This window comes from Streptomyces flaveus (assembly GCF_014647675.1).
GTDB lineage: Bacteria > Actinomycetota > Actinomycetes > Streptomycetales > Streptomycetaceae > Streptomyces > Streptomyces flaveus.
In genome coordinates this window covers 57,672-114,458 of the sequence record NZ_BMPQ01000011.1, presented here as the reverse complement: position 1 = coordinate 114,458, position 56,787 = coordinate 57,672, and the positions used below count along the sequence as shown (strand labels likewise).

General features: G+C 68.5%; 51 protein-coding genes and 3 pseudogenes. 33 read left to right on the top strand and 21 right to left on the bottom strand.

The window, feature by feature from the left end; translation table 11 throughout:
* Window positions 1–82 precede the first annotated feature (82 nt).
* A complete protein-coding gene (locus tag IEZ21_RS22755) occupies window positions 83–1,999 on the bottom strand; it encodes a fibronectin type III domain-containing protein (protein WP_189323761.1) in 1,917 nt (638 codons plus the stop codon).
* Between the two features lie 87 nt (window positions 2,000–2,086).
* Window positions 2,087–3,310: an RNA-guided endonuclease InsQ/TnpB family protein gene (locus tag IEZ21_RS22750; RefSeq protein ID WP_189323760.1), complete on the bottom strand. Its 1,224-nt coding sequence runs from the start codon at window positions 3,308–3,310 to the stop codon at window positions 2,087–2,089.
* 72 nt (window positions 3,311–3,382) lie between these two features.
* Between IEZ21_RS22750 and tnpA the strand changes: the two genes are divergently transcribed.
* Window positions 3,383–3,778, top strand: coding sequence for an IS200/IS605 family transposase (gene tnpA, locus IEZ21_RS22745; RefSeq protein WP_246568036.1), 396 nt, complete (start codon window positions 3,383–3,385; stop codon window positions 3,776–3,778).
* Window positions 3,779–3,953: 175 nt separating this feature from the next.
* Here tnpA and IEZ21_RS22740 read toward each other — a convergent pair whose 3' ends face one another.
* The 4 genes from IEZ21_RS22740 to IEZ21_RS22725 all read right to left on the bottom strand — a co-directional run bounded on the left by IEZ21_RS22740 (window position 3,954) and on the right by IEZ21_RS22725 (window position 8,816).
* Window positions 3,954–5,018, bottom strand: a complete 1,065-nt coding sequence (locus IEZ21_RS22740; RefSeq protein WP_246568034.1) for a LacI family DNA-binding transcriptional regulator — start codon at window positions 5,016–5,018, stop codon at window positions 3,954–3,956.
* An 82-nt stretch (window positions 5,019–5,100) separates the two neighbouring features.
* A complete protein-coding gene (locus tag IEZ21_RS22735) occupies window positions 5,101–6,081 on the bottom strand; it encodes a hydroxyacid dehydrogenase (RefSeq protein WP_189323758.1) in 981 nt (326 codons plus the stop codon).
* 350 nt (window positions 6,082–6,431) lie between these two features.
* A complete protein-coding gene (locus tag IEZ21_RS22730) occupies window positions 6,432–8,201 on the bottom strand; it encodes a GMC oxidoreductase (protein ID WP_189323757.1) in 1,770 nt (589 codons plus the stop codon).
* Window positions 8,202–8,360: 159 nt separating this feature from the next.
* Entirely contained in the window at window positions 8,361–8,816 is a 456-nt protein-coding gene (locus IEZ21_RS22725) for a M10 family metallopeptidase domain-containing protein (RefSeq protein WP_189323756.1), read from the bottom strand.
* Between the two features lie 40 nt (window positions 8,817–8,856).
* Between IEZ21_RS22725 and IEZ21_RS22720 the strand changes: the two genes are divergently transcribed.
* From IEZ21_RS22720 to IEZ21_RS22650, 15 genes are all read left to right on the top strand, one after another.
* A complete protein-coding gene (locus tag IEZ21_RS22720) occupies window positions 8,857–9,180 on the top strand; it encodes a hypothetical protein (protein ID WP_189323896.1) in 324 nt (107 codons plus the stop codon).
* A 240-nt stretch (window positions 9,181–9,420) separates the two neighbouring features.
* Window positions 9,421–10,329, top strand: a complete 909-nt coding sequence (locus IEZ21_RS22715; protein ID WP_189323755.1) for a hypothetical protein — start codon at window positions 9,421–9,423, stop codon at window positions 10,327–10,329.
* Window positions 10,330–10,690: 361 nt separating this feature from the next.
* A complete protein-coding gene (locus IEZ21_RS22710; protein WP_281399475.1) occupies window positions 10,691–11,935 on the top strand; it encodes an FAD-binding protein in 1,245 nt (414 codons plus the stop codon).
* Window positions 11,936–12,081: 146 nt separating this feature from the next.
* Window positions 12,082–13,317 carry an ROK family transcriptional regulator gene (locus tag IEZ21_RS22705; protein ID WP_189323753.1) on the top strand — a complete coding sequence of 412 codons (1,236 nt, stop codon included), beginning with the start codon at window positions 12,082–12,084 and terminating at the stop codon, window positions 13,315–13,317.
* Between the two features lie 188 nt (window positions 13,318–13,505).
* On the top strand, window positions 13,506–14,768 hold the full coding sequence (locus IEZ21_RS22700) for an ABC transporter substrate-binding protein (RefSeq protein WP_189323752.1): 1,263 nt from the start codon (window positions 13,506–13,508) through the stop codon (window positions 14,766–14,768).
* Window positions 14,769–14,788: 20 nt separating this feature from the next.
* Entirely contained in the window at window positions 14,789–15,751 is a 963-nt protein-coding gene (locus IEZ21_RS22695) for a carbohydrate ABC transporter permease (protein ID WP_189323751.1), read from the top strand.
* Complete coding sequence (locus tag IEZ21_RS22690) at window positions 15,748–16,647, top strand: carbohydrate ABC transporter permease (RefSeq protein ID WP_033326321.1); 900 nt, start codon at window positions 15,748–15,750, stop codon at window positions 16,645–16,647. The genes IEZ21_RS22695 and IEZ21_RS22690 overlap by 4 nt, the downstream gene beginning before the upstream one ends.
* Before the next feature lie 28 nt (window positions 16,648–16,675).
* The gene (locus IEZ21_RS22685; protein ID WP_189323750.1) at window positions 16,676–19,543 is read left to right on the top strand and encodes a glycoside hydrolase family 2 TIM barrel-domain containing protein; all 2,868 of its coding nucleotides are present in this window, start codon (window positions 16,676–16,678) and stop codon (window positions 19,541–19,543) included.
* On the top strand, window positions 19,536–20,702 hold the full coding sequence (locus IEZ21_RS22680; RefSeq protein ID WP_189323749.1) for an MFS transporter: 1,167 nt from the start codon (window positions 19,536–19,538) through the stop codon (window positions 20,700–20,702). Before IEZ21_RS22685 ends, IEZ21_RS22680 begins: the two co-directional genes overlap by 8 nt.
* On the top strand, window positions 20,699–21,763 hold the full coding sequence (locus tag IEZ21_RS22675) for an ABC transporter ATP-binding protein (protein ID WP_189323748.1): 1,065 nt from the start codon (window positions 20,699–20,701) through the stop codon (window positions 21,761–21,763). The genes IEZ21_RS22680 and IEZ21_RS22675 overlap by 4 nt, the downstream gene beginning before the upstream one ends.
* Before the next feature lie 9 nt (window positions 21,764–21,772).
* On the top strand, window positions 21,773–22,579 hold the full coding sequence (locus tag IEZ21_RS22670) for an ABC transporter permease (RefSeq protein ID WP_189323883.1): 807 nt from the start codon (window positions 21,773–21,775) through the stop codon (window positions 22,577–22,579).
* 2 nt (window positions 22,580–22,581) lie between these two features.
* Complete coding sequence (locus tag IEZ21_RS22665; RefSeq protein WP_246568030.1) at window positions 22,582–23,421, top strand: ABC transporter permease; 840 nt, start codon at window positions 22,582–22,584, stop codon at window positions 23,419–23,421.
* A complete protein-coding gene (locus tag IEZ21_RS22660; RefSeq protein ID WP_213089339.1) occupies window positions 23,418–24,584 on the top strand; it encodes an MFS transporter in 1,167 nt (388 codons plus the stop codon). The genes IEZ21_RS22665 and IEZ21_RS22660 overlap by 4 nt, the downstream gene beginning before the upstream one ends.
* A gap of 149 nt (window positions 24,585–24,733) precedes the next feature.
* Window positions 24,734–25,813, top strand: a complete 1,080-nt coding sequence (locus tag IEZ21_RS22655; protein WP_189323747.1) for a glycoside hydrolase family 10 protein — start codon at window positions 24,734–24,736, stop codon at window positions 25,811–25,813.
* 306 nt (window positions 25,814–26,119) lie between these two features.
* On the top strand, window positions 26,120–27,340 hold the full coding sequence (locus IEZ21_RS22650; RefSeq protein WP_246568028.1) for a PP2C family protein-serine/threonine phosphatase: 1,221 nt from the start codon (window positions 26,120–26,122) through the stop codon (window positions 27,338–27,340).
* 17 nt (window positions 27,341–27,357) lie between these two features.
* Here the strand turns inward: IEZ21_RS22650 and IEZ21_RS22645 are convergent, their stop codons facing one another.
* Both IEZ21_RS22645 and IEZ21_RS22640 read right to left on the bottom strand, forming a co-directional pair.
* Window positions 27,358–28,509, bottom strand: coding sequence for a DUF4037 domain-containing protein (locus IEZ21_RS22645; RefSeq protein ID WP_189323746.1), 1,152 nt, complete (start codon window positions 28,507–28,509; stop codon window positions 27,358–27,360).
* A gap of 187 nt (window positions 28,510–28,696) precedes the next feature.
* Entirely contained in the window at window positions 28,697–29,137 is a 441-nt protein-coding gene (locus tag IEZ21_RS22640; RefSeq protein ID WP_189323745.1) for an ATP-binding protein, read from the bottom strand.
* A gap of 160 nt (window positions 29,138–29,297) precedes the next feature.
* On the opposite strand from IEZ21_RS22640, the gene IEZ21_RS22635 reads away from it, so the two are divergent.
* Window positions 29,298–30,128, top strand: a complete 831-nt coding sequence (locus tag IEZ21_RS22635; RefSeq protein ID WP_189323744.1) for a helix-turn-helix domain-containing protein — start codon at window positions 29,298–29,300, stop codon at window positions 30,126–30,128.
* The gene (locus IEZ21_RS22630) at window positions 30,125–30,430 is read left to right on the top strand and encodes a DUF397 domain-containing protein (RefSeq protein ID WP_189323743.1); all 306 of its coding nucleotides are present in this window, start codon (window positions 30,125–30,127) and stop codon (window positions 30,428–30,430) included. The genes IEZ21_RS22635 and IEZ21_RS22630 overlap by 4 nt, the downstream gene beginning before the upstream one ends.
* 187 nt (window positions 30,431–30,617) lie before the next feature.
* Here the strand turns inward: IEZ21_RS22630 and IEZ21_RS47195 are convergent, their stop codons facing one another.
* Genes IEZ21_RS47195 through IEZ21_RS22620 form a run of 3 tightly spaced genes read right to left on the bottom strand, consistent with a single transcriptional unit; the run spans window position 30,618 to window position 32,686 of the window.
* On the bottom strand, window positions 30,618–30,728 hold the full coding sequence (locus IEZ21_RS47195) for an AbgT family transporter (RefSeq protein WP_220450454.1): 111 nt from the start codon (window positions 30,726–30,728) through the stop codon (window positions 30,618–30,620).
* A 45-nt stretch (window positions 30,729–30,773) separates the two neighbouring features.
* A complete protein-coding gene (locus tag IEZ21_RS22625) occupies window positions 30,774–31,940 on the bottom strand; it encodes an NAD(P)/FAD-dependent oxidoreductase (protein WP_189323742.1) in 1,167 nt (388 codons plus the stop codon).
* A gap of 32 nt (window positions 31,941–31,972) precedes the next feature.
* Window positions 31,973–32,686 (bottom strand): GntR family transcriptional regulator, encoded by a 714-nt coding sequence (locus IEZ21_RS22620; RefSeq protein ID WP_189323741.1) that lies wholly within the window; start codon window positions 32,684–32,686, stop codon window positions 31,973–31,975.
* A gap of 512 nt (window positions 32,687–33,198) precedes the next feature.
* On the opposite strand from IEZ21_RS22620, the pseudogene IEZ21_RS22615 reads away from it, so the two are divergent.
* Window positions 33,199–33,303: pseudogene (locus IEZ21_RS22615) on the top strand (IS5/IS1182 family transposase); the annotation flags it as partial.
* Between the two features lie 76 nt (window positions 33,304–33,379).
* Here IEZ21_RS22615 and IEZ21_RS22610 read toward each other — a convergent pair.
* The 4 genes from IEZ21_RS22610 to IEZ21_RS22595 all read right to left on the bottom strand — a co-directional run bounded on the left by IEZ21_RS22610 (window position 33,380) and on the right by IEZ21_RS22595 (window position 38,689).
* Window positions 33,380–35,446 carry a tetratricopeptide repeat protein gene (locus IEZ21_RS22610; protein WP_189323740.1) on the bottom strand — a complete coding sequence of 689 codons (2,067 nt, stop codon included), beginning with the start codon at window positions 35,444–35,446 and terminating at the stop codon, window positions 33,380–33,382.
* A gap of 471 nt (window positions 35,447–35,917) precedes the next feature.
* Window positions 35,918–36,118 (bottom strand): type II toxin-antitoxin system VapB family antitoxin, encoded by a 201-nt coding sequence (locus IEZ21_RS22605; RefSeq protein WP_086800714.1) that lies wholly within the window; start codon window positions 36,116–36,118, stop codon window positions 35,918–35,920.
* A 337-nt stretch (window positions 36,119–36,455) separates the two neighbouring features.
* Entirely contained in the window at window positions 36,456–36,968 is a 513-nt protein-coding gene (locus tag IEZ21_RS22600) for a hypothetical protein (RefSeq protein WP_189323739.1), read from the bottom strand.
* Window positions 36,965–38,689 (bottom strand): PHP domain-containing protein, encoded by a 1,725-nt coding sequence (locus IEZ21_RS22595; RefSeq protein ID WP_189323738.1) that lies wholly within the window; start codon window positions 38,687–38,689, stop codon window positions 36,965–36,967. Before IEZ21_RS22595 ends, IEZ21_RS22600 begins: the two co-directional genes overlap by 4 nt.
* 253 nt (window positions 38,690–38,942) lie before the next feature.
* Here IEZ21_RS22595 and IEZ21_RS22590 point away from each other — a divergent pair, with 253 nt between their 5' ends.
* The gene (locus IEZ21_RS22590; protein WP_189323737.1) at window positions 38,943–40,298 is read left to right on the top strand and encodes a jacalin-like lectin; all 1,356 of its coding nucleotides are present in this window, start codon (window positions 38,943–38,945) and stop codon (window positions 40,296–40,298) included.
* Between the two features lie 85 nt (window positions 40,299–40,383).
* Window positions 40,384–41,925 carry a hypothetical protein gene (locus IEZ21_RS22585; RefSeq protein WP_189323736.1) on the top strand — a complete coding sequence of 514 codons (1,542 nt, stop codon included), beginning with the start codon at window positions 40,384–40,386 and terminating at the stop codon, window positions 41,923–41,925.
* A 70-nt stretch (window positions 41,926–41,995) separates the two neighbouring features.
* On the opposite strand, the gene IEZ21_RS22580 is transcribed toward IEZ21_RS22585, so the two are convergent.
* Complete coding sequence (locus IEZ21_RS22580) at window positions 41,996–42,769, bottom strand: SDR family NAD(P)-dependent oxidoreductase (RefSeq protein WP_246568026.1); 774 nt, start codon at window positions 42,767–42,769, stop codon at window positions 41,996–41,998.
* A gap of 183 nt (window positions 42,770–42,952) precedes the next feature.
* Between IEZ21_RS22580 and IEZ21_RS22575 the strand changes: the two genes are divergently transcribed.
* From IEZ21_RS22575 to IEZ21_RS22550, 5 genes are all read left to right on the top strand, one after another.
* The gene (locus IEZ21_RS22575; RefSeq protein ID WP_189323735.1) at window positions 42,953–43,792 is read left to right on the top strand and encodes an NmrA family NAD(P)-binding protein; all 840 of its coding nucleotides are present in this window, start codon (window positions 42,953–42,955) and stop codon (window positions 43,790–43,792) included.
* Between the two features lie 277 nt (window positions 43,793–44,069).
* Entirely contained in the window at window positions 44,070–44,654 is a 585-nt protein-coding gene (locus tag IEZ21_RS22570; protein ID WP_189323734.1) for a TetR/AcrR family transcriptional regulator, read from the top strand.
* Entirely contained in the window at window positions 44,647–45,987 is a 1,341-nt protein-coding gene (locus IEZ21_RS48630) for a GNAT family N-acetyltransferase (RefSeq protein WP_308429645.1), read from the top strand. The genes IEZ21_RS22570 and IEZ21_RS48630 overlap by 8 nt, the downstream gene beginning before the upstream one ends.
* A 114-nt stretch (window positions 45,988–46,101) precedes the next feature.
* Entirely contained in the window at window positions 46,102–46,260 is a 159-nt protein-coding gene (locus tag IEZ21_RS22555) for a hypothetical protein (protein WP_189323733.1), read from the top strand.
* Window positions 46,257–47,111 (top strand): alpha/beta fold hydrolase, encoded by an 855-nt coding sequence (locus tag IEZ21_RS22550; RefSeq protein ID WP_189323732.1) that lies wholly within the window; start codon window positions 46,257–46,259, stop codon window positions 47,109–47,111. The genes IEZ21_RS22555 and IEZ21_RS22550 overlap by 4 nt, the downstream gene beginning before the upstream one ends.
* A 61-nt stretch (window positions 47,112–47,172) precedes the next feature.
* Here the strand turns inward: IEZ21_RS22550 and IEZ21_RS22545 are convergent, their stop codons facing one another.
* Together IEZ21_RS22545 and IEZ21_RS22540 are read right to left on the bottom strand one after the other, a co-directional pair.
* The gene (locus IEZ21_RS22545) at window positions 47,173–47,646 is read right to left on the bottom strand and encodes an NUDIX hydrolase (protein WP_189323731.1); all 474 of its coding nucleotides are present in this window, start codon (window positions 47,644–47,646) and stop codon (window positions 47,173–47,175) included.
* A 33-nt stretch (window positions 47,647–47,679) separates the two neighbouring features.
* A pseudogene (locus IEZ21_RS22540) lies at window positions 47,680–48,683 on the bottom strand (IS5 family transposase).
* Between the two features lie 197 nt (window positions 48,684–48,880).
* Between IEZ21_RS22540 and IEZ21_RS22535 the strand changes: the two are divergent.
* Window positions 48,881–49,165, top strand: a complete 285-nt coding sequence (locus IEZ21_RS22535) for a putative quinol monooxygenase (protein WP_189323730.1) — start codon at window positions 48,881–48,883, stop codon at window positions 49,163–49,165.
* Window positions 49,166–49,169: 4 nt separating this feature from the next.
* On the opposite strand, the gene IEZ21_RS22530 is transcribed toward IEZ21_RS22535, so the two are convergent.
* Together IEZ21_RS22530 and IEZ21_RS22525 are read right to left on the bottom strand one after the other, a co-directional pair.
* Entirely contained in the window at window positions 49,170–49,466 is a 297-nt protein-coding gene (locus IEZ21_RS22530) for a DUF397 domain-containing protein (protein ID WP_189323729.1), read from the bottom strand.
* Window positions 49,447–50,301, bottom strand: a complete 855-nt coding sequence (locus IEZ21_RS22525) for a helix-turn-helix domain-containing protein (protein WP_189323728.1) — start codon at window positions 50,299–50,301, stop codon at window positions 49,447–49,449. The genes IEZ21_RS22530 and IEZ21_RS22525 overlap by 20 nt, the downstream gene beginning before the upstream one ends.
* A gap of 228 nt (window positions 50,302–50,529) precedes the next feature.
* On the opposite strand from IEZ21_RS22525, the gene IEZ21_RS22520 reads away from it, so the two are divergent.
* The 3 genes from IEZ21_RS22520 to IEZ21_RS22510 all read left to right on the top strand — a co-directional run bounded on the left by IEZ21_RS22520 (window position 50,530) and on the right by IEZ21_RS22510 (window position 53,087).
* Window positions 50,530–50,895 carry an ATP-binding protein gene (locus IEZ21_RS22520; RefSeq protein ID WP_189323727.1) on the top strand — a complete coding sequence of 122 codons (366 nt, stop codon included), beginning with the start codon at window positions 50,530–50,532 and terminating at the stop codon, window positions 50,893–50,895.
* A 64-nt stretch (window positions 50,896–50,959) separates the two neighbouring features.
* Window positions 50,960–52,345, top strand: a complete 1,386-nt coding sequence (locus IEZ21_RS22515) for a hypothetical protein (protein WP_189323726.1) — start codon at window positions 50,960–50,962, stop codon at window positions 52,343–52,345.
* Window positions 52,346–52,361: 16 nt separating this feature from the next.
* The gene (locus tag IEZ21_RS22510) at window positions 52,362–53,087 is read left to right on the top strand and encodes a hypothetical protein (RefSeq protein WP_189323725.1); all 726 of its coding nucleotides are present in this window, start codon (window positions 52,362–52,364) and stop codon (window positions 53,085–53,087) included.
* Window positions 53,088–53,186: 99 nt separating this feature from the next.
* Here the strand turns inward: IEZ21_RS22510 and IEZ21_RS22505 are convergent, their stop codons facing one another.
* Complete coding sequence (locus IEZ21_RS22505) at window positions 53,187–53,933, bottom strand: class I SAM-dependent methyltransferase (protein ID WP_189323724.1); 747 nt, start codon at window positions 53,931–53,933, stop codon at window positions 53,187–53,189.
* Between the two features lie 288 nt (window positions 53,934–54,221).
* On the opposite strand from IEZ21_RS22505, the gene IEZ21_RS22500 reads away from it, so the two are divergent.
* The 3 genes and pseudogenes from IEZ21_RS22500 to IEZ21_RS48625 form a co-directional block, all read left to right on the top strand.
* Entirely contained in the window at window positions 54,222–54,785 is a 564-nt protein-coding gene (locus IEZ21_RS22500; protein WP_189323723.1) for a cysteine hydrolase family protein, read from the top strand.
* Between the two features lie 132 nt (window positions 54,786–54,917).
* Window positions 54,918–56,072: a serine hydrolase domain-containing protein gene (locus IEZ21_RS22495; RefSeq protein ID WP_189323722.1), complete on the top strand. Its 1,155-nt coding sequence runs from the start codon at window positions 54,918–54,920 to the stop codon at window positions 56,070–56,072.
* Window positions 56,073–56,162: 90 nt separating this feature from the next.
* Window positions 56,163–56,312, top strand: a pseudogene (locus IEZ21_RS48625) (NF041680 family putative transposase); the annotation flags it as partial.
* Window positions 56,313–56,787 lie beyond the last annotated feature (475 nt).

The following is a 56,787-nucleotide window of genomic DNA, read 5'->3' as shown; positions in this document are numbered from 1 at the left end:
TCTGGCTCCCGTGCTCGACTCTCACGGTATGCCTCTGCCTGCGGAGCTGCGGTGCCGGGGCCCCTCGCGGGACCCGCGGCCCTCACTCCTCATCCGGCAGCTGGTACCAGAACTCCACCTCCGCGATGTTGCAGCGGCCATTGTGGCCGTCGTACACGCGAATCCGCTGGTACGAGGCACGCTCAGGCAGCTTGAACTCGTACCACTCGGCAGCGTTGACCCCGCTGACCGTGTGGAAGTCCGTCCACGTGGCCCCGCCATCATTCGAGCCCCGAAACACGGTCCCATTGGCGCGGCTCAGCTGCCCGACCCGCGGATACAGCCGGACACGGTCCACGGTGATCGGCCCGGAGGCCCCCGCATCGATGTCGATCCAGCTCTCCGCGGCGAGCGTGTCGGTGTACGTGGCCGTGTCACCGTCGAAGGCCCGCCATCCGTTCGACGCCGTCGTCCCCGTGCCCGGCCACGCGACGGTCGACGCCTGCACCATCGACGGCGTGACCTCGAACTTCCGCAGCAGCGTCTCGATGGAGACGAGGAGCTGGTAAGCCGCGTACACCTGGTCGATACGGGTGTCCTCGTCCTCCCCCACCCCCTTCTCGATGCGATCGAGTTCGGCGACAAAGGCCGCGTACGACTTCTTCGTCCACTCGGAGACGTCCGCCTTCCGGGCGCGGGCGATGACCTGGGCCAAGGTCTCGGCGGAGACGACCACGGGATCGGTCGTCTCACGCGTGCCACCACCGACGAGTTGGGCGGCAACCTTGTAGTAGCGCCTTCCGTGGCGCAGCCCCTCGTCCTTGTACGTGTACGAGCGGGTGCCCCTCTCCAGCACCTCCCACTGCGTACCGTCCGTCGAGCGGGACAACGTGAACGCCACCGCATCCTCCGGCTTGTTCCAGCGAACAACCGCGGTATCGGCATCCCGCTCGACCGAGACAACAACCGCACCGGCCGCAAGCACATCGACCGCGACCTTCGCGAACGTGGCATCCCCGGTGGCCGCCACGCCCGCATGGACGGCGTACGGGAACGGCGTGAACAGCGAGCCGACCGTCAGCCACACCGAACCGTCGGCCGACACCTGGGCGAGCACGCGGTGCGTCGCGAAGTCCCGGACCAGCCGGAGCCAGGGGGTGGCGGCGAGGGTCTGGCCCTCGGGCTTGCGGGTGATGGGCGAGCGCAGATCGTCCTGCCAGTCGTGGCGGCTGTCGCGGGTGCGGTTGTGGAATACGAGATTGCCGTCCGCGTCGGCGCCGAAGTAGACGTGGCGGATGTCGGGGTCCAACTTGTCGCGGAGCATCAGCCCGGTCAGCGGACCTCGGGCGGTGTCGAGGCGAGCGGTCAGCGTGAAGCTGCCGGGCAACGGGCGGCTGACGAAGTGGAGTTCGTCCTCGATGGTGCGCTTCAGGAGCTGGTAGTCGTCGCCCTCGCCGAGCCCGTCGCCCTTGGCGCCCAGCACGCGCACGGTCGATCCGCGTACGGCCGCGCTGCCCGAGCGGGCGGTGCCCAGGGCGTCGTCGCGCCAGCCGGACCTCGCGAGACCCGGCGAGACGGAGGCGGGGAGCTTGGTGCGGATCGTATGTGAACTCGCCCCGGAACCAACCTCGTTGACGGCCGTGACCGTGTAGTAGTACGTCTCGCCGGTACGAACCTCCGGGTCCGTGAAGTGCCTGCCCGTCACCTTCTCGGCGATCAGGGCGTACGGTCCGGGTCGGCGCGTGGCCCGCCTGACCTCGTAATGAGTGGCACCGGCCGTGGTCTGCCAGGTGACGGTGACCGCGCCGTCGCCCGGCAGGGCGTGCACGAAGTCGACGTGAGCGGGCGGCAGTTGGGGAACGTCGGCCGACGACAGCTTCAGCACCACACCGGTCTTCGCCGGTACGGTCACCCTGCCGCCCCGTATCGCCAGCTCCTTGCCGCTGACCAGGTCGAGGACGGTGGAGCCCGAGTGGCCCGCCGGGATCTTCACGTCGTACGTGCGCTCGTTGCCGTACACCTTGCGCGTCGTGTTGAAGACGAAGAATTGACTTGCTCTTCCTCCTGAGGGAGGGAGATTCTGGCCTGCTCGCTCGGTGCTGTGCCGCTACGCGGCACGGGCGTTGGGCGGGCTTCCGTGGCTTCCTGCTTCGTCGCGCTGTGCCAGAACGGGTTCTGGTCTTACCGGCGCTCCACAGGCTGAATCCGCCAGTCCGGCGGCCTGTTTCACGTTCTTTGCGGCGTTGTGGTCGCGGTCGTGGACGATGCCGCAGGCCGGGCAGGTCCATTCCCGCACGTTCAGGGGTTTGGGTCCGTCCTTGGCACCGCAGGTGGAGCAGACCTGGCTGGTGGGCTCGAACCGGCCGACCTTGACGAAGGTGCGCCCGTACCGCTGCGCCTTGTACTCCAGCATGTGCACGAACTGGGACCAGCCGGCATCATGCACGCTCTTGGCCAGCCGGGTGCGCGCGAGTCCGTTCACCGCCAGGTCCTCCACGGCGACCGCTTGGTTCTCGCGGATCAGCTGCGTGGAGAGCTGGTGGTGGAACTCGCGGCGCGCGTCAGTCACCTGCGCATGCGCGCGGGCGAGCTTCCGGCGGGCCTTCTCCCGGTTCTTGGATCCCTTCTGTCTACGGGACAGCTCCCGCTGGGCCTTCTTGAGTTTCTTCTCCGCCCGGCGCAGGAACCGCGGGGAGTCGATCTTCGTGCCGTCGGACAGCACCGCGAAGTGGGTCAGCCCGAGATCGATGCCGATGCCCGCCTCGGCGTCGGGCATCCGCTGGAGGTCCACGGCCGGGTCGGTGTCGATGACGAAGCTGGCGAAGTACCGGCCCGCCGCATCCTTGATCACGGTGACCGAGGACGGGACCACCGGCAGAGTCCGTGACCAGGTGACGCGCACCTCGCCGATCTTCGGGAGGTTGAGCCGACCCGTCGGGGTGATGGACCAGCGGGCGTTCGCGGTGAACCGGATCGACTGCCGGGCATCCTTGCGCGACTTGAACTTCGGTGCGCCCAGTCTCGGACCCTTGCGCTGCCCTTTGAGTGAGGCGAAGAAGTTGCGGTAGGCGGCCTCGGCATCGCGCAGGGACTGCTGCAGCACCACCGCGGAGACCTCGCCCAGCCAGGCACGCTCGGCGGTCTGCCTGGCCTGGGTGATCAATGTGCGGGACAGCTCGGCCGCGCTCGGGAACGGCCTGCCCGCCGCGCGGGCGTCCTCACGAGCACGCACCGCGTCGTTGAACACCACGCGGGCGCACCCGAACGCCCTTGCCAGCGCGACGCGTTGGCCCGGTGTCGGGTACAGGCGGAAGCCGTACCGAAGCCGCATGATCCTCACCCTACGCACTTGAATGATGACGGAGAGGCAGAACATCCGAACTGGTCGGCACTGTGTTTCGTAATGCACGTTCATTTGGTCTTTGTGACCAAGTTCCGGCACAAGGTGCTCGCGGATGCTCATCTGCGGCGCATGGAGGAGATCATGGGGGTGGTCTGCGCGGACTTCGAGTGCGAGCTGGTGGAGTTCCACGGCGAGGACAATCACGTGCATCTGCTGGTGAACTTTCCGCCCAAGGCCGCCGGACCAAGCTCGTCAACTCCCTCAAGGGCGTGCCCTCCCGCCGCCTGCGCCAGGGGGTACCTCCCGGCCGAAGGCTGGGGAGAATTCCCCGATCTCGTGCGGTACTACTGGCGGGCCAGCAAATTCTGGTCCGGGTCCTACTTCGCCGGCACCGTCGACGGTGCACCCCTCACCGTCGTCCGGCAGTACATCGAGCAGCAGAACCGGCCCGCGTGAAGCCTTGCCCGGCTCCCCCAGAACGCCATCGCGACGCCATCGCGAGATCCACTTCACCACCGGCCTGAAGGCCGGTGCACCGCGGATGAATCCCGGTAGTGGCCGGAACGGCAACCCTGATCTTAGAAACCGGTTGTCCGAGAAAGTCGAACTCGGGGGCTTGGCTGAGCCGAACTCAGCGGTTGAGCCGACGGGTCGAGTCACGCAGCACCACATGCGTACCAAGCACCAGGTGCTGACTGTCAGGGAGTTCATCCCGGTGCAGCGCCAGCCGGACCGCAGCACGTCCCAGTTCCTCCTGCGGAACGTTGACGGTAGTGAGCGCCGGATAGACATCCCGAGCCACGGGAATGTCGTCGTACCCCGCGACGGCAACGTCATCCGGGATACGCCGCCCACCCTCCCGCAAGGCCTGGATCACCCCGGCCGCAACCATGTCCGTGGCCGCAAAGACCGCCGTGAACTCCCTTCCATCCGCGAGGAGTTGACGCGCCAGCTGATAGCCGACCGACCGCGAGAAGGCACCGTCCACGATCAGCTCAGGATCAGGCGTGAGACCGAGCAGTTCATGGGCCCGGGTGAAGCCGCTGAGCCGCTGGCCGCTGGTGGACAGGCCGGGCATCCGGCCCACGTATGCGATGCGCCGGTGCCCCGACGACAGCAGGTGGGTGGTCATGGCGAAGGCGCCGCCCTCGTTGTCGTACTCGACGACCGTGGCCGGTATGCCAGGCCCGAGCGGCGGCCTGCCGACCAGCACGAGCCGCGAACCCACCCGGTCCAGGGCGTGCGCGAAGTGCGTCATCCGGTCCTGGTACGCCTTGTCCTCCCAGGCGCCGCCGACCACGATCACGGCGTCGGCCCGCTGCTCACGCATGGTCTCGACGACGGCGAGCACCCGCTTCGGGTCGCCGTGCGTGGTGCACAGCATGCACAGCCGGCCCTCCTCGGAGGCCTGTTCCTCCACCCCGCGCGCGATATGGGCGTAGAAGGGCCCGGTCACATCGTCGACCACGAACGCGACCGTCTTGTTCGTCGAGCCGCCGAGCGCGCGGGCGTGCGCGTTGACCACGTAGTCCAGCTCGCGCATGGCCTTGAGCACCCGCGCGCGCGTGGCCGCGGCGACGGGGTAGGTGCCGCCGAGGACACGCGAGACCGTCGATGCGGAGACCCCCGCCCTCGCGGCGACGTCCCGGACCGTGGACGCGTCCCTGTTTGCCTCGGGCTCCGTCTTCTTGGCCACCGCTCGGCCCCCTCCCCGCATTGGTGCGCGTCACCCTACGAGACGCGGCACGGGCGCCGACGACCACTCCTTGCGGCGATGATCATGCGACGCGTCCCAGCTCCGAGTGGTCGACACGGTGCGCGAGTTCGCGACCGGCAAGCAGCCGCTCCACCTCTTCGACGACGGTGAGCCCGAGACGCGCCACCTCGTTGCCCTGCGAGCCGGCGAGATGCGGGGTGATGAACGCGTTCGGCAGGTCGAAGAGCGGCGAGTCGACGGGCAGCGGCTCCGGGTCCGTGACGTCGAGGATCGCGCTGATCCGCTCGGCGCGCAGTTCATCGACCAGCGCGTCGTGGTCGAGGAGCGCGCCGCGCGCGGTGTTGATGAGGACGGATCCGTCCGGCATCAGGGCGAGTTCGCGGCGACCGATCAGGTGGCGGGTCTCAGGTGTGTCCGGGGCGTGGACGGTGACGATGTCGGAGGTCCGCAGCAGGTCGTCGAGCGGCAACAGGGGTACGCCGAGTGCGGCGGCCCCGTCCTCGTCGACGTACGGATCGGTGAGGCTCGGCCGCAGGTCGAAGGGGCGCAGCAACTCGATGAGGCGGCGGCCGATGCGAGAGGCGCCGATGACGCCGACGCGTCGGCCGTAGTTGCCGATGCCGGGAACGATCCCCCAGCCGGGGTGGGCCCGTTCGGCTCTGAGGCGCTCCCTGCTCGTGAAGAGGTCCTTGCCGGCGAGCAGGATCATGGCGAGCGTGTACTCGGCGACGGGCAGCGCGTTCGCGCCGGCGGCCGAGGAGACGGCGATCCCGCGCTCCCACACGGCGGGGGTGGTGAAGCCCTTCACGGAGCCCGCGGCGTGCAGGATCGCCCGCAGCTTCGGCGCCGCGTCGAGCACCGCCTCGTCGATGCGGGGGCAGCCCCAGCCGGTGACGAGGACCTCTGTCCTGGCGAGCGCGTCCCGTACGCGCGGGTCGGCGAAGCTGTTCTCGACCACCAGAGTGGGATCGATTTCTACGGCCTCACGCAGACGGGCCAGCACCTCCGACGGAAAGACCTGCGACAGGTTCTCGGCGCTCATCGCGAACAGCGCGACGGGACGCCCACGTTGGGGTGAGGAGCTCCCCGGGGAATGCTCGGGCAACGAACTGGCCTCCAGCTCGGTGAGGTGGGTATGGCAAACGGTCTATGACAACCGGTCTCTACGGTATGGGTCTGCGAGCGAGGGGGTCAATGGACATGAAAGCGCTTTCTGGCGCCTGGCAGCGCGCAGCCCTCCGGCCAGGGCTGCGCGCGGGTGGCGCGTAAGGCCAAGGGCCGATCAGGCGGCATCCGCAGTGAGAGACTCTGTCGGGGATCTTGGCGACGCCAAGGTCAAGTACTGACTGAGTTGCCGACAGATGCCTGGTCTGCCACCGCCGGTCCGCGGTCTCATCCCGTCGGTGTCAGGTGTTCCGCCAGGCGCAGTGCGAGTGCGGTCAGTGTCAGGGACGGGTTCGCGGCCGGGGACGTGGGGAACACCGAGTTGTCGCAGGCGTAGACGTTGTCGTAGCCGAGGAACCGCAGGTCGCTGTCGACGACACCACCGATGCGCAGGGTGCCGACCTCATGGGCCACTCCGCCCAGCGACGCCGTCTTCAGCGACAGGTCCTCGAATCCGACCCGCTGCGCGTCGAAGGCGGCGAAGACCGATTGTTGGACCTGCTCGATCTGCTCCCGGACCTCCTGCGCGACGGAAGCGGGCCGGACTTGGACGGTCACGGGGGCATCCGGTGAGCCGCCGAGTTCGACGCGGTTGTCGTTCTGCAGATCCGCGTGGAGCAGGAAGACGAGTTCGCACAGCACCGAGTCGGCCTTGTCCTTGCGGTGCTGCGCGAGGTTGTCGGGATCGGCGTAACGGCCCTGGTTGAAGTCCGCGCCCAGTTCCAGCACCACGTTGTAGGGGTGGTCGTTGGCCGTGGCGTGGCGGTACCGGGACAGCACCTTGGCACTGGAGGCGGGCACGGCGTGCGGCGAGGCGAAGGGGAGGGAGAAGTGGGTGTAGAGGATCGGATGGTCGGTGATGCCACGTCCGATCAGCTGGTTGGGGTCCTTCAGCCGGGACTGGAGGGCGATTTTCGCCGACTCGATGGTCCCCGCGGCCAGCACGATGTTCCGGCCCCGGTAGCGGCGTTCCCGCCAGTTGAGGAGGTCGAAGCAGCGCACGCCGCTGGCCTGGCGGTCTCCGTCGGTGAGCACCTCGCGGACCGCGTGGTTGAGGTTGACGGTGAGCCTGCCTGGTGGCGGGGTGTTGTCCTGGACCAACAGACTCTCCAGTAGCAGGTCGGCGGTGGAGAACATTCCCCCGGGCATCGACGCCGAGGTGTAGCCCTGGTACTGGACCGCCACCGGTGCGTCGAGGTGCTCGTGGTCGGGCAGTGTGGTGGTCAGCAGCCGTTTGGTGTCCTCCTGGTAGGCCGAGGCGACCGGGGTGGTCCGGTTGAGGGCGTCCTGTGCGTGCCGGTAACCCACGTCGAGGAGGTGGTCGCGGATTTCCTGGGGCCAGCCGGCGAGTTCCCAGGCACTCATTGTGGGGATCAGGCCGCCCCAGAAGACAGACCGTCCGCCAAGGTTGAATCCCTGGGCGCCCTGGAAGTCGGATCCCGGGCCATTGGTGTAGTTGACCGTGCGGAAGTCCTGCCACAGCCCCCATACATGCTTGTCGAAGACTCCGGTGCGCAGTCGGCGGGGAAGATTGGCGACATGGGTGGGGAACAGATAGGACCCGAGTTCCAGTACGAGTACGTCCGCGCCGCGGTCGCCGAGCTGATCGGCGAGGATCCCGCCGCCGAAGCCGGAGCCGACGACTATGACGTCGTAGATGTGGTTTTCGTCGTACTCGGGTTGGACGAGAGCTCGTTGCACCCGGCCGGATTCCGCGACCACCTTCCCCTCGGCGGCGAAGGCGACCTCGACGTCCGTGTAACGGTGGGTTGCGCCGGGCGCTGTCGCCACGATCAGGTTGGGCCCTGCCATCCAGGTGGTGCGGTCCAGCACGAGCTTGAACTCCAACTGCCCCTCGTAGTCGCGCTCGTCGAGCGTGAAGACCCACTGCCCGTCCGAGAACCAGCCAGGGATGTCCGCATTCCAGTTCTTCGAGGTACGAAGAGAAACCACATGCCCGGGCGCGGCCGTCCGGGTCTCGAGGACAACGGTGAACACGAGAACTCCCTGGGGACTCAACGATCACTATGTGTAGCGACCCACGAACCGGACAAGCAGGAGATGGCCAGGACCGCCGGCGTCACCTCGAGCGGAGCGCTTCTTACGGCCCTGGGGGCCGGCATTCACGGTCTGCCCGTGTGGCCGGCGTACAAGAGGTCACGATCGGGCGGGAGCACGGGACCATCGGCCTGGGAAAACAGCGAAACAGCAGATTCCGGCACGGTCGTCCGCCGCGGGGACCGACGGCGTCGGACAGAAGGGGTTCATCGTCGAACTCGGCACCGAGGTGTGCGCCAGGCCCAGCGAGTGACCGAATTCGTGCACCATGACCGTCAGCAGGTCGAAGCCTTGGGCGGTGAATCCCTCCTGCCACGTCTCATCCTCGTCGAAATGCGCATCTCCGGCCAGGCCCCCGGCATTAGGCGGCGGGAAGAACGCATGTGCCAGTACACCTTGGGGTCCGTCGAACGGGAAATTGCCGCCGTGGTTGAGGGCGCCGAAGAGAATTTCGATGTCGGGTGCCTCTGTGGTCTCTTGGAACACCAAGGGAACCACCGCTGCCCAGCGATCCCAGGCCACGGCTATAAGGCTGCGTTGCCGATCGCGGTCCAAGTCGGGGGAAGAGATTATTTACGCGGTACGTGAGGACCGCGTGATCCCATACGGTGCCGAAGGCAACGAAGGTGCCGATGCCGGCCTCAAGGGCACCCTGCCGGTCCGGGAACCCGCAGCGCGGCCGTTCGAACACTTTCTCTGTCTCGGCGTCGACTTCCCCGGTGGCCGGAAGCAGGGCCATGGCCTGGCACGCCCGGACGGCCGCCGCGCCCTGGGGAGAGTCGAGGGCGGCTTCGTCCGGGAGGTAGCCGAACTGCCGAAGATAATCGAGCCCATGTTTGCCGTCGGGCATGCTGATCACTTCTCCCTGGCTCACGCCTGTGAGTTTCGCAGCGTCCCGCGGATACAGGACTTTGGCTAGCCCCGGAGAGCGGGAATCTCGTCTCCCACTTTTCGTCGTCGCCGCGAGATCAATCGGGCTGCCCGTCAGCGATGATTCATTCCTTGCTTCCGCAGGAATCACAGGGATCAAGAGCGCGTCGAACGGGCAACCGCGTCTGCCTGTACCAATATTTTGTGGCGGGTTGACCGGAAGCCGCTGGAGCGGGATGCTCCCCGCGACCGCGCTCCGCGGCAGGAAATCGGAAGGGAGATTTCCGCTATGGAATTCAATGCGAACTCCGCCACGTTCATCTATGTGCATGGCGCTGGCAATAAACCGCCGGAGTCCGACCTGAAGCGCGCCTGGGACGAGGACTTGTTCGGACGGGACATGGGAGAGCGCACCCGGATGGTCTACTACGCCGACCTGCTGCACGACCGGCCTGCCGCGATCGCAGCCGATGCGTGCGGCGCGACCGGTGCCCTGGCGGCGCTCGTGTCCGACGCGTTTGCCGATACCGCACTCCTCGAGGACGCCGAAGCCCGCGAAGCCTTTGGCGAGATGGACTCGGACGGGCAGGAGTTTGCCCTCTCCCTGGCGATCAGTATGGCGGCCCGCGCCGCGAGCCCGACGGGCCTCGCCCCGACCCCAGGCGTCCGCCCCGCCGCCGGTGTCGCCGAGCTGCTGCCGCTGCCCGGACCGCTGCGCCGCTTCTTGCTGCGGCAACTGCTGCGGCACCTCATCCCGGACGCCAACGGGTACTTCTTCACCAGCGCTCAGGACAGGATCAGGGACCGACTGCGCACGACCCTCGACGCCGTGGCCGGACCCGTCGTGGTGATCAGCCACAGCCTTGGCACTGTCGTTGCCTACGACGTGCTCAGCGAGGCCGGCTTTGCTCAGAAGGACGTCCCGCTGTTCATCACGCTGGGCTCGCCCCTGGGCTACACCGAGATCCAGGACGTCATCACCCGGCCCCTGCGCATTCCCGCCCCGGTACGATTGTGGACGAACTTTGCCGACCCGCTTGACCTCGTCACGCTGGACACCACCTTGGCCGACGACTTCAGGGGCGCGGCGAAGGTGATCGCCGACATCAGGGTGGACAATCCCTCGCCGAACAACCATGCGTCCTGCGGCTATCTGCGATCCCGCCACGTGCGTGACGCTGTGACTGCGGCACAGTGACGATCCACGTCCGCCGGGACCCCTCAGAGCTTCCTGGACCACGCACGCCCTGACGCCGTACCGGCGCGCCGGGCCGAGTCGGCGTACTCCGTCCTCATGCGACTGGACAGCTCGCAGTGACTCGCCCCCGTGGTCACGTAATTCGATGGGCAGAACAAAGGCCTGGCAGGAGTCCGGAGGACCCGACACCAGCGCGGTTCGCCTGAAGGTGACCCGAAGTCACATGTTTACGCGATCGGTGGCCAGCCGACTCTGCGCTGGGAACACCGCCGCCCTACCCGCCGAGGGCACCCAGCCGCCCGTCAAGGTAGCTTCCACCTACAACAGAGGGCTTCCTGGGGAGGGACGACGGATGGCAGGGATGACAGAGCCCGTCACCAACTGGGCGGGCAACATCACCTACTCCGCCAAGGAGCTGCACCGCCCGCACTCGCTCGACGCGTTGCGCGCGCTCGTCGCGCAAAGTGCCCGGGTACGGGTGCTGGGCAGCGGGCACTCGTTCAACGAGATCGCCGATCCGGGCAGCGAGGGCGTGCTGGTCTCGCTGACCGCGCTGCCGCCGTCGGTCGAGGTGGACACGGCTGCTCGTACGGTGCGGGTGGCGGGCGGGGTGCGGTACGCGGAGTTGGCCCGGCGCGTCCATGAGCATGGGCTCGCCCTGCACAACATGGCCTCGTTGCCGCACATTTCGGTCGCGGGCTCGGTGGCGACCGGCACGCACGGCTCCGGGAACGGCAACGGCTCGCTGGCCTCGGCCGTACGCGAGGTCGAACTGGTCACCGCCGACGGATCGTTGCTGACGATCACCCGCGGCGACGCCCGCTTCGACGGCGCCGTGACCTCCCTGGGCGCGCTCGGCGTGGTCACCGCGCTCACCCTCGACCTGGAGCCGGACTTCGAGGTCGCCCAGCAGGTGTATGGCCAACTCCCCTTCGCCGGGCTGGACTTCGAGACGGTGTCGGCAGCGGCGTACAGCGTGAGCCTGTTCACCGACTGGCAGCGGTCCGGCTTCGTACAGGCCTGGGTCAAGCGCCGGACCGACCAGCCGCTGCACGACTTCCCGTGGGCCGCGCCCGCCACCGAGGCCATGCACCCCGTGCCGGGGATGCCCGCGGAGAACTGCACGCAGCAGTTCGGTGTGCCGGGTCCCTGGCATGAGCGACTGCCGCATTTCCGCGCCGAGTTCACCCCGAGCAGCGGCGCCGAGCTCCAGTCGGAGTACCTGCTCGCGCGCCCGTACGCGCTCGACGCCCTGCACGCTCTCGACGCGATCCGCGAGACGATCGCGCCGGTCCTGCAGATCTGCGAGGTCCGCACGGTCGCCGCCGACAGCCAGTGGCTGAGTCCCGCGTACGGGCGGGACACCGTGGCGTTCCACTTCACCTGGGTCGAGGACACGGCGGCCGTACTGCCGGTGGTGCGGCGCGTCGAGGAGGCACTCGCTCCCTTCGATCCGCGCCCGCACTGGGGCAAGGTGTTCACCACCCCACCGGCCGCGCTGCGCGAACGCTATCCGCGGATCGACGCGTTCACGGCGCTTGCCGGGGAGCTGGACCCGACCGGCACGTTCCGGAACACCTTCGTCCGCGAGGTGCTCGGCGTCTGACGTCCAGGCATCCGCCAAGTAAGCCCTGTCTTTCTACAACCCCTTTCCTAACCCCTTGTCGAAACTCCGGTGCAGGCCATAGCCTTGCGCCGCGCCGGGGCCGACGTGGCTCGGCACGGGTTTGAAGGGATCGAGGGGGCCACCCGGTGAAGCGCACATCCCGCGACATACGTACCGCGAACCGCTATGAGGTGCTGCGCCAGATCATCGCTGAGTCGCCCACGTCCCGGCAGGAGCTGGCGGCCGCCACCGGGCTGAGTCTGGCCACGGTGGCCACGCTGGTCGGTGAGCTGCTCGACCTCGGGATGCTCACGGAGGTCGGGTTCGAGGACTCGGCGGGTGGCCGCCCGAGGGGCCTCGTGGCCGTCAACGCGTCGGGGGGCGCGTTGATCGGCGTCGACATCGCGGAGACGTACGTACGCGTCGAGCTGTTCGACCTCGCGCTGAACGTGCTGGCCCGCGCGGACGAGGACATGCGCCCCGGTGAGAGCCGCCCGGTGCAGGTCGTCGGGCATGTCGCCACGGCCGTCGGGTCGGTGGTCGCGCAGGCCGGGGTCGAGGGCGCGCGTGTTCTCGGGGTCGGGGTCAGCGTGCCGGGGCAGGTGGACCGCGCCACCGGCATCGCGGAGTACGCGCCGAACTGGGACTGGCACGACGTGCCGCTGCTCGATCTGCTCGCCGAGCACATCTCGTATCCCCTGTATCTCGACAATCCGCTGCGCGCCTGCGCGGTCGCCGAGCTGTGGTTCGGCGCGGCCCGCGGGCGGGGGAACGCCGTGGTGGTGAACCTCGGCACCGGAGTGGGCGCCGGACTCGCCTTCGGCGGCGGGCTCCATCGCGGGGTCAGCAACAGCGCGGGCGAATGGGGCCACACCACGCTCGTACTGGACGGACGGCTCTGTCACTGCGGCAACCACGGTTGCGTGGAGACGTATGTGGGAGCGCCCGGAATCATGCAGAACCTGCGGGAGTTGAGCCCCCGCAGTCCGCTGCACCACCCCGAGGACCAGACGGCGACCATCGACGCGCTGGCCCGTGGAGTCGCCGCCCAGGATCCGGTGGCGGTCAAGGTGGTCCGGGACACGGCCCGTTACCTCGGTGCGGGCATCGCGGACCTGGTGAACCTGCTCAACCCCGAGGTGGTCGTGCTCAGCAGCTGGGTCGCGGCCGCCCTCGGCGAGCCCCTGCTCGAGGAGGTGCGCGAGGCGGTGGCCCGGCACGCGCTGAAGCGGCCACTGGCCGCCACCGAGATCGTCCTGTCCCCCATTCCCACCGATCCGGTGTGCCTCGGCGCGGCGACGTTCGCGCTCGAGGGCGCCCTGTCCTCGGTCACCCAGAAGTCCAACCAGAGGCCCAACCGGCGCACCTGGTCCAGGCAGTAACCGACCCTGGGATCACCCTCGCCAGGCCCCACGTTCGGAATTCCGAACCGGACACAACGCTTCGAACAGACTTCGTCCAACCCCTTGCCGAAGCCTTAGCCGAAGGTTAACGTCCCGCCGCAACCCAATTTGAGCTACTGGGCGCTGAGCCGTAGAGCCGCAGCCGTACAAGAGACAAGGACGTCAGCATGTCGGCAATGAGCAACAACTGGGACCGCCGATCCATACTCCGGGCCACCATGGGCCTGGCCGCCGCCGGCGGGCTGGCCGCGTGCGGTGGCAACACCGGCCGCTCCGAGGGAGGTGCCTCGGGCAAGGCCCTGACGCAGTACTTCCACGCGTACGGTGAGGCCGGCACGCAGGAGGCCATCAAGCGTTACGCGAAGGACTTCGACGGCGCCAACGTGGCCACGCAGTGGATCACCGGCTCCAACTTCGAGAGCAAGCTGTTCTCGGCCCTGCTCACCGAGAACGCGCCCGACGTCTTCGAGTTCCACCCGCAGCTCCAGCTCATCGAGAGCGGCCAGGTCGCGGACCTGAGCGACCTCGTCAACCCGGTCAAGGACGACTTCAACCCCGCCGACCTCAAGTCGCACACCATCGACGGGAAGATATGGGGCGTCCGCATGATCGACGACCCGCAGTTCTTCTACTACCGCAAGTCGGTGCTGGAAAAGGCGGGCGTCGGCGTGCCGCAGACGCTCGACGAGCTCGTCGAGGCCGCCGCCAAGCTCACCACCGACAAGGTCAAGGGCCTGTTCATCGGCAACGACATGGTCCAGACGAACTACTGCCTGATGTGGTCCTCGGGCGCGGACCAGCTCACCGCCGACAACCAGATCGCGTACCACACGGACGCGGTGGCCGAGAACCTGGCGAAGTACCGCAAGATGTTCAAGGCCGGCCATCTGCTGACCGGAGCGCCCGCCGACTCCTGGGACCCCTCCGCCCTGATCCAGGGCCTCTGCGCGATCCAGTGGAGCGGCATGTGGGCCATGCCGGCGCTGCAGAAGGCGCTCGGCGACGACCTCGGCATCTTCCCCTACCCCGTCGCCGCGGACGGGGCCAAGCCGTCCGTCTTCAACGGCGGTTGGTCGATGTTCGTGAACGCCAAGGGCAAGAACGTCGACTTGGCCAAGGAATACGTGAAGTGGCTGTGGATCGACCAGAAGGAGCACCAGGAGGACTGGGCGCTCAGCTACGGTTTCCACGTCCCGCCGCGCAAGTCGATCGCCGAGTCCGCCGACAAGCTCAAGACGGGTCTGCCGGCTGAGGGCGTCAAGTTCTTCAACGAGTACGGGCGGTTCGAGAACCCGCACTGGACGCAGGCGATGATCACCTCGTTCGAAGAGGTGGTCGCCGACGTCGTACGCAAGGGCGTGGAGCCGGAGAAGGCCCTCGACACCGCGGATGCGAAGGTCAACCGCGAACTCAAGAAGCTCTTCGGATAGGCCGCCGGACAGGTAACGACATGTCGACCACGACTACGCGTGATGCCACGCGCCCCGCCCCGGCCAAGGTCTCCAAGACCAAGCCGCGGCGGGGTGTGCGGGGCACCACGTTCAACTTCTGGCTCTTCACCGGACCGTTCCTCATCGGTCTGCTGATCTTCGTCTACATCCCCATCCTCTGGAGCGCCTGGCTCAGCTTCTACGAAGCGCGCTACACGGTCACGCCGGACAAGTTCGTCGGCTTCGACAACTACGAGTACATGCTGACGAACGGCGACTTCGTCGGGTCACTGGGGACCTTCACCGTCTTCGCCGCGATCGTCGTGCCGATCACCTGGGCGCTGTCGCTGGGCCTGGCGCTGATGGTGCACCGACTGCGCTTCATGAAGGCGTTCTTCCGGTCGGTCTTCTTCCTGCCGACGGCAGTCAGCTTCGTCGCCGCCTCGCTGATCTGGAAGATGTCCATCTTCAGCGGCGTGCGCTTCGGGCTGATGAACACCGTCCTCGGCTGGTTCGGTATCGAGAACGTCGCCTGGCTGGCCGACCCCAATCCGCCCTGGTACTGGCTGGTCATCGTCACTCTGCGACTGTGGCTGCAAGCCGGCTTCTACATGATCCTGTTCCTGGCGGCACTGCAGAACATCCCGCCGTCGCTGTACGAGGCCGCCGCCATCGACGGCGCCAAGCCGGGCTGGCAGACCTTCTGGTACATCACGCTGCCCCAGCTGCGGGCGACGTCAACGGCCGTGATCCTGCTGCTCCTTGTGGCCGCGTATCAAGCCTTCGACGAGTTCTTCAACCTGATCACGAAGACGACATGGGGCCGACCACCACTCGTGGAGCTGTACTACACGGCTCTGGGTGAGAGCCAGGACTACGGCGCCGGCAGCGCGGGCGCGATGATCCTCACCGCCCTGATCTGCACGGTGACGCTGCTGCAGGGCAGGATCATGGGCTTCGGAAGGGGTGACGAGAACAAGTGACCACCACCACGCCTCCGATCAAGGAGACCGCGCCCCGGGTGAGCAAGAGCAAGCCGCAACGCATCAGGCGCGGCAGCGTCATCAGCTCCACCGGCCTCTACATCGCCACTGGCGTCGCGGCCTTCCTCTTCCTGGTCCCCTTCTATCTGATCGTCCGCAACGCCCTGTCCACGGACGCCGAGATCACCGGTGAGGAGTGGAAGTTCTTCCCCACCGACATCCAGTGGGGCAACATCAGCGAGCTGTTCAGCGACAACACCGTGCCGTTCGCGACGTCCCTGTGGAACTCCACGATCGTCGGCGTCGCGCACACCGTGGGCGTCCTGCTGATCTGTTCGCTGGCGGGCTACGGACTGGCGCGCATCCCGTACAAGCACGCCAACAAGATCTTCTACCTGGTCCTGGTGACCCTGATGGTGCCGGCCGCCGTCACCTTCGTACCGAGCTTCGTGCTGGTCTCGTCGCTCGGCTGGGTCTCGAGTTTCCGCGGTCTCATCATTCCGGGGCTTTTCAGTGGTTTCACCTGCTTCCTGTTCCGGCAGTACTTCCTGGGGTTCCCCAAGGAGCTGGAGGAGGCGGCGCGTGTGGACGGGCTCGGGTACTGGGGCGCGTACTGGCGCGTCGTCGTGCCCAACTCGCTGAACTTCTTCGCGGCCATCGCCACCATCACCTTCATCCAGGGCTGGAACGCCTTCCTGTGGCCCCTGGTCATCGGCCAGGACCAGGAGGCGTGGACGGTCCAGGTGGCGCTCTCCTCGTACATGACCAACCAGACCGTCAACTTCCATCTGATCTTCATGGCCACCGCCATCTCGATCCTGCCCCTGGTGCTCGTGTTCCTCTTCCTCCAGCGCTGGCTGGTGCAGGGGGTCGCACAGACAGGCATCAAGGGCTGACACCTTCTCTCAGGAACGCTGGAGACCGATGTCATTGCGCACCACAACTTCCGTCGACTACGTCGAGGACGTCTCACCCGGGAGCGGGGCCCTGCCGCCCCGCGCCTGGTACGCATCCTCCGACGCTGCCTCCCTTTCCCTGAACGGGAGTTGGCGCTTCCGACTGTCGGCGACCGCCGACGCCGAGGACGACTCCTTCGCCGCGGAGGGGTACGACGCCGGGAACTGGGCCGAGGTGCGGGTCCCCGGTCACTGGGTCCTTCAGGGCCACGGCTCGCCCATCTACACCAACCACCTCTACCCGTTCCCGGTCGACCCGCCGCACGTGCCGACCGAGAATCCGACGGGTGACCATCTGCGGGTCTTCGACCTGCCGGACGAGTGGCCGGCAGATGGCGGGGCCGTGCTCCGTTTCGACGGCGTCGAGTCCTGTGCCCGCGTCTGGCTGAACGGCACCGACATCGGCGAGTTCAAGGGCTCCCGGCTGCCCCACGAGTTCGCGGTCGGCCACCTGCTGAAGCCCACAGGGAACGTCCTTGCCGTCCGCGTCCACCAGTGGTCGGCGGGCTCGTACCTGGAGGACCAGGACCAGTGGTGGCTGCCCGGCATCTTCCGGGACGTCACGCTGCTGCACCGTCCGGCGGGCAGCGCGCTCGACTTCTTCGTGCACGCCTCGTACGACCACGTCAGCGGAAACGGCACCCTGCGCGTCGACTCCGACGTCGACGGCCGGGTCACCGTGCCCGCCCTGGACATCGATGTCGCGACCGGCGAGTCCGTGACGGTTTCGGTCCAGCCGTGGACCGCGGAGACACCGAAGCTGTACGACGGCGTGCTGGCCACCGAGGGCGAGCGGATCCCGCTGCGGATCGGCTTCCGCACGGTCGTACTCGAAGACGGCCTGATCAAGGCCAACGGAAAGCCGCTCCTCTTCAAGGGCGTCAACCGGCACGAGTGGCACCCCGAGCGCGGCCGTGCCCTCGACCTGGAGACGATGCGCGAGGACGTGCTGCTGATGAAGCGGCACAACATCAACGCCGTCCGCACCTCCCACTACCCGCCGCACCCGGCCTTCCTCGACCTGTGCGACGAGTACGGCCTCTGGGTCATCGACGAGTGCGACCTGGAGACCCACGGCTTCGTCGAGCAGGCCTGGCGCGACAACCCGGTGGACGACGACCGCTGGACCCCGGCGCTGATCGACCGCGCGTCCCGCATGGTCGAGCGCGACAAGAACCACCCGTCCGTCGTGATCTGGTCCCTCGGCAACGAGGCCGGCACCGGGCGCGGCCTCACCGCGATGGCCGAGTGGATCCGCGGCCGGGACGGCTCGCGCCTCATCCACTACGAGGGCGACATCAACTGCCGTGACACGGACATGTATTCACGCATGTACGCGGCCCATGACGAGGTCGAGCAGATCGGCCGGGACCTCGACGGCGGCACGCACCGGCGGCGCGGGCTCCCCTTCATCCTCTGCGAGTACGGGCACGCCATGGGCAACGGCCCCGGTGGCATCGCCGACTACCAGCGGATCTTCGAGGCGTACGACCGGCTCCAGGGCGGCTTCATCTGGGAGTGGATCGACCACGGCCTCAAGGACGCGCGGTTCGGCTTCGCGTACGGCGGTGACTTCGGGGAGGAGCTGCACGACGGGAACTTCGTCTGCGACGGGCTGATCTTCCCGGACCGCAAGCCCTCGCCGGGGCTGGTCGAGTTCAAGAAGGTGATCGAGCCGGTCCGTATCGAGGGAGACGGCTCGGACGGGACCGTACGGGTCACGAACGCGTACGACTTCGCCGACCTGTCGGATCTCGCCTTCGAGTGGTCGTACCAGGTGGACGGCAAGACGGTCGAGGCGGGCAGCCTGTCCGTGCCGGCGCTGGCGCCGGGCGAGTCGGCGGAGGTGAAGCTGCCGACGCCGCCGTCGGGCGACGGGCGCGGGGCCGAGACGCAGTGGACGGTACGGGCGCTGCTGGCGGAGGACACCGCGTGGGGCAGGAAGGACCACGAGGTCGCGTGGGCTCAACTGCCGGTCAGTCCACGGGCGTTGCCGTCTGTCGTGGCAAGTGACAGGCCCAGCGCGAGCGAGCGGCTGATCTACGTCGGCCCGGCGTCCTTCGACGTACGCACCGGTGCGCTGAAGACGATCGGCAGGCTGAACGTCACGGACCTCCGTCTCGACGTGTGGCGGGCGCCGACCGACAACGACGAGGGCGCCTCCTGGCAGGACGACATCCGCTGGGCTTCGCTGTGGCGCAAGTACGGCCTGCACCGCATGCAACACCGCCTGGACGGCGTCGAGTTGAGCGACGACGCGTTGACCGTACGGACCCGGGTGGCGCCCGCCGCCTGGGAGGTGGGCCTGCGCACGGTGTACCGGTGGACGTCCGACGGCACGCGGCTGAAGCTGACCGTGTCCGTGGCGCCCGAGGGTGACTGGACGGTGCCGTTGCCGCGGCTGGGCATCCGGTTCGGGCTCGCGCAGGCGGACCAGGTGAAGTGGTTCGGTGGCGGTCCCGGCGAGGCGTACCCGGACACCAAGTCGGCCTCGATGCTGGGTCTTTGGCACGCCTCGGTGGATGAGCTGCAGACTCCGTACGTGCGTCCGCAGGAGAACGGCGCGCGGGCCGACGTCCGTTGGGCGGAGCTCGGCGGGCTGCGGATCGAGGGCGACCCGGAGTTCTGGTTCAGCGCGCGGCGCTGGACCAACGAGCAACTGGACGCGGCCCAGCACCTGACGGATCTGACCCCCACCGACACTGTGTGGGTCAACCTCGACCACGGTCAGCAGGGCATCGGCTCGCAGTCCTGCGGTCCGGGCGCGCTGCCGCAGTACCAACTGCGGGCGGCACCCGCCGAGTTCTCGTTCGTGTTCTCGGACCTTCGTGACTGACACGGTCACCCCGACTGCGGCCGGGCGGCTCTTCAGCCGTCCGGCCGCAGTCGCGTCATGCGTCGGTTTCGTCCTCATCGGCATACTCCAGTCGCTCTACGGCCCGGCGGTCCCGGGCCTGCGCGAGGAGTTCGCTCTCTCCCCCTCCGCGGCCGGACTCGGACTCAGCCTGCACTTCACGGGCGGCGTCGCGGGTGTCCTGGCCTTCAACGCGATCCACTCCCGGATCAGCAACAAGGCGCTGCTCGGGGCGAGTTACGCCCTGATGGCGGCCGGCGGAGCGGGCTTCGCGTTCGCCCCGAACTGGCCTCTCGCGCTCGCCGCGGCCTTCCTCGGCGGCCTCGGTTTCGGCGGTATCGACTACGGCCTCAACCAGCTCTTCGCGGTCGGCTTCGGCGAGCGGTCGACGGCGATGCTCAACATTCTCCACGCCCACTTCGGCATCGGGGCGGTACTCGGCCCGGCACTCATCGCCTGGACGGGCCCGGACGGGTACGCGTACGCCTTCGGGGCCTGTGCGGTCCTGGCGGGCGCGCTGATTCTGTGCACGGGCGGCGTGGGCAGCGAGGCACCGGTGCTCTCAGTGGAAAAACCCGCCGCCACCGGGGGCCTTCTCTCCCGCGTACTCATCGGCTTCATCGTCCTCTACATCCTCAACGTCGGCGTCGAGGCGGGCGTCGGCGGCTGGGAACCCACGCATCTGGAGACCGTCGGCTACAGCGCCACCGTCGCGGCCTCCGCCACCTCCGTGTACTGGCTGATGATGACCGTCGGCCGCTTCCTCGTCGTGCCGATCACGCTGCGGTACTCGCCCGAGCGCATCCTCACCGTGTGCGCGGCCGGGATGACGGCGTGCCTGCTGCTCGCGCTGATTCCGGGGGCGGCCCCATGGGCGTACGCGGGTGTGGGCCTGTTCATCGCGCCGGTCTTCCCGACCGGACTGCCCTGGCTCAACAGGGCCCTCCCCCAGGCAAAAAGGGCTGGCGCCTGGGTGATCGCAGCGTCGATGATCGGTGGGGTGGCGGCTCCTCCGCTGCTCGGGATGGGCATCGAATCGTCCGGCATCCGCGCGGTGCCGTGGCTGCTGACAGTGCTGTCGGGGGCCAGTCTCGTCGCGACCATATGGCTGATCCGGCTGACCAGGAGGTCCGCTGCATGAGCGGCAGCATCGAGGTCCGGGGCCTGTCCCGTACCTTCCACACGACCGTGCGCCGACCCGGTTTCCTGGGCGCCGTCAGATCACTGGTCAACCCGGAGCGGGTCGCCAAGCACGCCGTCACCGACATCAGCTTCGAGGTGCAGCCCGGCGAACTCCTCGCTCTACTCGGGCCGAACGGCGCGGGCAAGTCCACCACCATCAAGATGCTCACCGGCATCCTCACGCCCACGGCCGGTGAGGCGCGGGTCGTGGGCACCGTCCCGTACGAGGAGCGCGAGCGCAACGCGCGCAACATCGGGGCCGTGTTCGGGCAGCGCACCCAGCTGTGGTGGGACCTGCCCGTGCGGGAATCGTTCGCGATCCTGCGCGACATCTACGACGTACCGGCGGACGAACACGCCTCGCGGCTGCGGGAGTTCGACGACCTCCTCGACCTGTCCTCCTTCTGGGACACGCGCGTACGGCACCTCTCGCTCGGCCAGCGCGTGCGCTCCGACCTGGCCGCCGCGCTGCTGCACGACCCGCCCGTGGTCTTCCTCGACGAGCCGACCATCGGCATGGACGTGGTGGTCAAGGAGCAGGTGCGGGAGTTCCTCCGGTACCAGGTGGAGGAGCGCGGGCGGACGGTGCTGCTCACCACGCACGACATGACGGAGGTCGAGCGGCTCGCGGAGCGCGTCGTGCTGATCAACCACGGGCGGCTGGTCCTGGACGGCACGCTGGACGAGATCCGCCGGAAGTTCGGCTCGACCTGGCAGGTACGGGCCACGCTCGCAGATGGGCACGCCCCCGTCGAACCATGGCCCGGAGTCGTACTCGTACGGCGGGATGGCCCTCAGGTGGTCTTCGGCCCGGACGGGCCGGCCGCCCCGACCGTCCACCAGGCGCTGAAACAGGTCATCGAGCGGTACGAGGTGACCGACATCGCCCTGGACGAGGCCGAGTTGGAGGACGTGATGCGGGCGGCGTACGTCCAGGCGGGCGACATGGCCGCGGACATGGCGGGCGACGTGGCTGGTGACGTGGCCGCCCAGGCACCGGCTCGGACGCAGGGAGGCTGATCCGTGGCCATGCCCTCCGCCCTGCGCGCCTGGCGGGCCGCCCGGGTCACCCCGCTCGGCGAGCTGCACACCCCGCCCCGTATGACCGCCGCCCTGCTGCGACTGACCGTCCAGGTGGTGCTGGTCGCCTCGCTGTGGCGGGGCCTGTACGCGGCGACCGGCACCACCGCCGGGCTCGACCGCGAGCAGGCCGTCACGTACGCCGTGCTCGCCGTACTGGCCACGCGCGTACGGGAGTTGGACCAGTACTCGGGCCGCGACACGGTGCTCCAGCACATGCACTTCGGCACCATCGTGTACTGGTACCTGCGCCCGCTGCCGCCGCAGCGCTACTACGCCCTGCGGGCCCTTGGTGAGCAGATCTACGGCTTCGCGTGGGCCATCGTCGGCTACGCGGTCTGTGTGGCCGCCGGAGTCGTACAGCCGCCCAAGTCGGCTGCCGTGGCAGGGGTGTTCATGGTGAGCCTGCTGCTGGGCCAGTGGGTCCTGTACTACATCATGCTCGCCATCGACCAGCTGTGCTTCTTCACGCTCCGCAACGGCGCCGCGATGCTGATCCTGATCTTCGCGCAGAACCTGCTGTCCGGGGTGTACGCGCCATTGTGGTTCTTCCCGGACTGGTTCATCACGCTCAGCAGCTTTCTGCCCTTCCAGGCGACGCTGAGCGTGCCGCTGTCGCTGCACGTGGGCCGGATCCAACTGTCGGACGCCGGGACTCAGTTGGCGATTCAGGCCGCCTGGGTGGTGGTTCTCGCCCTGCTCACCCGGCTGGTGTGGCGGCGGGCCGCCCTGCGCGTGATCTCCCAGGGAGGCTGACCGTGTCCTCGCAGAAGTCCTGGTCCACTCCCTTGTTCTCGCTGAAGCCCTGGCGGACCGTGTGGCGGATCACGAAGCTCAACTTCCGTTCGCAGCTGGAGTATCGCTCCGAGTTCCTGATGATGATCGCGATCGGTGCGATCTGGCAGGTGTCGGTGATCGTGTTCGCGACGGTGCTGCTGACCCGGTTCACCGGGATGGGCGGCTGGGAGAGCGCGGACGTACTGCTGATCGCGGCGATCCGGATGCTGGCCCACGGTCTGTTCGTGCTCTTCCTCGGCCGGGTGCACGGTCTGAGCCGCCACATCCAGGAGGGGGTGATCGACACGTACCTCGTCCGCCCGATGCCGGTGTACCGCCAGCTCCAGCTCCAGTACTTCCCCACGAACGCGATCGGCGACCTGACGGTGGCGGTCGGCCTGATGGTGGGCGCGCTGACCCGCAGCGAACTGGACTGGACGGCGGGCCGGATCACGTACCTCATCATCTGCGTACTCGGCGGAATGCTCCTGGAAGCGGCCCTGTTCACGGTGGTGGCCTGCGCCTCCCTCCGCTTCCCGGCGGCCGACTACTGGGGCCGCTGGCTGGAGGAACTGCTCGGCACCTTCGGCAGCTATCCGCTGAACGTGCTGCCGAAGGCGGTGGGCGGCTTCCTGACGTTCGCGCTTCCGCTGGCGTTCGTGGCGTACTTCCCGGCGGCCGTACTGACCGGGCACGGGCACGACACCGGGGTGCCGTACTGGCTGGCGGCTGCTTCGCCGCTGCTGGGGGCGGTGGCGTATCTGGGCACGAGGTTGCTGTGGAAGTGGAGTCTGCGGCACTACACGGGGGTGAACGGGTGAAGACGACCACGACGTCATCGTCCTCGTCCCCGTCCTCCTCCGACTTACGGGCCCGTCTCTCGGTCTGCCTGGTCTTCGTGATCCTGGGTGCCACCCAGGGCGGCTGGATGGCGCGCATCCCGGCGATCCGGGGTGCGGTCGGCCTGGACGTGTCCGAGTGGGGGCTGGTGAGCAGTACGTCCGCCGCCGGGGACCTCGTCGCGATCGTGCTGATCACCGCGCTGATCGGACGGGTGAGCACCCGCCTGCTGGGCCTCTCGGCAGCCGCCCTCATCCTGCTCAACGCGCCGCTGCTGGCGGGGGCGTCGACCGTCCCCGCCCTGGTGACCGGGCTGACGCTCTGGGGTGTCGCGGCGACGTTCCTGGCCACGCCGGTGAACGCGCTGGCGGTCGCGGTGGAACGCCGCCATGGCAGGCCCCTGCTCTCGAGCTTCCACGCCACCTACAGCTGCGGGGTGCTGGCCGGCGGCGCCCTCGGTACGCTCGCCGCGGCCACCGGGGTGTCGCCGGGCGTGCAGATGGCGGTGAGTAGCGGCATCCTCGGGACGCTGCTGCTCGCGTCCGCCGGTTGGCTGCCGGACGAGGAGATCCGCAAGGAACGCCGCCGGTCCGTACGGCAGCGCTTCACTCCCCAGCTGATCCTGCTCGCCTCCATCGCGTTCCTGGCGTCCTTCGTCGAGGGCGCGGCGTCCCAGTGGAGCTCGGTCTACACGGCCGACTACCTGGGCGAGGGTTCGGCGCTCGGTGCGGCGACGTACACGTGCTTCTCCGTGGCGATCCTGGTGCAACGGCTGCTGGGCGACCGCTTCGTGGCTCGCCTGGGCCAACGCGCTTTCGTACGGCTCTCGCTGCTGACGGTCGCCCTCGGTACGGCCCTCGTCCTCGTCCGGCCCGGCCTGCCGCTCGCTCTGGCCGGTTTCACCGTCGTCGGCCTTGGCATCGCCTGCGTCCTCCCGGCGGCGATCGGCCTGGCCGGCCGGCAGCCCGGAGTCCCGCCCGGCGAGGGCGTCTCCGTCATCACCATCGGCCAGTGGCCCGGCTTCCTCCTCGCCGGCCCGGCCGTGGGCCTCCTCGCGGGTGCGGCCGATCTGCGACTGGCACTGGTGACGCTGATCGTGTCGGCGCTGGGGGCGGCGGTGCTGGCGGGGCGGATACGGGAGTGACGGCTCTTTCGGGTTGATGCCCGGCGGGACTCACGCGTGTCTGCGGGCTTCCCGGCAACCTCCTCCCGGTGGGCGGCGACTGGAGGGTGACGTACCACCGCACCCGCGGGCCCGGCCCTCACCCCCACATCGAGCCAGGAGCAGCATCCATGCCGTACTCCCCCAGACGTCGCCGAAGCCGTTTTCTGCGCCCCCTCCCCCTCGTGGCCGTCGGCGCACTGGTCGCGGCGGCGGCCGTCACGGTTCCCCAGCTCACGCCCGACGCCAGCGCCGCCACCACGCTTCGCGGCCACGCCGACGCACGCGGCGTGAAGATCGGTGCGGCGGTCGCCGACGGCCCGTTGCAGAACGAGTCGGCGTACACGGCCGTCCTGGACCGGGAGTTCAACTCGGTGACGGCCGAGAACGTGATGAAGTGGGACGCGCTGGAGCCGAGCCGGGGCAGCTACAACTGGGCCGCCGCGGACCGCCTCGTCGCGCACGCGAGCGCGCACAAGCAGGGGGTACGCGGCCACACCCTGGCCTGGTACAGCCAGCTCCCGTCCTGGCTGAAGAACGGCAACTTCTCCGCCTCCGAGCTGAACACGATCCTCAAGAAGCACATCGACACGACCGTCGGCCGCTACAAGGGCAAGATCTACTCCTGGGACGTCGTCAACGAGACGTTCAACGAGGACGGTTCGATGCGCAGTTCGCTGTGGCAGAACAAGCTCGGGACCGGATACATCGCCAACGCGCTCCGCTGGACCCACGCCGCCGACCCCGCCGCCAAGCTGTACATCAACGACTACAACATCGAGGCGGACAACGCGAAGAGCGACGCCCTGTACGCGCTGGCCAAGCAACTCCTCGCCGACGGAGTCCCGTTGCACGGCATCGGCTTCCAGTCCCACTTCGTGGTGGGCCAGGTCCCCTCTTCGATGAAGGCGAACCTGAAGCGCTTCTCGGACCTGGGCCTGGAGGTCTCCATCACCGAACTGGACATCCGCATCCCCACGCCCGCCTCCTCCACCGAACTCGCCCAGCAGTCCACCGACTACAAGACGGCCAGCGAGAACTGCCTGGGCGTCCCCCGCTGCGCGGGCATCACGGTCTGGGGCATCACCGACAAGTATTCGTGGGTGCCGGGCACGTTCAACGGGTACGGGGCGGCCCTCCCGTACAACGAGAGCTATGCCGCCAAGCCCGCCTACACCGGCCTGTCGAAGGGCCTCGACCCGACGGCCTGACGACCGTCTGGTCGGGCCGGTACGCGTCGAGGAGCATGTTGTCCCCCTCGTTCGGGGCCCCACAGCTCTGGCGGTGACTTCGCGACTGCACGGGTGAAAAACGGCCTCCACGCCGAAGCGTCAGGCCGCCGTCCGCCATCCAGCGGCTTGACTGATGCCGTGCGCGCGGTGACCGCGGCATGCCGTGTCCTGCGGCTCGGACGGGCTGGTGACCTCAGTCGCTGTGCGGTGGCCGGCTGTGCCGGTGGCGGACCCCGGGTTGCCGGGAATCGCGCGGCATGGCAGAAGGTGAAGAGGGGACGGGCAGTGAAGGACAGCGCGGTGGACCGGTCGGAGGGGTTCGGCGAGCGGCTGCTGGGCTTGCTGCTGGATCGGGCGCAGCAGATGCCGCCGCAGCTGATCGCTCCGCTGATCGCGGAGGAGGTGGCCAGGATCGGCGGCCGCGAGGTCTCCATCCTGCTGCAGGACTACGGGCAGGAACTGCTGGTCCCGCTGCCGGGCAGCAAACTGCGCGTCGGCGAGCCCCAACCGATCACTGATTCCCCGGCCGGACGGGCCTTTTTGCGGATGGAAGTCATCGAGGTGCCGCAAGCCGACGCCGTGCGGATGCACCTGCCGCTGCTCGACGGCAGCGACGAGGTCGGCGTCATGGCGCTCACCCTGGACAGCGTCGACGACGACGACCGGCGTCTGCTGCGCAGGCTCTCCGGCCTGGTCGCCGACCTGCTGGTGACCAAGAGCGCCTATACCGACCAGTTCTTCCAGGCCCGACGGCGCGAGCCGATGAGCCTGGCCGCGGAGATGCAATGGTCCCTGCTGCCGCCGCTGTCGATGTCCGTGCCCCAGGTCGGGGTGGCCGGGATCCTGGAGCCCGCCTACAACGTCGCCGGCGACAGCTTCGACTACGCCCTCAACGACAACATCCTGCATGTGGCCGTCGTCGATGCGATGGGCCACGACCTGGAGGCCGCCACGATGGCCACCGTCGCCGTCGGCGCCTACCGCCACGCCCGACGCGCCGACATCAGTCTCGCCGAGAAGTACGCGTTCATGGACCAGGCCATCGCCCGGCAGTTCGGGCCCGAACACTTCGTCACCGCGCAGATGATGCAGCTCAACGTTGCCACAGGCCACCTGGACTGGGTCAACGCCGGCCACCCCGCGCCGCTGCTGATCCGCAACCACAAGGTCGTACGGTCGCTGGAGGGACCGACCACGCTGCCGGTGGGGTTCGGCGGCGACCAGCCCCGGGTCAGCGAACACCGGCTGCAGCGCGGTGACCAGCTGTTGTGCTACACCGACGGCGTGATCGAGGAGCACGAGGACGGCGCGGAGCTGTTCGGCAAAGAACAACTCATCCGCTGCGTCAACCGTATGGGTCAGATCGAAGAGGGGGTAAGGGCGGAGGTTCGCTGGCTGTCCCACACGCTGAAGGAGGAACGCGGCGGACGCACCAGCGACGACGCAACCCTCTTTCTGATCGAGTGGCGTGGAGGCGCCACCGACCACCTCGCCGCACTGGACTGAATGCCCGCCACGGCGGGCTACAAGAGGTGCGCCGACCTGTCGAACCGCATCAACCCGGCGGCCGGACCGTCGACCTGACCGATAAGACTGAAGAAGTCGGTGCTGTCTGCCCACTGATCCACGCTGCCGATCAGTGGGCGGGAGCGCAGCTCCGGGTCGGTGACCGTCTGGTTCAGGGCCTGGGCGAAGCGTTCGGCGTGCAGGACCAGGAACGGGCGGTTGTGGTAGCGGCGGCGGGTGGGGTCGATCGGGTCGGTGAGGCCGGAGGCGTTGTGGAGGGTGGCGACCTTCTCGTACGCGTCGCACAGGTGCCGTTCCCGGTCCGCGTACTGCGTCGCGGCGAGCGCCCCGCGCAGCGACGGGGTGAGGTCGGCGGCCACCGGCAGCCGGGCGAAGGTGCTGCCGAGCCATTTGCTGTACGGGGTGTATGTCCGCGACAGCAGGAGGCACAGCCGCATCAGATCGCGTACCAGGCGCCCGGCGACCACCGCCGAGCCGAGGTCGTCCCCGACCTCCGCGCAACGGCCGACGAACGCCTCCTCCTGGGAGAGCCGTTGCCACTGGCAGGCCAGCAGGTGGCGCCACACCTGGTCCGGGTACCAGGCAAGGCGTCGCCGTACGGTGTCCAGCGCGCCGAGTCCGTCGTGGAAGACGGCGCCCGCCGTCACCTCGACGAGCCGCTGCTGCGGGATGGAAAGCCAGTGCTGCACGGTCAGTTCGGTGGTGGCGAGCGCGTCCACGCCAAGCTGCGCCACGAGCCACGGCCCGAGCCCGTCCACGGACACCCGGTGGTCGACGGGCCCGTCGACCAGCTCCATGTGACCCGATACCGGGTCCAGCGCGTAGTCGTCCCAGCGCCGGAAGTGCGTGGGCCACCCGCGCACCTCCTTGGGCAGGCGCTCCGCCAGCAGCCGGTGGATGCGCTCGCCATGCTCGGCTACGTCCTCGGCCGACAGGAACAGGTTCAGGCGCGGACCCCACTCGTGATCCGCCGAGCGCGCCGTGTCGAAGCCCAGCACCTCCGAGCCCGAACCGATCCGCGCGGCCGTGTACCTCAGCCCCGGGTACGCCTCGGCGAGGATCGGCCGCACGGCCTCCTCGTACAGAATCCGGGAGAGCTCGAGGCCGGGGAGGAACGCGGCGCTGGATGTGGGAGGTTGCGTCGGCATACGGCCACTCTGCCGGGACCGGACTTCCGCCCACCACCGGATTACGTGGAAGGCCGGCGATTGGAAGGTTTGGGACACACGACCACCGCCCGCCCACGCCCTGACCAGGGACTTTCCCAACTGCCGTTGTCCCAAAGCTTCCAATCCCCCCACCGCTGGGAGACCGGACCGGAGCCAGTGCCGGCGGCTACGCCACGGGGCGGGGTACCTCCGCCCAGATCGTCTTGCCCGGACCGTCCGAGTGGAGGTCCACGTCCCACCGAGCCGCCAGCCCCGCGATCAGCAACAGCCCGCGTCCGCCCTCGGTTTCGCTGCTCGGCACCCCCAGCACCGGCAACCGATCCCCGCGCTGGTCGGACACCTCGATACGCAGCACCCGCTCGTCCTCCGTCAGCCGTACGCGGAAGTCCCTGCCGGGCACCCGGCCGTGACGCACCGCGTTCGCCGCGAGTTCGGCCGCGATGGACGTGACGGTGTCGTTGGTCTCGCTGCCGTACGGGTAGCCCCACGCGTCGAGGCGGTGCGCCACGAGACGCCGGGCGAGGCTGGCTCCTCGTGGTGTCGAGCTCAGTCGCTGCGCGAACGTGCGTACGGTGAGCGGGAATTGAGGCAGGACGTGGTTCGTCATGCGTCCACAGTGGCGGCGTACGCGCGCGGTCGCCAGCTTCGCCACCCGTACGCAACGTCAGCGTACGAGTACTCAGGGTGGACAGGACGCTTAACTGACCGTAACCATGGGTGACTTCGCGCGGTTGCGCACACAACACCACCTGGGAGTACGCGACGCAATGACCACCGGCAGCAACAACACCGAACCCGAGCCCTCCGAGAGCCTCCAGACCTTCGGCGCGGTCCTGCAGGGCTTTCGCGAGCACGCTGGACTCACCCAGGAGGAACTTGCCCGGAAGATGAGGTTCTCCGTGCACTTCCTCGCCTCCGTCGAGCAGGGCAGACGCCTGCCCCCGGACGACTTCGTGGAGGCGGCCGAGCAGGCCCTCAACGCGTACGGGATCCTCCGGAAGGCGGCCCGCAAGATCGGACGGCAGCCGGGGCTGGCGGCCTGGTTCCGGAAGTGGGCGGGGCTGGAGGAGACCGCGATCAGTCTGTACACGTATGAATGCCGGTTGATTCCGGGCACGTTGCAGACGGAGGCGTACGCACGGACGCTCTTCGAGAACCGGCTTCCTCTGTTCACCGACCAGGAGATCGAGGACCGGCTGACCGCCCGCCAGGATCGGCAACGGATGCTGCGGGAGCGGCAGAACACCGCGTTCAGCTTCATCCTCGATGAGCACATGTTCAAGCGCTGCACGGGAGGGGCTGAAGTCACTCGTGAACTCATCGAGCAAATCCTGGAGTTGGGCTCGCTGAGGAATGTCGAGATCCAGGTCTTGCCGCTTTCCCGAGGTGTGCATGCCGGGCTGAACGGGCCCATGATGCTGCTGGAAACCCCGCAGAACCAGTGGTACGGCTACATCGAAGGCCAGGAAACCGGCCAGCTCATCTCTGACCCGAAAACGATCAGCGTGCTCCAGATGCGGTATGCGAAACTGCGCTCGCAGGCCCTCATTCCCGAGGACTCCGCGAGCGTGTTGAAACAACTGCGAGGAGCGCTATGAGCACCGACGAACTGGCCTGGTTCAAGAGCAGCTACAGCGGTGACGCGAGCGGCGACTGCTTGGAAGTCGCCCTGGACTGGCGCAAGTCCAGCTACAGCAGCGGTGGGGACGGCGACTGCCTCGAAGTCGCCCCCGGTTGGCGCAAGTCCAGTCACAGCAGCGGCTCCGGCGACGACTGCATAGAGGTCGCCACCTGCCCCACCACCATCCACGTACGCGACTCCAAGAACACCGAGGGCCCCCAGCTCGCCCTCTCCCCCACCACTTGGACGGAGTTCGTCACGTACGCCGCCCGCGGCTGAGCGGCGTTCAGCGAATTCTTGCGAAACCCTCCGGGGGGTTCAGCCCTGCGAGGAAATCGCATCCTCATGGCTGCGGCACGGACGCTGGAGCATCACTGAAGCCTTCTCAGTAACATCTCGTGACGGTTTGCGATCTTCGTTCAGGTAGTGCGGCCGTGTTCCATGCTGTGGCCAGGATCCAGAAGAGTCAGAACGGGTGGGGAAGCTTGTTCCCGGCACGCTCGATCGCGCCGATCACCCGGAGCAGGCTGTTCATTCTGCCCTTGGTGTATGTGTCGCGGACGTCTGTGGCTGTCATGCCATCAGGCCTTCCGTGAAGGGAATCGCGGGAGAGGGCTGTCAGCTATTGCTCGCCCAGACTGGTGGCGTGTTGATCCACCTCGATGTCCGAGCGCCGTACGCCGGTGAATCGTGTGGGCCGGAAGGCCCCAAGGAGGTCCTGCTCCTGATCGGTTGTGATCTCGGCCGCGACCAGCCGTCCCAGAATCGGCGCCAAAGTGACCCCGCTATGCGAGACGAGACAGTAGACGCGGGACCGCGCGGAGGCATAGCCCGCGACGGTGTGGCCGTCCGCGGGCAGTGACCGGAAGCCGATGCGCAGGTCGATCTCCGGTGCCCGGCCCGGGTCGGGCAGCAGTGCGGAGAACCGTCGGGCGAGGGTGCTCGCGATGTCCCCGTCCGCGCACGGAGGGTCTGCCGGATCGACGTGGGCGTTCAGATCGAGAGCCTGCAGGACGGTATGCCCGCCGGCCGCGGGACGGAGGTTGAGACCGGGGCTGTGGATCACGCAGCGCAGGTCGAGTTCCGGGGACCTGGCGTACCCGAGCAGACCGACGGTCGGCGCTCCGCGACCGGCGTCCGTCACCATGGGAACGTCGATCCCGGCCCGTGCTGCGAGCCGTTCTGTCCAGCGGCCTGCCGCCAGGACGACTCGATCGCCCGTGCAGACCTCACCTCCGGCCAGGGTGACGGAGACTCCGTCAGGCCCGTCGTCGATGGCCACGACCTCGCCGAGCGCGCACCTGGCTCCGTGCTGCTCGGCGTCGGCCAGCAGGTTGCTCACGAAACGGTCCGGCAGAACGTATCCCTCGCTGGGGAAATGCGCGATGGACGTGATGACCGCCGGGATGCGGAGGCCGCCTACGGTCCGCGCCGCTTCGTCGGGGGTGACCCAGTGGGCGGGGTAGCCGAGGGCCTGCAGTCGTTCCACGTTGTCGGCGAGCCGCTGCTCGTTTGCGGCGTCCGCCCACTGCAGCGCCCCACTGGGGAAGTACGACGGTGCGCCGCGCAGTTGCGCAGCGAGCCTGGCGTGCTCCTCCATCCCCGCGAGGTTCAGCCGGTGGTAGTCCGGGTCGGGCTTCCGGCTGGAGTTGGTCCAGGCGAAGGTGGTCGCGGTCGTGCCGGTGCCGGCTCCCCACCGATCGAGCAGGAGAACGTCCTCGCCGACGACGGCAAGATGCCTCGCGACGCTCACGCCCAGCACGCCGGCACCGATGATGATGACCTTCATTACGCGTTTCCTTTCTGGCAGCGGCACGCTGCTCACATGGCGGGGACGGGCAGCTCCAGGAAGAACTCGGCGGTTCCCGGACGGACGAGGGTCGTCACCACCTCGACGGTGCTTCCGTCATCGGTACGCAACTCCCTGCGCCTCATCAGCGCGGGCGTTCCGGTCTCGCTGTGCAGCAGCGCGGCGTCGTGCTCGTCGAGAGCCACCGGGTCGAGGTAGAGCCGGATCGCGTCGATCGGTACTCCTCTGCGCTGCAGATACGGGAGGGTCACGAGGTCTTCGAGGTTCTCGTTCAGCAGGTCGGGGGCGGCCGCGAAGAGGACGACGTGCCGCTCGACCGACTGCGGCTCCTCGCGCACGTTCAGCTTGCGGCGGACCAGTTCCACCACGGCAGTGTCGGCGGGAGCGCCGGGGAGGGTCAGGATGGCGTCGGCGGCCCTGACGATCCGCGCGGAAACCACTTCGTGTCTGCCCGGCGCACCCTTTGCGGCTGCCGCAGGGGTGACGAAGTTGAGCAGATTGATCTGCCGCGTCACGTCCGCGACGAACGATCCGTGACGCCGCCGACGGATTGCCAGCCCCGCCTCGGCCAGGTCGTTGAGGACCCGTTGGGCCGTGGCACGACTGACGCCGTACTCGGCGGAGATATCCATCTCGCTCGGCAGACGCGCGCCAGGCGGGAGGGCCCCGGACCGGATCTTCGCTTCGAACTCTCGCCTGATCTGTACATAGAGTGGCACGGTCATGGTTAGACCGTACATTCGCTCAATTGACTGGTAAGAGCGAGCTGACCAGCCCAGTCTTCCGAGTCCGAGCCTCATGGGCGGGGTGCTGTTCCCGACCCGTCCCGCGCGGTTGCCGGGCGGGTTCGCGGGTGACCACGGAGCCGAGCCGACGACGGTACCGGGCGCGGCTGCGCCTGGAGCCTTCTGGACCGCCGATGACGGGCGATCGGCCCCGCCTTCACCGATTCACTGAAGACACGCTGGGCCCCGTGACGGCCGGCGCCGTTCCCACGGTGGAGATCCTTTTCAGTCGGTAGTCGAGCGCCAGAGGGCTGGACCCTTGCCTGATTCGTCATGTCGGTCTCCCGCCTGATCTGCACGGCGACCAGCGCCGCCCTCTAGACCGTACAATCAGGCAATTGACCGGTCAATAGTGAGTTCGCAGAGGATCGACTCTGCAGCCACCTTTCTGAGAGGAAGGCCAGTGCCACCGGTCCGGTGGCCGGCTCGTACGAGGCTGGGAACCATTGAGGTCTTCCCGCTGTCTGCACAAGGGGCTGACCGTGCTCGCCGACCACGCCCCGGACCTGTCCACCGCGCTGGAGCGGGCAACCGCCGCCGGATACACCCACCTCAACGGCGAAACCCGCGAGGTCGGGTCCGGACCTGCACTGGTGGCGCCAAGGCGGCCTCGCATGGCCGGCCTCGGCGTCGTCAGCTCGCTGTTTCTGCCACGAGTTGGCGGGTAACGAGCGTCTCCGGGTGCTCATGACCGAGCCGACGCTGCTGAAGGTGCAACACCTGCACATAGAGCTGCGTGGCCTCCGCTACACGTCCCTGGGCGGCCACTGTGTCGGCGAGATAGCGACGAGCCGTGATCGATCGATAGTGCTCTTCGCCGAGTGCGCGTTCCATGTCTGCCAGCCCTTCGCGCAGCAGGTGTTCGGCTTCGTCGAGTCGCCCCTGGTTGGCGATGGCCCGGGCCAGGTTCGCCCGAGTGGTCAGCGTCAGTTGGTGCTCGGATCCCATCACCCGTAGCTCGATGTCCAGGAGTTCGCGGGACATCTGCTCGGCGGTGGCGTGATCACCCCGTTCATTGGTCCATCGGCTCAGGTCGTCCCAGGCGTCCAGGGTTCTTGGATTCTCGTCGCCCAGTATTCGGCGGTCGAGGTCGAGGGTCTGTCGGCAGATCTCCGCGGCCTCCGCTGGACGTCCCTGCATGCCGATGGACCACGCAAGGTCCACGCTGGTCGTAAGGGTTTCCCGGTGGTCGGCACCCAGGACACGGGTCATGTCGGCGATCAGCTCGCGGTACATCGGCTCGGCTTCATCGAAGCGGCCCTGCTCAAGGATCGCGCCGATCAGTGCGTCTCGCGTGCGCAGAGTATCGACATGGTCCTCACCCAGTACCCTGCGCCGACCGGCCAGAACGGTTCGGAACATCTCCTCTGCTTCGTGGGGTGCGCCTGCGGCGCAGAGATAGATCCCCAGATCGTTGCGGGCCGCGAGGTTGTCGGGGTGTTCGTCGCCGAGCCGCTCCGCCGCCGCCAGGTTGGCTCGGGCCAGGACCTCGCCGTCGCGGGATCCTTGTCTTCCGATGCCCCACAGAGCGTTGAATCCCGCCCGGCTGACCGTCAGCAGCATGACTAGGCTTTCGTTGTCCAGGTGCGGGGCCATCCATGACACACCGGCGGAAACGTGCGGGAGCAGCCGTTCCCAGGCAGCCCAGTCGCCGGGGCGCTCGCTGTCGAGTTCTCCGCCGGCTGCCGACAGCAGCCGTACGGCGTCCGCCATGACCGCAATTCCGCTCGCTGTCGGGCTCGTGAGTATGTGGGCCCGGCAGATATCGGCCACCACGGGATGTACGACGACATCACGATGCCCCACGGCTTCATCGTCTGCGACGTCAATCAGCCCGACCTCGGCCAGGCCGCGCAGGGTTGAGGCGAACTCACGTGCGTCGGTGTCGGCCTCCGGTCGCAGGAGGCCCCCCGGAATCGGTGTGGCGGGGGCGAGACAGGACAGCAGGTACAACAGGTGCCGTGCCCGCTCAAGCCCCTGGGCAGCGAGCGCGTCGAGCGAGAGCTCCCAAGTCTGGGACACCGCTGTCCGCGAGTTCGCACGGATGGTGTCGAGGTCAGCGATCACCTCCGGCGCCGCGGTACCGTCCAGCGCCTGCTGATAGTCGCCGAAGCCGTGCCAGCGTGCGAAGGGGGACGCGAGGTAGGTCCCGGCCAGGTGCAACGCGAGCGGCAGCGCGCCGAGCCGCTTGGCCAGAGCCATGGCCTCCCGGCCCGTGGGATCGTCCACCCGGGGCGCCAGGCGGCGCAGCACATCCGCCGCGGAATCGTCGTCGAGAGCCGTCAACACCCTCATCTGGGCCCAGGAGCCCCACGTGCGGGGATCACTGGTGCGTGTGGTCACCACGATGAGTACGCCGCTGCTGGACCGTATCCAGCCAGTGCCGTCACCGGGCAGCGACACACCATCGGCTGCCAGCACAGCCGGCTCGTCGGCGTTGTCGAAGATCAGCACAGCCCGCTTGACCGCGCCCTCAAGGAACGTCCAGAACCGGTCGGCAGCGGTGGGCGTGCCGTCCCGCACCTCACGCGCAACGGCATCGGGCGCACCCACTTGCCGCAGAACCTCCAAGACCCCACCGCGTAGGGACAGCGGATCCGCCGCATTCACCCACCACACCGGCCAGCCCCGGCTACGAGCCTCGGCAGCCAGCCGCAGCGCGACCGTCGACTTGCCGACCCCGCCCAACCCAGCCAGCACCCACACTCCCGGACGCCTCTTCCTCCAGGCACCACCCAGTGAGGCGTTCAGCTCGGCCAACAGGGCATCACGGCCCAGGACATCTACGGGGAGACGGCCAAATGGCACTGCGACCGACAGTGCCCCATCCACTCCCGTGCCCGGGCCGCCATCAGCAGTCCGACCGTTGCGGGCATCGCGGCGGTCCAGGATCGCGACACGAAGCTGCCACCCACCCAAGCCGAGTGCCACAACCCCGGCAACGGCGCCCACCACATCAAGCAGAGCCATGGCTTCGACACTAGTGCCGCATCAAGCAACGTTCGCCCTGTCGACGACGGCGCGTAGGCTCCGGTCGTCGGCGTGGCGGTTCGCCACGGCGAGCCGGGCGAGGACAGCGTCCTGGGCGGCGCTCATGCTCCGCAACTGCCCTGCCCTCGAGCCTTGGACGCGTGCCAACGGAGCTGGAGCGACGTCACGCGATCACAATGGTCAGCCTTGAGGCTCCTGCGGTTTGACCTCGACCTCGCGCAGGCTCTGATCTTTGAGCTCGGTGCGTGCCTCGGTGCGGTGCCCCCGGGCGATGTAGTCACGCACGACCGCTTCGACGGCGTCCTGGGGGGAGCCGACCCCGGCCAGGACCATCACTTCCACCACCAGTTCGGCATCGAGACTGATGTTGACCTTGGCCACGAGCGGCCCCCTTCGTCGGTCCGGGACTCTAACAGCCGCACAGAGCGACTCGTTCCCACTGCGGTTCAATGGCACAGGACAGCAACAGGGCGAACGTTGCTTGATACGGCACTAGGCCCAAGGCACACCCCTGGGGAGTCGTACAGGCTCCGCTCCCTCCACCAACGCGTCAGCCTGAAGATCACGCTTCTGCGGATGAGGTGGGTCTCGTGGCCAAGTAGCTCTGTAAATGGCCAACTATCGCTGCGCGTGTGCGACAGAAGGTCGGGAGACCTTGGTCATCTATTGATCCCGGATCCATCGGCGATTGCTTGATCCCGTCGGCTGCGGCGCAGCCTCAATGGTCCGCGCAACACGGCGTCGGGTCCGGTACCTCGAACGGAACCAGGACGCCGCCCGCGGCAGGCATGGCGGTCAGGACCAGTTCCCCGTCCCGCCATTCCGGACGTACGAAATCCCTCGTCAGGATCCGCTGATCCGGCGCGGGTTCGCCGGACCCGCCCAGCACCGCAACCCGCTCGATCGCCGAGCCCGACACCAGCTCCGCGACCGTCACTGTCCCGGTCAACCCCGCGACCCCGGGGTACAGGACGGCGCGGCCCGCCGCGTCAGGAACACCGGCCGTCACCTCGTACCCCTTCGCCACCAGCCCCCGCCTCGTCTCCTCCGACGCCCCCGTGAACGACAACACAACCCGCGGCCGCTCCCCCCGCACCAGGTGCGTGCAGCCGAATGCGCCCTCCGGGAGGGCGAGTTCGGCGGCCAGCGACTGGAGCAGGTGGTCGGCCTCGCGCAGTGTCGTCGTCTCGGTGTCGACCCAGAAGGCGCTGTCACCCGCGTACGTGGTCACGAGGGCAGGACCCACACGGGGTTGGAGTAGAACCACAGGTCGGCCCACGGGTCCGCGTCGCCGACGACATCGATCGCCGGGCCGGACGGGTCAACCGCCTTGCCCATCAGGCCCGTTGCCGAGCGGTTCCCATCCGTCCCGCGCAGGCGGACGTACAACGGCCGGTCCACGCGGCCGAGTTCGTACGTGAGCTTGACCCTGCCGGAGGACTTTCCGACCTCGTACGACTTGACGACCTTCGCGGTCGGGGCGGTGAAGGTGTCCTTGTCCTTCGCCGCGCCCGTGACATCGCCCTGGATGACGTCGACTCGGGCCAACTCCGGTACGAAACCGGCCCAGTTGGCACCGCTGGCGAGCGCGACCTCGACCGTCAGGGTCACCTTCGTCCCCTTCTTGACGTGCAGTGCGCCGCCGAGCGTGGCCCAGCGGCTGCCGCCGGCCACCCGAACGTCCAGGCCGCTGATCAACTGACCGTGGTCGACCCAGACGCGGCCCGCGCGGATGCCGTCCATGACGGCGGCGTAGTTGAAGCCGTCGGCGCCTACGTGGGTGCGGCTGTACTGGCCGGGCCAGTAGTCGCCCTCGGTGAGGTCGATCTTGCCGCTGTAGACGGGGTCGGTGTGCTTGCCGTTGGCGAGGTAGTCGCTGTCGGGGCCGCCGCGCTTGGCGGTGTCCGTGTAGACGTTGTGGGAGTCGGAGTTGGCGGTGATCCACCAGGGCTTGCCCTCGGCGAGGAGGCTGTCCCACAGGCCGCCGACGGTGGCGGTCATCCAGTCGAAGCCGCCCCAGGTGCGGTAGCTCTCCAGGGGGTAACCGGCGAAGGAGTTGGCGCTCGGGCTGCCGTCGTAGATACCGCGGGCGCGGCCCATGCCGGTCGGCGCGGCGATACCGCCGGCCTGGTGGCCGGGGGCGCCCTCCATGCCGACCGCGATCCGGTGGCGCGCGGACGTGGCGTCGCGCCAGGCGCGTATCTCGTGCGGCGAGTCGATGCCCTTGCGCGCAGGGTGGTTCGCGAGCATCAGGGCGTCCTTGACCTTGCGCCGCTGGACCTGCTCGGCAAGGAAGTTAAGGCCCGCGATGGCGAGGGCCTCGTTGGCGGGCGTCGAGTCCGTCGCCTTCTTCACGCCGCCGTCGTAGTCGGTCTCGAACTGCTTGAGTACGGAGACCTCGTTCTTGCCGGGGTGGACGAAGACGGTGCCGTGCTCGGCGGCCGGGATGTTCCACTCCAGGCCCTGGAAGACGAGGGTGTCCTCGTACGCGTCCCGGGCCTCCCTGATGTCCGGGTTGACCTTCTCCACACCGATCTTGGCGTGCGTCTCGTTGCCGTGGTCGGTGATGACCATCCAGTCCATGCCGTGCTTGGCGCCCTGGCGGACCTGGTCGGAGACGCGGTACTTGCCGTCGTTGCTGTACTGGGTGTGGATGTGGTGGTCGCCGGCCAGCCAGAGGAAGCCCTTGCCCTTCCGGCTGCCGGTGGAGGCCGGCGTGGACGTGGACACCTGCGCGGCGGCCGTCCCGCCGAGCACTCCGGCCGCCGTCAGACCCGCGCCCAGCAGGCCCGCGCGGCGCAGCATGGAGCGGCGCGAGTGCTGCTCGGGGGTCAGGGCCTCGTCGGGTACGGAGGTGTCGAAGGCGGCCGGGAGATCGGTGCCCTGGTGGTCGTGCTCGTGGTGATGATGCCCGTGTCCATGCGCGTGACCGTGTCCGTGCCCGTGACCCATGTCGGCCTGCCTTCTGTGCCTTCTTCGCCTTCGCGCTGTCGGTTTGACCACGCGGGTGCGAGACTCGGCGCGAAACATGAACAATGTTCAACCAGGGCATGATCCGCAGGCAACTTGGTCGCATCAACTGTTCCCGCGCTTCACAGTTTTCGCAGGATTCCCGCAACTACCCTTGTGCGGCGCATGAGTTGCCTCGACCCTGAGCACCGCTGATCGTCCTCTCCCGTTCCTCCGTCCCCTGGAGACACCCCCCATGAGAAGACTCATCGGAACCCTGATGGTGGGCGCGCTGGCCGCGGCCGGGCTCGCCACCGCAGCCACGGCCAGTGGTGCACCCGCCACGGCCACGGGATCCGCGACGGCCGCCGCCGCCCCCTCGTCGGGCACCTTCAACGTCCTCGCGTACAACGTCGCGGGCCTCCCGGAGGGGCTGAGCTCCGGCAACCCGGCGAAGAACACCCCGCTGATCTCCCCGCGGCTCGGGGCGTACGACATCGTCAACGTGCAGGAGGACTTCAACTACCACGCGGCGCTGTACGCGGGCGACGACCACCCGCACCGCACCGCGACCAGCGGCGGGGTCCCGTTCGGCGACGGCCTCAACACCCTCTCGGACTACGCCTTCGACGACTTCCAGCGGGTGAAGTGGAACAAGTGCACCGGCACCAACTGCCTGACCCCGAAGGGCTTTTCGCTGGCCCGGGTGCGGCTCGCGGAGGGCGTCTTCGTGGACCTCTACAACGTTCACACGAACGCCGACTCGACCGACGACGCGCTGGCCGCCCGCCGCGCCAACATCTCCCAGCTGTCCGACTTCATCAAGGCGAACTCGGCGGGCAACGCGGTGATCGTCATGGGCGACACCAACACCCGCTACACGCGCGCGGGCGACAACATCCGCACGCTCGTGAACGAGAACGGCCTGAGCGACCCCTGGGTCGACCTGGTCCGCGGCGGAAACGCCCCCGCGCAGGGCAGCGAAGCGCTCGTCTGCCCCCAGACGGCGCCGACGAACGACTGCGAGGTGGTGGACAAGGTCCTCTACCGCGGCAGCGACCTGGTGGACCTCGACGCCACCCGCTACAACAACGAATGGTCGAAGTTCCTGGACGAGGCCGGCGGCAACCTCTCCGACCACTTCCCGCACACGGTCGACTTCTCCTGGACCCTGCCCTCGAACCTCCGCGCCAGCGAATTCTTCGGCGGCCCGCACGGCACGGCCTTCAACGACGCGGACGACCTCCCGGCCACGCCCGCACCCCGCACACTCACCCTGCGCGGCAACGCCCGCCTGGACGCCGTATCCCTGACCCATGACAGCGGTACGTCCCTCACCCACGGCGGTACGGGCGGCACCGCCAAGTCCCTCACCCTGGCCGCCGACGAACACCTCACCTCGGTGAAGCTCAGCAGCGCCCAGAAGGACGGCCACACGCGCATCTTCTCGGCGGCCTTCACGACGGACAAGTCCCGCACGCTGGCGTCCGGTTCACCCACCTCGAGCACCGTGACGTACACGGCCCCGTCCGGCTGGCAGATCGTCGGCTTCGCGGGCCGCGCGGGCACGGAGATCGACAAGTTGGGGGTGCTGTACGCACCGATCGGCTGACGCCTTGCGGTGAGGCCGACGTATCCCGTAGGGGTGAGCCCCCAGCGATCAGGGGGGCTCACCTGCCGTATGCGAGACTTCGCCGGTGACACCGGAGGCTCAGGGACCGTTCAACCGCAGGGTTCGCCTGGTCGTCGAGGTCCGTGACGACCAGGACGAACTGGAGCTGGCGAACAGCGTGTTCGCCGCTCAGGGGTGGGGCGTACGGCCTGCGCGGGACAGCGACTCGGTCAGCGCCGGCGACGGTTACACCGGGCTGATCGTCGAGATCCCGATCCACGGCTCCCGCTGGACCGCGAGGTCGGCAGCCGTCGAGCAGCTCACGTCGCTCGGCAAGAGGCGGAAGATCGACCTATGGGTGCGGGAGACCAAGCTCGTCCCGCACAAGTCGGCCGAGCCGCAGACCACTTACCACGTCCACCGCAAGGTGCCGGACACCGCGGGCCCCGTCCAGCGGTGGCTGGCCGAGCACTGGATCGCCGTCGGCGGGCTGGACATACGCCATACCCTCCACCTGCGCGGCGCGCACTCCGACGAGCAACGCGACCAGGCACTCGCCGAGTTGGAGGCGCGGAACATCGGCGGTCCGCCCTTCGACCCCGACGCGCACGACATACGCCTGGCGAGCGCGCCCAGGGCCAGTGCCAGGTCGGCCGAACCGCATCGCGACGCGGGCACGATCGCGGCGGTCTGCGCGATCGTGCTGGTCCCCTTCGCAAGCGGCATCGTCCTCGGCGCCCTCACCTCCGTGTGGCGGTTCGCGGCGCTGCTGATACCCGCCGCCATCTCCTGGCCGGTGGGCGTGTGGATGACCTCGAACGCGCCGCGTCCGAGACTCGTCCGGCTGGGCTTCGGCGTGGTCCTGACGGGGAGCATGACGTTCGGCGGCTGGATGTGGGGGCACTCCGAGGACACGCGGCTGTCCCAGCTGCTCCCTGGACTGGGCATCGCCCTGGGTATCGGCCTCACCGCCTTCGGACTCTGGTACGCGCTGAGTGCGTCCTGGTTCAGCCGCAACGTGCAGTGGTTCCTGCCCGTCCTCGCCGCGCCGCTGCCGTTCGTCATGCCGTGGGTCGGGTCGTTCCTGCACGCCATGTATCTGGAGGAGATGTTCGGGATCCCGGCCGGCGCGGTGCACGTGGGCTTCTACTGGCAGTACGTCATCGCCGCCCGGCCGCTGACCGTGGCCGTGCTGTTCCTCCTGGTGCTCGTCGCGGTGGCCGGCTGGGCACGGCACTTCAATGTGCCGGCGGCCGTTGGCGGGTTCTTCCGCCTGGCACTGGTTCTGGCGGGGCTCATCGCGGTCCTGACGGTCGTGCAACTCGCGCTGGGCGACGTGGAGAAGGCCGCCGACCGGACGATGGACGCGGCAGCGGCGGGCCGACGTCCCCCTGCCTACTTCGGCATCCGAGCCGAACTCGTCTGCGTCGAGCCCGTCGGCGACAAGATGCCCGTCATCAACGGCCCCGTACCGACCGCCCACCCGGCCCTCTCCTTCCAGGCAAGCGGCGACACCGTCTGGCTCTGGGACCCGGCCCCGTCCCGAGGCAAGGACACCACCCGCCACGCCCTACGGGTGCGGGCCGAGGACGTGGCGCTGGTGGTGGCGGACGGCAGGCGCTGCTGAGTGCGGTCCCGGTGACGCCTTGAGAGGGCCGCGCCCCCTCCCCCGTCGCCTCCCTCCTTCGCCACCTGCGTCAGCCGGCCGTCCACCCGCCGTCCACGGCCAGTGCCGACCCCGTGGCGAACGAGGCCCGGTCGCTGCACAGCCACAGGGCCGCCTGGGCGATCTCGACGGGATCTGCCATGCGTTTCTGCATCTGGCGGGCGACGAAAGCAGGCCCCAACTCCGGGTAGGCATCCACTACCTGGTTGATCATTTCTGTGCGGGTGGTGCCGACGACGAGCGTGTTGATGCGAATATCGTGTGCCGCGTACTCGGCCGCTGCGGCCCTGGTCATGCCGAGCACCGCGTGCTTCGCGGCGACGTAGGGCACGGGGGCTCCGGTGGCCCCCATGGCCGCGGTGCTGGACGTGTTGACGATCGCGCCCTTCCCCGCTTCGAGCATCACCGGGATCTGGGAGCGCAGACAGTTCCAGGTGCCGCTGACGTTGACGGCCATCATGCGGTCGAAGAGGGCCTGGTCGAGCTCATGCAGAGGGGCCAGGTCGTCGCCGGCGAAGCCTGCGTTGTTGAAGGCCGCGTCCAAGGCGCCGAAGTGCTCACGGGCCGCGTCCACGGCGCGCTGTACGTCCTGGGCGACCGAGACGTCGCCCGCGCTGATCGCCGCCCGGCCGCCCGAATCGTTTATCTCCTGGGCTAAGTGCTTCAGTACGTCCTCGCGGCGAGCCATCAGGAGAACCGCCGCTCCCTCGGCGGCGAACAGACGAGCGGCCGCTTCTCCGATACCGCTCGACGCACCCGTGATCATGACGGTCTTACCGGCCAGCATTCCATTCGTCTCATTCATGCGGCGAGTAAACCTTCTGAGGCCCCTGGAGCACACCCCTCAAGAAGTCATCTCATTTGGCTCCTCGCCTTCACCTCCGCCGTGAGCGGCGGAGCACCACCGATGAACTTGGTAGACGAACGGATATGGACCTGAGTCTGCATGGCATGGTCGGGGCCGACGGCGGCTGGTTCAGTGGAGGCCATGAGCGACGAGATGATCTTGGTGACGGGTGCTGCGGGCAAGACGGGACGCAGGGTGGTACGGCTGCTTGAAGAGCGGGGCGTGGGGGTCCGCGCGGCGTCCCGTTCGGGTGCGGCGGCCTTCGACTGGTCGGACCGCGGTACCTGGGAGCCCGTACTGCGCGGCGTGACGAAGATGTACCTGGTGCACCCCGTCCTCGGCAGCCCGCAGGCCGCTGAGGACGTCGCCGCGTTCGCCCGGCAGGCAGCCGCCGCCGGAGCCCGGCACGCGGTGCTGCTGTCCACACCCAGCGATGCCTGGGGCCCCGCCCAGGAACACGTACTGGCCACGGAGCGTGCGCTGGAGCACGCGGGCCTGGAGTGGACCGTGCTGCGGGTGCGCTGGTTCTTCCAGAACTTCAGCGAGGACTTCCTGTACGACCCCGTGCTGAGCGGCGAGGTGCGGCTGCCGGCCGGGGACGGCAAGGAGGCGTTCGTCGACGCCGACGACATCGCCGAGGCGGCGGTCGCCGCGCTCACCGAGGACGGGCACGCCGGGTGGTGCTACGAGGTCAGCGGCCCTCGCCTCATGTCCTTCGCCGAAGCGGTCGAGGAGATCGCCCGGGCCACCGGCCGCGACATCCGTTACGTATCGCTGACCCCTGAGGAGTACGCGGAGGAGCAGCGCGCGCAGGGTGTACCCGAGGAGTGGATGCAGCTGTCGATCGGCCTGTACGAGCACGTGCGCTCCGGCGGCCTCGCCACACTCGGCGACGGTGTCAAGCGCGCGTTGGGGCGGCCTGCCCGGGACTTCTCCGACTACGCCAAGGCCGCGGCCCGGCAGGGCGTCTGGAACACCTGACACCCCCAGCATGGGCAAGCCCAGCAGAGCAAGGGCCGCGACAGCAGGGAGAGTTGAGGCGGGGCGCGAGGCCCGCGTGGAGGCGGTGCTCCGGATTCGGGAGCACCGCCTCCGCGTTTTCCTCGCCACGGTCGGCGCGCTCGTCCTCGCGTGGCTCGTCTCCCAGCACCCGCAGACTGCTCAAGCAACTACAGCGGTAAGCGTGGGAAACGTGCTTACATGAGCCGCCAACCTAGGAGGCCTAGGTTCTGCCATAGGTGACCGGAGGTGACACCCCATGGCCCGAGCCGGGCTCACGACCGCCCGCGTGGTCGAAGCCGCCGCCGAACTCGCCGACGAGGTCGGGTTCGAGAAGGTCACCGTCACCGCGCTGGCGCGGCGGTTCGGGGTGAAGGACGCGAGTCTGTACTCGCACGTCAAGAACGTGCAGGAGCTGCGTACGCGGCTCGCGCTGCTGGCGGGCGGCGAGATGATCGAACGGATCGAGCTCGCCGTGGCCGGACGAGCCGGAAAGGACGCGCTGGTCGCGTTCGCCGATGCCTACCGGGAGTACGCGTTGGAGCACCCTGGACGGTACGCGGCCACGCAGATCCGGGTCGACCCGGCCCTGGTCGCCGACTCGGCCGTGTTCCGGCGCACCGCCGAAGTCACGTACGGCATGCTGCGCGCCTACGGCCTCACGGAGCCCGACCTCACCGACGCCGTACGGCTGCTGCGCAGCACCTTCCACGGCTACTGCCACCTCGAATCGAGCGGCGGGTTCGGCCACCCCCGCGATGTCCAGACGTCCTGGGGCAAGGCCGTCGATGCCCTGCACCTCGCCCTGGAGCACTGGCCCCGGGAGGAGAAGAATCATGTCTGAGACCACCCCGCCGTACGAGGTGCGCGGCAGCGGACCCGTGCTGCTGGTCATCCCCGGTGGGGCCGGGCATCCCATGGGCCTCGACGGGCTCGTGGAGCGACTCGCCGACCGGTTCACCGTGGTGACGTACGACCCGATGGGTCTCTCGCACGGCCGGCTCGGCGAGCCCGTGGAGGACCAGCGGGTGGAAGCGTGGAGCGACGGCGCGCGTCAGGTGCTCGACTCGGTGCTTCCCGGCAGCGCGTCCGCATACGTCTTCGGCAGCAGCTCGGGCGGCATCGCCGCGCTCGACCTGCTCACCCGCCACCCGGACCGGGTACGACACGTTGTCGCCCACGAGCCGCCGAGTGTGACGGTACTGCCCAATGCCGCGCGGCACTGGGGGATGTTCGAGGAGGTGTATGAGATGTATCGCGCGGAGGGTCTCCAGGCCGCGATGGTCCGACTCAACGCCGGGCTGGAGGACCGGGCTTGGGAAGCCCCGCCATCCGTCGGTACCTCCCCGACTCCCGCATCACCGTCCATCCCCGACAACCCCATGGCCGTGTTCGTCGTCCACGTCCTGCGCCAATTCACCGCGTACGTACCGGACTTCGCCGCCCTGAAGCCCCTCTCCGCCCGGCTCACCCTCGCCGGTGGACACGACTCACGCGGCCAACTCCCCCACCGCACCGCGCGCATGCTCGCCCAACGAAGCGGCAGCGACTTCGTGGAGTTCCCTGGCAACCACATCGGCGCGGTCACGCATCCCGTTGACTTCGCGGAACGTCTCGCGGAGAGGCTGCCTCCGGTCACCGCCCCAGGTGTCCCGCTCACCACTCAGGGCGTGCAGACGCGACAGGCGTGGCCTGATGACGCATCAGCGGTTGCTGGGGTCTATGTGCGCTCCTGGCAGGCGGCCTTTGCGGGGCTCGTTCCCCGTCACTACCTCGACGCCATGGACCGGAGCCGCGAAGAGGCCGAGTGGAAGGCACGCATCGCGGAGGCACAGTGGCCGTGGACGGGAGTACTGGTAGCCGAAACCGAGGCGGGCATCGTCGGGTTCGCAAGCTTCGGCCCGTCTCAGGAGACCCCTGCCACCGCGGAAATCGGCACGCTCTACGCGATGCCCGAACTCTGGGGCACCGGGATCGGAAAGCAGTTGATGCGGGCCACGCTGACGACCCTCGGGCAGGCCAACTACACGCAGGCCACCTTATGGGTCCTGGAGGACAACGAACGGGCCCGGCGTTTCTACGAAGCCGCCGGCTGGCGCCCGGACGGAGCGGCCGTGGAGGACACCACCGGCGGAGCCTCTCTCAACAAGTTGCGCTACCGCCGCCTCCTTGGCTGATGTTCTGACCGGGGTGGTCCACCGGGTTGTTCCTCGTAGTCAGTCCGCTGAGGGGCAGCGGCTGCAGAGGATCGTGCGTCGGGCAGCATCAGCTCGGTGCGCTACCGGCGCGCGATGAAGCTGCTGGCCTCGGCCAGCAGCCATGTGCCGTTGATCGCCCAGCCGGTCCGGGCGCTTGCTCAAGTTGCACCGCAAGTGCGCACTTCACGTTCGACGGAGATCGTTAATCCGGTGTTCGAAATACTGTGTGCCCCCTACCGTGAAGCCCAATGACACTCCTACATGCTCATGACCATGGGGGCGATGGCCCGCAACTGGTTCTACTGCACGGTTACTCACGGTCGCTCACCGACTGGGACGCCGCGGCCGCCCTGCTCACCGCCGGGCACCGTGTCCTCGCCGTCGACCTTCCCGGGCACGGCCGCTCTCCCGGTATCTCCCCCTGGATCATCCCCACCGTGGTGCGGGACATCGCGGACACGCTCGACGCGCAGGGTGTGCCGGAGGCCGTTGTGGTGGGCCATTCCCTCGGCGGACTGGTCGCGGTCGAGTACGCCCGGGCGAACCCGGACCGTGCCCGTGCCGCCGTGAATCTCGACGGCTTCTGGTGGGGACGCGAGTACCCCGGCGCGGAACGGGTGAGTGAGGGGCTGCTGGCGTCGGCCGGGACCATCGCGCCACCCGAGTACATCGAGGAGCAGGTCATCAACGCCGCCCGGTTCGGGATTCCCGCCGACCGTGCGGAGGCCGCGGCCCGCGCGGCCACACGCCCGTTGCCCGACGGCAAGTGGCAGACACTGCCGAGACGGGCGGAGGCGCTGGAGATCGTCGACGAACTGCACAGGCTCGGCGCACTCGGTGTCACCACATGGCTGGACGGGGTCGACTGCCCGCTGCTGCTGGTACAGGCTGGCCGACGGCTACCGCCTGCGCCTGGCATGGAGTGGTTCGACGATTTCAGCGCCCGGTTCGCACAGGGCGTCTCCGACGAGCTGGCTGCGCTCTCCCGCACCCGGCCGACGATCAGCGTCAACCGGATTTACGCCACCCATCCCATGATCCTGGAGACTCCCGAAGCGGTGGCGACGCTGGTCGCCGGGTTCGTTCAACGACTGCCCGACTGAAGCTGCACTGAAGTCGATCCGGGCAGCGCAGCCTGACCAGGAAACTCGGCAACCTTCCGGGTCAAAGAGCGAGATCGTGCCACGGTCCTTCCGGGGCCAGGGCTGCGAGAACGGCCGGCAGTTGCGGCGGCTCGATCCGATCCGGCAGCGAGTCCAAGTCGGGCCACGCGACCCAGGCGTATTCGTCGAGGTTGGCCCGTTCATCGGGGAGCAGGCCGGTTTGCACCAACTCCGGTCGGTCCTCGGCGAAACAGGCCACGAAGAAGTGTTCCTGCCCGACGTACCGCTTGCCGTTCCACCGCACGTCACGCTCGACCGGCACCGAACGGTCAAGGACCGCGGCCGGGTCCAGGCCGGTCTCCTCGGCCAGTTCGCGACGTGCGGCCGTCAGCGGGGTCTCGCCCGGTTCGATGCCCCCGCCGGGCGGCTCCCAGAGCCGTGCCCCGTCAAACGGATCACGCCAGTGGAGAAGCAGCAGACGATGGGCGGCGTCCAGGCAGATCACCCGCGCGGCGGGCCGATGTGTCGTCTCCACAGTCTCGACACTAGGGCCTGTGTGATGTTGTGATCATCCAGTTGCCTTCAGGAGGTCGTCGATCCAGATCATCGAGGCACGGAGGTGGAGGCCGGCGAGGTAGCTCTCGGGCGTCTTGTCGTATCGAGTCGCGATACCGCGCCATGCCTTCAACTTGTTGATGAGCCGCTCGACGGTGTTCCGCTCCTTGTAAAGATCGCCGTCGTGGCGTGTGGGGCGGCCGCCCCGGCGGCCCTTCTCCTTCCGGTTGGCGGACTGGTCCTTCTTCTCCGGGATGGCTGCCTTGATGCCGCGTTTCCGCAGGTAAGAGCGGTTAGCGCGGGACGAGTAGGCCTTGTCCGCGGCGACAGCGTCGGGCCGGGTTCGAGGACGGCCGAGAGGCAGACGGACCCGTACCTTCTGCAACACGGGGACGAACTGCGGGCTGTCGGCGGCCTGTCCTGCGGTCAGGACGAGCGACAACGGACGGCACTTGCGGTCCGCGGCGAGATGAACCTTGCTCGTCAGCCCACCACGGGATCTACCGAGCAGGGCTTGGTTCAAGCGGAGCTTGCGCCGTCGCCTGATACGCCGCCGCTCTTCCCGCTCGGGGCCGTCCCTGCCGTCCTGTCCGTTCTGTTCTGGCGGGCCGCCCCCTTTTGCCGGGCCCGCTCCTGCTCGGCGGCAGCTTCTTCAAGGGCGTCCATAACCTCCTTGCCCATGCACATCCCGGCGGCGTCGTGGTGGGTGCGGGCAGTGGTGGAGTCCATGCTGACCAGGGATAAGTCCGTCTGTCCCCGGCGGGCGGCCTCCGCGATCATGCCTTCCAGAAGAGCAGAGAAGACCCCGGCGTCCCGCCAGACACGAAAGCGGCCGTAGACCGTAGGCCACGGTCCGAACTCGGAGGGCATCTCGCGCCACTGGGCGCTGGACCGGAACCGCCAGATCACCCCTTCGAACTGCTCCCGCAGCCGTTCGGGGTATGGACCGTACTCGCCTATCGGCAGATACGGCTCGATGAACTCCCATTGCTCGTCGCTGAGTTGCCTACGTGTCACACCCAGGGTCCTACCAGTTCCTGCCCCCGCAAGGGACCAAAACCCGAGATTGATCACGACCTCACACAGGCCCTAGGCGGCATCTCGTCGTGTGACCGATGAGTTTGCCGTGCCGCTGTGGTCTATCTCCGCAGCGGCGCTGTCGAAAGCCGGTCGCACCGCACCACAGGCGAGTATTCACAGGACTTGGAGCAAACGTGATCATCATTGCCGGAAAGCTCTACGTGGACGCTGCCGCCCGCGACGCGTACCTGGCCGGGTGCTCGAAGGTGATCGAGCAGGCTCGGGCCGCCCCTGGCTGCCTCGATTTCGCCCTGTCAGCCGACCTGATCGAGGCGAATCGGATCAACGTGTACGAGTGTTGGGAGACGGACGAGGACCTCGAACGCTTCCGCGGCGCGGGACCCGAGCCTGAGCAGGCGGCTCAGATCCGCGACGCCGCGGTGAGCAAGTACCGGATTTCCGGTGTCGAGGCTCCATAAGCGATCAACTCGTCGGTACGTCGCCGCCCTTGAGTGCGGTGATAAACGGGGCCCAGGCGCGGGCGGGGAACAGGAGGGCGGGGCCCCGGGTGTTCTTGGAATCGCGGACGGGGACGAGGCCGGGGAGGTCGTCGTAGACCTCGACACAGTCCCCGCCGGAGCCGTTGCTGTAGGTGCTCTTGCGCCAGCGGGCGGCACCGACGAAGCCCTCCGCAACCTCCACGCAGTCTCCGCCGTCACCGTTGCTGTAGCTGCTCTTGCGCCAGACAGCAGCGCTCAAGTCAATCCGGTTGCTTGCCATTTCGGTAGTCCTCTGCCGCTGCCTCGATCATGGCGAGGGACGCCTCCGGCGGCAGTGCGGCGGCCCTGAGCCGATCGTATGCCTTGCGGTAGCTCTTCACGAGGGCCGGATCGTCGATGGTGTCACCGCTGTACGACGACTCCGTGTAGACGAGGGGCGGGGCATCCGGGAAGGTCATGATCTTGACCATGCCCAGCATGAGCGGGTGCGGTCCGCAGTTCCACGGAAGGATCTGTGGAGCAATCCGGCGCCGCCGCGCCAGCGCCGCGATCCTCTCCAGCTGTACAGCCATCTCCTCCGGCGGGATGATCGGGTTGCGCAACAGCACCTCTGGCAGGACCACCCAGTACTCCGGCTGCTTGTGGTCGTCCTCGAAGAGGCGGGCCCGCTCCATCCGGGCGCTCACCTTCTCCTCCACCTCGTCGTCGGACATCAGCGGGTGAGCCGCCAGGACGACGGCCCGTGCGTACGCCGGCGTCTGCAACAGCCCGGGAATGCCGGTGGGGCACCACTCCTCGATGCTCTCGGCGCGCTCCTCCGCTTCCAGCACCCGCTCGAAGTACCCCGCGTATCCCTTCCGCTTGGCCTTCCGCACGTCCTCGCACCGCCGCCCGAAGAACCCGTCCGTCTTCAGCACCCGGTCCACATGTACGGCGAGATCCTCGGGCATTCTCCGCTGCCCCCGCTCGATCTCACTCAGGTAGGAGGGTGCGTAGAAGCTGCCCTCCACCGTCTCCTGCAGCGTGAGCCCCATCTCCTCCCGCTTCCACCGCAACTCCTTGCCGTAGAACTCCGGAACGCTCGCCGAACCGTCAATGTCCTTGCGCCCAGCCATCGTTGACCACCTCTTCCACACCCGGGGCCGTGGACCCCAAACCCCTTTTACGGTACGCCGCCTGACGTCAATGTGTGACGAGTTCGTCACTCAACGCACAGGAAGGCGTACAGCCATGACCCACCACGACGACCTCCACGACCTACAGGACTGCGTGGAACAGCTCCGCACCGCGCTGGAAGCGAACGGCATCACCCTGCCGTCGCTCGGCGTCGAGGCGGCGGGCCGATGAAGCCCCTGACCCTCGAACTGCTCGTGGTCCCCAAGGCCGTTCCCGAGGTCCGTCGTGCCGTGCGCGAGCACTTGGGCGGGCCCTGTCCCGAAGTGCAGCTCTGTGTCAGCGAGTTGCTGGCGAACGTGATCAATCACCTGGGCGAGGGCACGCCCGTGACCGTCCGTCTGACCCGTACGGACGGTGGTCGTACGCGCCTGGAGGTCAGCGACCCGGACGCGTACTCCTGGCTCATCCAACGTCGTCCGGGCCCGGACGACGAGACGGGCCGCGGCCTCCTCCTGCTCGATGCCGTCGCGTTGGACTGGGGCGTGGAGCAGGGGCCGGGCGGCAAGACGGTGTGGTGCGAGTGCGCCCTGTGAGGAGCACTTAGACTGGAAGCTTCGCCATGACCCACATGTGCCGCCCCTGGGGAGGGAGCGCGCCTTGACTCAACAGCAGCTGGGACGGGGGCCGTTGAGAACGGATCCCGTGCCGCCGGTGCCGGACGGTCCCCGGCCACCCCGCTTTGTGCGGTGGCTGGGCGGCTTCGGCTGCGTGGCCGCCGGTTACGCGGTGTTCCAGGCGCTGTTCGGCCTGCTGCCGGACAGCATCGACGGGCAGGCCGCACGGTATGCGATCGCCGGGGTCGCCGGTCTCGGTACGGCGCTCGCGGCCTGGCTGGCGGCGGAGCTGCTGCGGGCTCGGTCCGAGCGCAACGGCCTTGCGAGGACTGGGCAGTTCAACGCGGGATCGGCGTCGCTGTCGGGGCCGGGACCGCTCCCCCAACTGTTCTCGTCGGCGTACGACGCTCTCGCCGAGCAGCTCTGCGTGGTCGACGATCCGGTGTGCGGACGGCTCACCGGCTGGCCGCACTCGCTCGGCGAGAGCGCGGGCCGGCCGACGCCGGTCGGTACGGCGTACGGGCTGCACATCGCGCTCGATCTCGGCGTCCCCGACGGGCGGTTGAGCACGGGCGAGCTGGTCGAGACGCTGTGGCGGCTGCGCCTGCCGGACGGCGGCTGGTCGGCGCGCTCGCAGGGGACGGTGGCCCGGCCCGAGGTGACCGCGCTGGTGCTCGGCGCACTGGCCCGGGCCGGTGCGGACCCGGCTCGGGTGGCCGCGGAAGTGGCGCACTGCGAGTCGGGCTTCACGCTCGAACTCGACCGCAACGGACGCGAGTTGACGCATGTCGTGACGACCGTGCTGCGCGGCCTGCTGCGCGCCGCACCCCGCTCCGACGTACTGCCGATCCTCCAGGAGGCCCTCGTCGACGGCGCCGTCACCGACCCGCGCCGCCAGCACCGCCGCTGCTGGAGCTACCGCCTGGCGCCCCGCCACGGCCCGCCCTCCCCGCTGCACACTTCGCAGGCCGTGGTCGCCCTGGATCGCGCGGCCCGTGTCGTGGGCGAGAGCGCCAACGCGCGCGCCGCCCGCGAGGACGGCATCCGCTGGCTGCTGGCCTGCCCGGACGCCCCGCACGACTCCTGCCTCGACCTGACCAGCCTCCGCGAGGAGGTGCGCAGGCCACGCCCCGACGACCCGTCACGCCACGAGGTCCTGAACGTACGGCACTTCACCGCCTCCTGGGTCGTCCGCGCCCTGCTCACCCCGGCTGCCCACGACATCGCGCGCGAGGACGGCATGGAGGCGGAGTGGCGCGAGCGGCTGGACGGCGCGGCCACCGCCGTGTGGGCGGCACAGACGGACGGCATATGGACCTGGCCCCGCGAGGACACCACCAGTGAGCTGCGCCGTCCCATGTGGATGACCTATCAAGGTCTTTCGGCGCTGCGCGCTCATGCCGTATGGATGTACCAGCCGCATGGCTGAGTCGGAGGGAGCGTGCATGGGTGGTCGGCAGGTCCGGGCGGCACGACAGCTGCTGGCCGAGGCACTGGACGGCGAACTGCCCGAGCACGAACGAGTGTTGGCGGCCCGCACCGTCATCGCCGAACTGGGCTCTCCGGCCCGGCTGTTGGAGCTGACCGCCGAACTCGCCTCCGGCGAAGGCGACCCGGAAGGCTGTGCCCGGCTCTCGTACCGCCATGTCCTCGGCTTCGACAAGCTCCTCCTCATCGACGGCGGCCCCCACCACATGCTGCGCGCCCACCTGTGGCACGCAGGGCGCGGCGCGGTCGGCAAGGAGGACATCCACAACCACCGTTCCCCGCTTGCCTCTTACGTCGTACGCGGGCAACTGACGATGGAGTTGTACGCGCCCGAGCCCGACGGAGGGGTCGAGGCGGACCGCTACCAGGAGTCCCTGTCCGACGAGTCCGCCGACTGGCTCCTGGAGCCCGCGGGCCCGTCCCGGCTACGTCTGACGCACGTGGCGCAGTACGCGGCGGGCAGCACATACGCCCTCCCCGCCCACACCCTGCACCGCGCGTGGACCGAGACGGCGGAGCCGACGGTGACGCTCTTCCTGGAGACGGGCAGCGGACGGCGACGCCACACCGATGTGTTCACGGCGGCGGGACCTCATCCGGGCGCGGTGCCGAAGGTGCCCATGAGGGTGGAGGAGTATCTGAGGGAACTCGACGCGCTGGCGGAGCTGCTCAGGAGCTCGTAAAAGCCTGCGCCTGAGCCCCACATGACAAGTTGAGTTGGGCTTCGACACAGGTCAGAGCCCTATCGCATGGACGGATCCACCCGCTGACCTACTGCCGTGTCAACGGGTAGCAACGGCCAAGCTGACCACGTAGCGCTCCTCGACCGTCCCGTTAGGGAAGGCTTCAGTCAGGAGGTCGCGCTCAGCGGCCAGGAACGTCTCGGTGGCGTTCTTGCCGAGGACGAGGAAGTCGGAGTAGCTGGCGAGATTCGCGAGATGCGTTTCGAGTGGGACGCTCCTCGTCCACGACACCTGCCGGGTGACGAAGCTCAGTTCGGGCGGCAGACGGCGGAATCGGGCCATGGGGTCGGGTTCGCTGTCCTCGGCGCCGAATAGGTGGCGCAGGCGGGCGTCTTGGTCGGCTATCCAGCCGACAGTGCTGTCCGAGTCGTTCCACCAGAGGGCAAGTGTGCCGCCGGGGCGCAGCACTCGGAGGGCTTCCGGGACGGACTTGTGCGGGTCGGTCCAATGCCAGGCCTGGGCGTAGGTGACGATGTCGATGGACTCGGAGGCCAGTGGCAGGTTGTTGCCGTCACCGAGCACGACGGGGACATCGGGCAGTCTGCGACGGAACTGGGAGGCCATTCCGGGGCCGGGCTCGATCGCGATGACGCGCGCACCGCGGGCGTGCAGGAGGGCGGTTGCCAGCCCCGTGCCGGCGCCGATGTCCGCGGCGCGGGCGCCCTTCAAGGGGCGGTCGGCGAGTTCCTCGACCGCATCGAGCAGGGCGGACGGATACGAAGGGCGGTTCGCTGCATAGCTGGCGGCGGCCTTGTCGAAGGAACGGGCCTGCGAAGTGATCGTCATTCGACCATCCTCGACGGTCCGAAGTGCCTGGCACAGCACTTTGACGCCGTTTCCCGGCACGGCATCACGTGGCTCCCGACGGTGGCTTCGTAACTGATGGGCGGCACCGCTTATCACCGAGTCTGGACAGCACTTGGTGATCGCAGGGCAAGAAAATGTCGATGAGAACCGACACCGGTCATGGGCGCGCTGCGGCGCGACGCTGATGAGGATCTCCGAAACCTCCACCGCGGCTCGGTTGATCCACCAGACTTGCTCCTGTTTCCCAACGGAGAAGGGGCGGCAGGCATGGCGAACAGTGCACTTCTGGTGATGGACGTCCAACGGGACGTCGTGGCCATCGCCGACGACGGTTCCGGTTATCTGCCGCGCTTGCGCAGGGCGATCGACGGTGCCCGGGCTGCCGGCATCCCCGTGATCTACGTGGTGATGGGGTTACGGCCGGGCGATCCGGAAGTCAGCCCTCGCAACAGGGTGATGACAAACGCCGTGCGGGCCGGCCTGTTCACCGAGGGGGCCCCTGGCACCGAGATCCATCACGACGTCGCGCCCCAGCGGGGCGACGTCGTGGTCACCAAGAGGCGGGGGAGCGCGTTCTCGGGCAGCGACCTCGACTTGGTGCTCAGGGCTCGCGATATCGACAGCCTTGTTCTCACCGGCATCGCCACCAGCGCTGTAGTGCTGTCCACCCTGTGGCACGCCATCGACCTGGACTTCGACCTCACCGTCCTGGCGGATGCCTGCCTCGACACCGACCCCGAGGTGCACACGATGCTCACCGAAAAGCTGTTCCCGCAGTGGGCAGATGTCCTCGCTGTCGAGGACTGGCTCAAAGCCATCGCACCGCAATAGCGGGATGTCGCCCGGTCGGGCCTGGGACGCGTCGGGTACAGCGACTTCCACACAGCCCGACCGGTCGGTATGTTCAGGGGAGCCGGGGCCGCCCTTCCGCGCCCGGTGTTCCCGGCGGACGACGGAGGACCCATGCCCCAGGCTCAGGGCCACTGCGAGACACGCTTCGAGGCGGTGCGCGTCGCGTTCGAGGAGAACTTCCGGGAGCGCGACGAGCTGGGCGCGGCCGTGACCGTCACGGTGGGCGGCGAGACCGTGGTTGACCTGTGGGGCGGCTGGGCGGATGCGGCGCGGACGCGTGTCTGGGAGCGGGACACGCTGGTCAACGTGTGGTCGACCACGAAGGGGCCGACGGCGCTGTGCGCGCACATCCTGGCCGACCACGGGCTGCTCGACCTCGACGCGCCGGTGGCCGCGTACTGGCCGGAGTTCGCGGCGGCGGGCAAGGAGTCGGTGCTCGTACGGCATCTGCTGTCGCACCGGGCGGGCCTGGCCGGGCTGCGTGAGCCGCACTCGTTGGAGCAGCTCTACGACTGGGAGCTGACCACGAAGCGCCTCGCGGCGACGGAGCCCTGGTGGGAGCCGGGCACGGTCTCGGGTTATCACGCGCTGACGTACGGCTTCCTGGTCGGTGAAGTGGTGCGGCGCGTCTCGGGGCTGCTGCCGGGCGCGTTCCTGGAGCGGGAGGTGACCGGTCCGCTCGCCATCGACTTCACCGTGGGACTGCCGGAGAAGGAGGCCGGGCGCACGGCCGAGCTGGTGCATCCGCCGGCCGCCTCGTCGAGTGAACAGGCGGCGATCTTCAGCCAGTTGGCGCCCGTGGCGCTGGCCGCACTGGCCAATCCCCTGGCGGGCGCGACCGAGGCCAATACGGCGGCGTGGCGGGCCGCCGAGATCCCGGCCGCCAACGGGCACGGCACGGCACGGGCGGTCGCCGCGCTGTACGGGATCTTCGCCGGGCGCGGGTCGTACGGTTCGCATCGCGTCCTCTCGCCGGAGGCTGCTGAGCGGGTCCGTGAAGGGCAGGGCGCCTGCCGCGATCTGGTGCTCGGCGCCGGCTTCGAAAACGAGACGGAGATCGGCCTCGGCCTCTGGCTCAGCGACCCCAACAACTCCTACGGTCCGAATCCGAGGGCTTTCGGACACGACGGATTCGGCGGCTCCTGCGGTCTCGCTGATCCGGAGGCAGGCGTCTCGCTGGGCTACGTCATGAACCGCATGGGGCCGCACATCGCCGACGACCCTCGGAAGATGGCGCTCATCGACGCCCTCTACAGCGTGCTCTGAGAGGCGGGGACACGCCGGCTGCGGGGTGACGGGTCACGTGGCCCCGTGACGGCGGTTTCGGAGCACCTGCAGGAGGGGCCAGAAGCCGTGCGACAGCCTCTGCACTGCCCGGCCCGTGCGCCGAAACCATCAACTCCCGGCCTGGTAAGGCCACTTGGCTCGAAGAATCGCCACCCGGCCACCCGTTACGACGTGGGAAAGACGGCCAAACGCCCCGAGAACATCACCGAACGCAACCAAACTTCACGTCCGTACGTGCCTTCGTCCCCGTTCGGCGAGGGCGGATGGCCCAACCCTGGAGAACGCGCCTGCCTTGAAGTGCGGGTGAACCCGCACCTGGCGCGCGGTGTCTTCGCAGGAATTTGTGAACGCAACGCGCGTAACTGTGAAGGTGTGGTGTGTCAAAGCCGGCCGGAGTCGGGCGCGCCGATGAACGTTGCGTAGGTGGGCGGGGCCTGTCGTTCCGCGCTCGGGCGTGGTCTCGGGTGCCGAGGCGGCGGCGGTGCTCCCGCAGGCGGACTGCGAAGGGGAGGGGGAGTTGGGCGCGTCCAGCCTGGGCGGGGGGACGGGTATGCGAAGCGTCTGGTGGGTGCGGGTCCTTCTTGGCCGAAAGCCCATCTACCAGGGATTTTTCTCGCCTGTCGGCGCAACTGCCCAGCTTTCTTGGGGAGGTTGAAAGGGCTTAATCATTGCCCGATGACAGGGGTATGTGACA

Bases quoted from the DNA above. Each gene is read 5' to 3' on its own strand.
- IEZ21_RS22525 (WP_189323728.1), bottom strand. From the start codon at position 50,301: ATGGCTGGGCGCAAGGACATTGACGGTTCGGCGAGCGTTCCGGAGTTC.
- IEZ21_RS48630 (WP_308429645.1), top strand. From the start codon at position 44,647: ATGTCTGAGACCACCCCGCCGTACGAGGTGCGCGGCAGCGGACCCGTG.
- IEZ21_RS22625 (WP_189323742.1), bottom strand. From the start codon at position 31,940: ATGAAGGTCATCATCATCGGTGCCGGCGTGCTGGGCGTGAGCGTCGCG.
- IEZ21_RS22550 (WP_189323732.1), top strand. From the start codon at position 46,257: ATGACACTCCTACATGCTCATGACCATGGGGGCGATGGCCCGCAACTG.
- IEZ21_RS22735 (WP_189323758.1), bottom strand. From the start codon at position 6,081: ATGAGCGCCGAGAACCTGTCGCAGGTCTTTCCGTCGGAGGTGCTGGCC.
- IEZ21_RS22675 (WP_189323748.1), top strand. From the start codon at position 20,699: ATGAGCGGCAGCATCGAGGTCCGGGGCCTGTCCCGTACCTTCCACACG.
- IEZ21_RS22685 (WP_189323750.1), top strand. From the start codon at position 16,676: ATGTCATTGCGCACCACAACTTCCGTCGACTACGTCGAGGACGTCTCA.
- IEZ21_RS47195 (WP_220450454.1), bottom strand. From the start codon at position 30,728: ATGACAGCCACAGACGTCCGCGACACATACACCAAGGGCAGAATGAAC.
- IEZ21_RS22715 (WP_189323755.1), top strand. From the start codon at position 9,421: ATGGAATTCAATGCGAACTCCGCCACGTTCATCTATGTGCATGGCGCT.
- IEZ21_RS22500 (WP_189323723.1), top strand. From the start codon at position 54,222: ATGGCGAACAGTGCACTTCTGGTGATGGACGTCCAACGGGACGTCGTG.
- IEZ21_RS22520 (WP_189323727.1), top strand. From the start codon at position 50,530: ATGAAGCCCCTGACCCTCGAACTGCTCGTGGTCCCCAAGGCCGTTCCC.
- IEZ21_RS22700 (WP_189323752.1), top strand. From the start codon at position 13,506: ATGTCGGCAATGAGCAACAACTGGGACCGCCGATCCATACTCCGGGCC.
- IEZ21_RS22595 (WP_189323738.1), bottom strand. From the start codon at position 38,689: ATGGGTCACGGGCACGGACACGGTCACGCGCATGGACACGGGCATCAT.
- IEZ21_RS22495 (WP_189323722.1), top strand. From the start codon at position 54,918: ATGCCCCAGGCTCAGGGCCACTGCGAGACACGCTTCGAGGCGGTGCGC.
- IEZ21_RS22505 (WP_189323724.1), bottom strand. From the start codon at position 53,933: ATGACGATCACTTCGCAGGCCCGTTCCTTCGACAAGGCCGCCGCCAGC.
- IEZ21_RS22695 (WP_189323751.1), top strand. From the start codon at position 14,789: ATGTCGACCACGACTACGCGTGATGCCACGCGCCCCGCCCCGGCCAAG.
- IEZ21_RS22750 (WP_189323760.1), bottom strand. From the start codon at position 3,310: ATGCGGCTTCGGTACGGCTTCCGCCTGTACCCGACACCGGGCCAACGC.
- IEZ21_RS22630 (WP_189323743.1), top strand. From the start codon at position 30,125: ATGAGCACCGACGAACTGGCCTGGTTCAAGAGCAGCTACAGCGGTGAC.
- IEZ21_RS22645 (WP_189323746.1), bottom strand. From the start codon at position 28,509: ATGCCGACGCAACCTCCCACATCCAGCGCCGCGTTCCTCCCCGGCCTC.
- IEZ21_RS22670 (WP_189323883.1), top strand. From the start codon at position 21,773: ATGCCCTCCGCCCTGCGCGCCTGGCGGGCCGCCCGGGTCACCCCGCTC.
- IEZ21_RS22635 (WP_189323744.1), top strand. From the start codon at position 29,298: ATGACCACCGGCAGCAACAACACCGAACCCGAGCCCTCCGAGAGCCTC.
- IEZ21_RS22580 (WP_246568026.1), bottom strand. From the start codon at position 42,769: ATGAATGAGACGAATGGAATGCTGGCCGGTAAGACCGTCATGATCACG.
- IEZ21_RS22620 (WP_189323741.1), bottom strand. From the start codon at position 32,686: ATGACCGTGCCACTCTATGTACAGATCAGGCGAGAGTTCGAAGCGAAG.
- IEZ21_RS22530 (WP_189323729.1), bottom strand. From the start codon at position 49,466: ATGGCAAGCAACCGGATTGACTTGAGCGCTGCTGTCTGGCGCAAGAGC.
- IEZ21_RS22655 (WP_189323747.1), top strand. From the start codon at position 24,734: ATGCCGTACTCCCCCAGACGTCGCCGAAGCCGTTTTCTGCGCCCCCTC.
- IEZ21_RS22640 (WP_189323745.1), bottom strand. From the start codon at position 29,137: ATGACGAACCACGTCCTGCCTCAATTCCCGCTCACCGTACGCACGTTC.
- IEZ21_RS22570 (WP_189323734.1), top strand. From the start codon at position 44,070: ATGGCCCGAGCCGGGCTCACGACCGCCCGCGTGGTCGAAGCCGCCGCC.
- IEZ21_RS22590 (WP_189323737.1), top strand. From the start codon at position 38,943: ATGAGAAGACTCATCGGAACCCTGATGGTGGGCGCGCTGGCCGCGGCC.
- IEZ21_RS22575 (WP_189323735.1), top strand. From the start codon at position 42,953: ATGAGCGACGAGATGATCTTGGTGACGGGTGCTGCGGGCAAGACGGGA.
- IEZ21_RS22555 (WP_189323733.1), top strand. From the start codon at position 46,102: ATGAAGCTGCTGGCCTCGGCCAGCAGCCATGTGCCGTTGATCGCCCAG.
- IEZ21_RS22710 (WP_281399475.1), top strand. From the start codon at position 10,691: ATGACAGAGCCCGTCACCAACTGGGCGGGCAACATCACCTACTCCGCC.
- tnpA (WP_246568036.1), top strand. From the start codon at position 3,383: ATGCACGTTCATTTGGTCTTTGTGACCAAGTTCCGGCACAAGGTGCTC.
- IEZ21_RS22510 (WP_189323725.1), top strand. From the start codon at position 52,362: ATGGGTGGTCGGCAGGTCCGGGCGGCACGACAGCTGCTGGCCGAGGCA.